This window comes from Clostridioides sp. ZZV14-6387, from assembly GCF_020657835.1.
Lineage (GTDB): Bacteria > Bacillota > Clostridia > Peptostreptococcales > Peptostreptococcaceae > Clostridioides > Clostridioides difficile_A.
In genome coordinates, this window is sequence record NZ_JAGWCW010000015.1 from 57,672 (window position 1) to 104,502 (window position 46,831).

Below are 46,831 nucleotides of genomic sequence, written 5' to 3' on the forward strand. Positions count from 1 at the left end.
TCTACTAACTCTATTATTATCTCATTGTTATTATTAGATGTACCTGCAACATTAGTTCCATAGTTTGCTCCAACTTGTAATCTTATTGTTGTAGAACTTCCATCAAGCAGTTGCTTTCCATTAAACTCTACTGAACTTGATATTCTTTCAATTTCATCTTTTAATTGCTTTAACTCGTCAGCTATCTTTTCTCTTTCTTCTTTCTTATTAATTTCATTTGCAGATTGTAATGATAAAGTTCTCATTCTTTGTAGTATATTTCCAGTTTCTTCTAATGCACCCTCTGCTGTTTGTACAACTGATATACCATCTTGAACGTTTCTACCTGCTTGGTCTAATCCTTTTATTTGAGCTCTCATTTTCTCAGATATTGCAAGTCCAGCAGCATCGTCAGCAGCTCTCTTAATTCTAACCCCAGAAGACAACTTCTCCATGGACTTACTTTGTCCACTTACATTTCTTCCCATTTGATTGTTTGCTATCAAAGCACTTACGTTTGTATTAACTCTCATTATTTTACCCTCCTTAGTATAGTTGACATCCTTGTCATTTTTACTTTTATCTTCACTCATATAATCGGACAAGTTAATCTATAACTTTATACTTTTTTATTAAAAATATTTACTTTTTCTCTATTCAGACTAGAATACATTGTATTTGCCTGTTTAGTAAATTTGTACTCATGCAACTCTTTTTTTACTTCTAATAATTGTTCTTGTAAAGTAACTCTTATTTTATTATCGATTTCAATTAATTCCATACTATTATAAAACTGTATAAAGTCATTTTTATCAACTTCACTTATACTATTTATAATATCTTGTCTCTCATTTAATCTATTACTTATATTTTTATATTCCTCTTTTTCAATCAAATTTATAATTTTTAAAGATATGTCTTTATATAGATTTATTTTTTCTTCTAATTTATCCATAATTAATTACCTTGAGCTTGTGAGAAATAGTTCATTTGTGAAGAATATTGATTCAACAAAGACTCCAAGGCTGAATATTTAGCATAAAGCCTTTTCTCTTTATCATTCATTTTTTCAACTAACCTGCTTATATTTTTTTCTTGCTCTGCAATCTGTTTTGAATATACATTTTCACTGGCAGAAGCAGTCTTTTCTATACCTGCTTTTTTTGGCAGTTTAGAAGTTGAACTTCCAGAATACTCATATACAATATCTTTTAATTTTTCAAACAGTCCTTTATTATCATGATTTGAAGAATATCCAGCTAAAGTTTTATATACCTTATCACTATCATCTATAAGTGCATTTGAAAAAACATCTTTATCAAATGATATTTGCCCTTTTTTGTTATAATTTTCAGATTCATTAATACCCAATTTTCTTAAAGCAAGAATAGTATCTGCATTTCCAAAAAACATAGATTGAATATCCTCAACAAAAGCTCTCAATTCATCATCATTTCTGAGTATTCCCTCTTTGGCCTTCTTTTCCCATTTTTCTATTTCTTCAGTTGTCATATCTTCTTTTTGCTCATCTGTAAGAGGTGGATAATCTTTTGGCTTTTTAGTAGTAACTAGCCCATATACCTTATCCATTAATGCATTATAATCCTCTACAAATGCCTTCATATTTTTAGTAGCTTCTTCAGTGTCAGTAACAGAAACTAATTTAGCAGTCCCCTTTGAATTTACATTATAATCAATGTTATCTATATTAAATGAATTATGTTCTTGGTTTATATGCGTTACTCTTCCATATTCATCAGTCACATCAGCTTCTAAATTTTTTCCATGTACTACCGCAGATTTATTTCCACCAGCATCAGTTGCAAAAGTAATACCATTATCATTAGCAATTTGGTCAGCTAAATTATCATTTCCAACTACCTCCAAGTCAATGTTTGATGATGAACCAGTCTGTTTTCTTGAAATAATCAATTCACCTGTCATTTCACTATAAGAAGCTTTTATATCATTCTCTGCACAAAGTGAATTTATTTTGCTTACAATGGTGCTTGTAGTATCCTGCTCAGATATTGGTATATTTACACCACCTATATTTAAAGAACTAGCTCCACTAGCATTTGGAGGAAACTGTTGAACAACAGGATCACTTGAGTTTAATTTAATAGTCACTTTTGCTGGTTCAGCCATTTGAGAAACTGCAAATTGATAGTTTATCTTTTCTGCCCCTGCGGAACCTTTTGCTACTATAATACTTTCATCAGAACTAGTTATGCTTGTAGCAGAGTATGCTTTTTTGCTTACTATACTGTTAGGAGAATCTACATTAAGATACTTGTCATAAAGACTTTTTGATTCTTTTATAATATCTCTATATATTTCTTGTTTCCATTTAACTATTTGCTGATCTTGTTTCGCTTTATTAACTTTTTCTTTATCCCTTGTCATACTAGCTTCTATTATACCTTCCATATCAAAATTTCCAGAAAGGCCTGTGACTCTTATTGGACTTATACTTGACATATATTTATCCTCCTATCATAATTATATTTCTAATTTATTATAGACTTCATACCATGTATTTCTTATTTGTTCTACTATTGGCAATATATCATCAATTATTTTGATATCTTTATTTATATCAGCCCTTATTAATTCATATTTTATAAATTCATAAACTTTATACATATCTTTTGCCCATTGTCCTGCATTTTGATCTAATGTATTCATTAATTCTGTAAATATATTTTGAACTCTTACAAGTTCATTATGAGCTTTTAAATAGTCTTTGTTTAAAAGTGCAGTTTTTGATATATTAGTATATTTTACTGTTCCATCTACAAGCATCAACAGTAATTCCTCTTTTGATAACTTATTTAATTCAGTTAGATTTAAAGCCATTATTTATACCTACTTCTTTCTTCTTTACTTTTTTTATCAGCTTCATGCCATGTATCTTTAATTTGTTCTATTACAGGTAATACATTATCTATTATTTGTACATCTTTCCTAACATTTGCTCTTGATAGTTCATATCTTACAAAATCATAAACCCTATACATATCTTTAGCCCATTGCCCTGCACTCTGATCCAATGTAACCATTAGCTCTGTAAATATATCTTGAACTCTTATAAGCTCTCTATGTGCCCTTTGTGTATTTTTATCTAAAATAGCTCCTCTAGCTATTTTTGTATATTTTAATGCTCCATCAACAAGCATAAGCAACAATTGCTCTTTGGATGCCATAAAAATAGCATTTTGCTTATAAGAATTATAAGGATTCTCTCCATACATATATTACTTCCTCCAAGTGTTTTATTTTAATGATTTTAGAATTTTTATATTTTTATTTGTAGCTTTTACATTTTCACTTTTTACTTTTTCATATATTTCTTTTCTTAATATGGTTATATTATCAGGAGCAGATATGGCTAATTTTATGTTATTTCCATCTACACCTACAACTTTTACTTCTATGTTTTCTCCTATAAGTACTGCTTCATCTTTTTTTCTTGAAATTACTAGCATCCACCATCACCTCTCAATAATGGATGCCATATTGAATATTCTTCATCCTGTAAAATTATTTGCATACCACAATTATTTCTTACATTTATTACTATAGGAGCTTTCATGTTCACAGTTGATTCTTCAAGTGTTTGCCCAATAGTGATTATATTAAGTAACATAATATCATTTGGAGATTTTACTTCAAGTTTTTCTATTATTTCTTGATTTAGGACTATTTCATACTCCTTAATAATTTCAAATGGTGATACAACAATAAATCCTATACAATCTTCTTCAGTAGAATTAAACTCTTTTAAAATATCTTCATTTTCTATATCTAAAAGCTCATATTCTTTTAAATTTTCAAAACCTAGTATTCCTTTTTTTAATGTAACTTTCATCATATCTTCGTTATTTTACTATATGTAATCTAATATAGATACATTAAATAACTTTCCTCCTGTTTGTAGTGAAGCTTGATAGGTTAGTTCTGCAGCTTTTAATTGAACAAGTTTTTCTCCATAATCTATCTCTTCATTTTGCGACAGAACATCCTTTAACTGTATCAAACTATCATCATTTTTTTCCTTCATAGCATCTACTGTATTCGCTTTTGTACCATAAATAGACCTAACATTTACTGTATTTTCTATTAATTTCTCCATATCACCTAAACAAGTTGTTGTCAACTCTTTTATAGCAGCATCATCTGGATTTGCTAGCTTCTTTGATATATTATTTAAATCTTCAAATGGATCAGCCTTTGTTGGGTCAAATCCAAGACTACCCAATTTAACATTATAATCTACACTTATTCCTTGAGCTATATCCATACTCAAAGAATCTTTTAATTTATTAAGATTTATACTAGAATTAAACTTCAAACTTACTGAGCCATCAGCATTCTCTATACACTCAACAGGTGGTGTTCCTGTATTTGAACCAGAAAATATGTACTTACCTTCATGCGTTGCATTTAAAGCATTTGCTATTTCTTTCATTTTCTCATTAGTTGAATTGCTAATAGTTTTTATTTCGTCATCTGAATACGAACCATTACCACTTGACACCAAACCCTTCTTTATGTCTGATAATAAATTCCCAAGCTGATCTAATGAAGTATCAGTTGTTTCTAACCAATCTGCTGTATCTTTACAATTTTCAATATAAGTTTCCATAGTTTTTATTTCACTTTTTGAATTTAATATCTTTATTGCTTTATATGGATTATCAGATAGCTTATTTATTTCTTTAGTTGTATTAACTTGCCTATTAACCTTGTCCAATCTTTGTAAATTATCTTGTAATGAATTTAGATAACTACTTGACATCATACCTGTACTAACTCTCATTATAGACTCCCCCTTCTATTAAATTATTCCATTTATTACAACATCCAGTAGTTGCACAGCTGTAGACATAACTTTTGCACTTGCTTGATATGAACGTTGTACTTTTATAAGCTCTGTCATTTCTTCATCCAAAGATACACCTGAAACACTCATTCGTGAGCTATCAATATTATTTATAATTTTACGTTGATTAACTTCATCTTGATTCACTTTTTGAGAGTCTAAACCTACTGATTCTGCAAAAGCTTTATAGTGATCACTTATTGTACTTACTTTTCCACCAACTGCTCCAATATCTATTTTTTCATCTTTTAGTTTAGCAATTTTTGAAGCCTCATCAGCAGTAAGCTTTAATTCATTTGAGTTACTCTTTATGTCTGGGTTTACTTTTATGATATCTTCACCAGCTACATTCGAAGTTATAAAAAAATCGTTTACTGTTATTCCAGCAGATGTATTATAAACATCATTTATCTGTTTAGCTAATCCATCAGATACATCTTTTAAATCACTTTTATATGTATCAATTTTGCCATGCATTTCAAACAATCCTTGTAAAGTTCCTGATACACCTGTTTTCCAAGTTCCATCTGCATTTTTTAATTCATTAAGTTCTAATTTACCATCTGCGAGCATATTTTTAACATCAGGATTTTCAAGGTCTAATTTAAAACTTAAGTCATCTAATATTCTATCTCTTTCATCAAGTAAATCATTTGGTGTAGAGCCAGAACCAGATATAACATCAATAGATTTATTTAAATCTTCAAGACTCTTTAACATGTCATTTATCTGTTTTATCTCAGAGTCTATATTATCATCTATTTCCCCTTTTAACTTATCAAGTTTTTTATAACTTTCACTTATTAAAGTTGCTAAATTTGATGCATTTTCTACCACTAGACTTTTTTTACTATCACTATTTATATCCTTTGCTAATGATTCCCATCCTTTGAAAAAGTCATCTATACCTGTAGATATACCATAATCTGATGGTTCATTTATTATAGTTTCTATAGTATTATAATAGTCATACTTTGAAACTGTCTTTCCATATTTGTGAGCTTCTGACCTGAATTGATAATCATAAAAGCTATTTCTAGCTCTTGTTACATCTGTTACATGTACACCTGTACCTAATTGACCTCTCCCAATTGCATTGTTCAGGCTAGGCATATACATTGGACTATTTGTGGCAAATTCTGTCCTTTGCCTAGAATATCCTTCTGTATCTAGATTGCTTATGTTATGAGAAATTGTCTGTATTGCCTTTTGATGAGCATTCATACCTGAATTAGCTGTATTTAAAATGGAAAATAATCCCGCCATATTTTTCCTCCCAATATCTATTTTCTAATATTTCCATAAGAATTATAAGTTGTAGTTTGTTTATCAACTGGTTTTATAAAATTAATCATTTTCTTAGTAAAAATAAGTTCCTTCTTTATTAAGGAATCATTTGACTCTTGTTGATTCTTAGCCAAAGCAATGATATGCTTTAACTCTGTATATATTTCTTTTAAATATTCATCATTACTATTTTCAATAACTTCACTCATTGGAACATCATCATTAAAAAGTTGTCTTCTCTTTATCTCTATAGATGCAAGTTCTCTACTGATATCTTCTAATTTAGGATTTAACTTATTTAGATTTTCTATATCTTTTACAACTATATAATCAAATTGTTCTTTTAATAACTCCATCATATTACTAAGTATCTTTTTTTCTTCATATATTATAACTTTTAAGTCTGTAATCATGGCTTTATCCTCGCATATCCTCTATCATTTTTTTAGCAATTTCTTCTGGTTTTATTTTGTAAGTTCCACTTTCCAATGCATTTTTTATTTCATCTATTTTTTTATTTCTAATAGTCTCATCATTCATATTTGATACGCTCGCCATTTCCTTTGCAAATTTAGATAGTTCTATCTTGTCTGTTTTATTAGTTTTTTGAACTTCTTGCACTTTTTTTACATCAGATGTATTCTTTAAATAATTATTTATTACAATATTTGAACTCACATTTTTAATATCCATAGTTTCACCTCCAAAATTACAACCTTATATTTTAGTTATCGGTCAAAAAAGAAAAATATTTATATTATTCAAACATATTTTAAATTTTTCATAAAAATACCCCTTTTAGCTAAACTCGTATAGAATAACCTAAGGGGATGCTATTTAAAGCTTTAATTTATATCTGAATCTTCTATTTTAGATAATCTTACAGATAATTTTTCATTTGTAATAATGCTTTCTCCATAAGCAAATAATCTATCATTTGCATAGATATCTAATTTTTCATCTATATTTTTATTCAGTTTTATTATAGAGCCTTCTTTCAACTCTAATATATTTTTTATTATTTCTGTTGTATTTCCTATAGAAACAGCTACATTTACTTTTGCATTAAAAACATTTTGATTTTCTTCTATAACTCCAGATTTTTCTTCTATTAGTTGTCCAAAATTTAATTCATATATATCTTCTTTTTTACTATTCATAAAACTTTTCTCCTCATATAAAATCTTACCTATACATATCTATTAACAATCCTTGTATCATATCAACAGTAGAAACAATATCTATGTTTTCTTTTTCTTCACCAAGTAACTGATTAGTCATATCCTCAAGTTTATTATTGACAATCTTTACATTCTTATAATACTGATGCTCCCAAAAGCTACTATTTTTATCAAGTGAATACATATTATCTACAACAGATTTTAGATATTCTTTTATAGCATTTTTATACCTACTAATATCTCCATAATTTTGAGTAAGTACAAGCCTTTCTCCAGCCCTTTTTACACTTTCTAGATTCTTTTTTATATCCTCTAATGAAGAAGATTGTTTTACAAAGTTTAGACTATCAGAAAATTTATTATTTTCCTTTGTTTTCTTTACCTCTATATTTCTACTTGGACCTATATTTAGCTTATCTATATTTATACCCATAATAAAGCCTACCCTCTATAATATTTCATAACTTTGGGAACATAATTTTGCGTTTCTTTTGGCATTTTATATAAGTCAGAAACTGATTCTACCCCTCTACTTTTCATCCTTCCAGGACCACCATTATATGCCATCAGTCCCATTTCTATACTACCTCCAAACATATCAATATATTCCTTAATGTGTCTAGTTCCAGCATCTATATTCTGCTCTATATTAAAAGGGTCTGTAACACCCAAATCTCTACAATTTTCTGGCATAAGTTGCATAAGACCCTTAGCACCAGCAGAGGAAACAGTATTTGGATTAAAATCCGATTCAACTTTAATTATTGCTTTTATAAGGTTTGCATCCACATTATATTTTTTTGATGCTTGTTCTACAGCATTTTCAATTCTTGACTTTGTACTTTTATCTTTTGTATCAACTTCTACAGACTTACTAATTGTATTATCTGCTGCATTATCAAGTTCATTAAATAACTTTTCAGAATTAGATAATGAATCATAACTATTAAAATATGTTTGTTGATTATTTTGTGATAATGCTTTTAACAGTGTCATCATAATCATATCAAATCCAGATGAATTATTATATCCACAATTACATTGACTTGTAGTATTACTACTAGATAGTTGTGTTAATGCCAGTATATTAATTAGCGAACTTATATCGTTCAATATAAAACTCCCCTTTCTAAATTTTATAGACTTAAAAGTTAAACATATAAAACCCAAACTACTTGAGTTCATATAATCCTCTCTCCAATAGTTTTATATAAAATTTATTAAAACCTTAGATTTATTTAGTCATATTATTATTATCGGATAAACAAAAGAAATATTTATATTTTACATAATATCTTATTATATTTTCTGTAAACAATATACCTATTAACTTATAACCATTCTTTTTCTAATTGTGTATTAGACCCTGTTATTAATATTTTCATTAATCGTGTTTACCTCCAATAAATATTCAATTCTGCTTAATAATTAATTATAACATAGCTTATATTTTGACTTGAGTAGAATATATTATTTTTATATAAATAAAAAAGAGATGTAATATTGAATGATTATAATCATATTATTACATCTCTCTAAGTTTAAATATCCAAAATATAAATTGTAATTACCAATTAAATATTAAGACCTTATCTAAAATACTTAACTCCAGATTCAAATATCTTTTGGTCTTTTTCACCTATAATATTCTTATATACTGCCTCACCAATTCTCTCAGAATGTCCCATCTTACCAAACACTCTACCATCAACACTAGTTATACCTTCAACAGCATAGAATGAACCATTTGGATTAAATTCAATATCATAAGTAGCTTCGTTATTAAAATCAACATACTGAGTTGCCACTTGTCCATTAGCAATTAATTCTCTCATAACCTCTTCACTAGCAACAAACTTACCTTCTCCATGAGAAACTGCTATATTATGAATATCACCAACATTAGTTTGAGCTAGCCAAGGAGATTTATTAGAAGAAATTCTAGTTCTAGCAATCTTAGCCTGATGACGACCAATATTATTGTAAGTAAGTGTTGGTGCATTTTCACTTTGAACTCTTATTTCTCCATAAGGAACTAATCCTAATTTGATTAATACTTGGAATCCATTACAGATACCTAGCATTAGACCATCTTTTTTAGTTAAAAACTCATTTATAGCTTCTTGTACTCTAGGATTTCTAAATACAGTAGCTATAAATTTACCAGAACCATCTGGCTCATCACCTGCACTAAATCCACCTGGTAACATTATTATTTGAGAAGATTTTATCTCATTCACTATTGTATCTATAGAATCTTCTATATCTTTATAAGTTAAATTCTTAAATACTCTTATATTTGCATTAGCTCCTGCTCTTTCAAATGCTCTTGCAGAGTCATATTCACAGTTTGTTCCAGGGAATGCTGGTATAAATACTCTTGGAGTAGCTATACTTAATGATGATTTTTTAGCCTCTCCTTGTGATATATAACTTATAGTCTCTATTTTTGATTTTACTTCTTCTGCTTTAGTTGGGAATATAGGCTCTAAAGTACTACAATGTGCTTTATATAATTCATCTAATGAAAGTTCTTCACCTTTGATGAATAAACTAGCTTCTTTAACTGTACTTCCAAGCACTATGTAATTATATCCCTCTAACACATTTAAATCATCATTCGCTAATTCAAGTACTATATTTCCATAACTAGCCTCAAATAATTTATCATCTGTAAGTGCCTTTTCAGCTTCTTCACTAAACTTAAATCCTACTTTATTACCAAAAGACATTTTACTTATTGCTTCACCCACACCTGCAAATCCCAATGCATATGTTGATAAAACTTTATTTCCATGTATAAGTTCTCTTACTTTATCCAAGTTTTTCTTTAATTCTTCAAAATCTATAACATCATTTTCTGATTTATTTACACATAACATTACTACTTTTGAGTCTGCTTTTTTAAATTCTGGAGATACTACTTTTCTAGCATCTACTGTATCAACAGCAAATGAAACCAATGTTGGCGGAACTTCAATATCTTTAAATGTACCAGACATACTATCTTTTCCACCTATAGCAGGTATCTCAAATTTACTTTGTGCATAGAATGCTCCTAAAAGTGCTGAGAATGGTTTACCCCATTTTTCTGGATTGTTACCAAGTTTCTCAAAATACTCTTGGAATGTAAGTCTTGTCGTACTGTAATTTCCTCCAATAGCAACCAATTTACACACAGATTCTACTACTGCATATAAAGCACCATGGAATGGACTCCATTTTCCTACCTTTGGATTGTATCCATAAGTCATTATTGTAGAAGTATTAGTTTCTCCACCAAGTACTGGTATCTTAGCAACCATACCTTGAGTTGGAGTAGCTTGGTACTTTCCACCAAATGGCATAAGTACTGTATTACCACCAATTGTATTATCAAACATCTCAACTAATCCTTTTTGAGAACAAACATTAAGGTCAGATAATACTTTTGTAAATTTATCTTTCATACTTGCACACTTAACATCTTTCACTATTTCATTAGAGCTAAAGAATGTGTTTTCTTCATCTACTTTAGTAACATGGACATCAGTAGTTTGTTTTACTCCATTTGTATCCAAAAACTCTCTATTTATATCTACAATTGCTTTTCCATTCCAGAACATTCTTAAATATCCTGTATCAGTTACTGTAGCTACATGTGTAGCTTCTAAGTTTTCTTCTACTGCTAATTGTATAAATTTATCTTTATTTTCTTTTTTTATAGCCACAGCCATACGCTCTTGTGATTCTGAAATTGAAAGTTCAGTTCCATCAAGCCCATCGTATTTTTTAGGCACTAAATCTAAGTTTATGTCCAAACTATCAGCAATTTCACCTATAGCAACGCAAACTCCACCTGCTCCAAAGTCATTACATCTTTTTATCATTTGAGCAACTTCTTTATTTCTAAAGAATCTTTGTATTTTTCTTTCGTTAGGAGCATCTCCTTTTTGAACTTCTGCACTACAAGTTAAGATTGATTCTTCACTATGCTCTTTAGATGAACCAGTTGCTCCTCCACAACCATCTCTTCCTGTTTTTCCTCCAAGAAGAACTATCACATCTCCTGCTTCTGGTCTTTCTCTTACTACATTTTCTTTTGGTGCTGCTGCTATAACTGCACCTATTTCCATTCTCTTTGCAACGAAATTTTCATCGTATACTTCTGCAACTTGTCCAGTTGTAAGGCCTATCTGGTTACCATATGAACTATAACCATGAGCAGCTTCTGTAGTAATTTTTCTCTGCATAAGTTTTCCAGGTAAAGTATCCTCTAAAGTTGTTCTTGGGTCAGCACTTCCTGTAACACGCATTGCTTGGTAAACATAACTTCTTCCTGATAATGGGTCTCTTATAGCTCCACCTAGGCAAGTAGCTGCTCCACCAAATGGCTCTATTTCAGTTGGATGGTTATGAGTTTCATTTTTAAACATTACTAAATATTTTTCCATCTTACCATCAACTTCAACATCTACATTTATACTACATGCATTTATCTCTTCACTTTCATCTAAATCATTTAATTTTCCATTTTTCTTTAATTCTTTTACTGCAACTGTAGCTATATCCATCAAACATATATCTTTATGTCTGTTCACATACACATTGTCTCTTGAGTTAAGATACATTTGATACGCTTCTTTTACTATATCATTAAACTTACCATCTTCTATTTTTACATTTTCTATTTCAGTCATAAAAGTAGTGTGTCTACAATGATCAGACCAGTAAGTATCTAGAACTTTTATTTCTGTTATAGTTGGATTTCTTTTTTCTGTATCTTTAAAATATTTTTGAACGTGTTGTAAGTCTCCTAAAGTCATTGCTAATCCTTTTTCACTTACAAATGTTTTTAATCCATCTTCATCTAAATCTATAAATCCATCTAATACTTCAACTGTTGTTGGTATTTCAGTTTCCATTTTTAATGTTTCTGGTTTCTCTAAAGATGCTTCTCTACTATCTACTGGATTTATACAGTAATCTTTTATTTTAGAAAACTCTTCATCAGTTACTTGACCTGATAATATATAAACCTTTGCTGTATTAATAGCAGGTCTTATACCTTGATTTACGATTTGGATACATTGAGCTGCCCAATCACCTCTTTGGTCATATTGACCAGGAAGAAATTCTATCGCAAATACTCTTTCACCATTTAACTCTGGTATTTCTTCATAATATACTACATCTAGATTTGGTTCAGAAAATATTGTTTTTGCTGCATTTTCATAAACTTCTTCTGATATTCCCTCTACATCATATCTATTTAATATTCTTAAATTTTCTATATTGCTTATGTGTAAACTTTCCAACAAGTCTTTTTTTAAAGCTTTAGCCTCAAGGTCAAAACCTTCTCTTTTTTCAACTAATACTCTTCTAACCATTGAGTCTTTATTTTCAGTATTCAACATACCTTATCCTCCATTTTAGAAAAATTATCTTCCTATGTCTGTTCTATAGTGCATTCCTTCAAAGTTTATTTTCTTTATATTCTCATAAACTTTTTCTGCTGCGTCCTTAACTGTAGTTGATTTTGCAGTTATACCAATTACTCTTCCTCCATTAGTAACTAAATTACCATCAAGCATCTTAGTACCACTGTGGAATACTACTATATCATCATCCAGGTTTTCAAGACCAGTTATAATTTTTCCTTTTTCATAACTGTCTGGATACCCTCCTGATGTAAGCATAACACATACTGCTTCATCATCACTATAATTTATTTCTATATCTTTTAATTTATTATCCAATATAGCTTCCATTATCTCATGTAAATCTGTTTCTAATCTAAATAAAACAGATTGTGTCTCAGGGTCTCCAAATCTTACATTGTATTCAAGTACTTTCTCTCCATCTTCAGTTATCATAAGACCAACAAATAAAATACCTTTAAAGTTAAGACCATCTTTTTTGAATCCTTCTAAAGTTTTTTCTAATACTGTCTCTTTTACTTTATTTGCTAATTCTTCTGTATATATTTCACTAGGAGAAAAAGTTCCCATCCCACCAGTATTTGGTCCTTGTTCATAATTATTTACTTTCTTATGGTCTTTTGCACTTGCCATAGGAACTATTGTGTCATTGTCTACAAATGCCAAGATTGAAGTTTCTATTCCTTTTAAGAACTCTTCAAGTACTATTTTATCTCCAGCAGTTCCAAACTTCTTATCTGACATCATTTCTTTTAAAGTTGCTATAGCATCTTCTCTATTTTCAGGTATTACAACACCTTTTCCAGCAGCTAATCCGTCCGCTTTTATTACTACTGGATATCCAAAGCTATCTATTTCTGATATAGCTTCTTCTAAGTTTGTATATTCTTTATATTTTGCAGTAGGTATGTTATGTTTTATCATAAAATCTTTTGAAAAAGCTTTACTTCCTTCAAGTTGAGCACATTTTTTATTAGGCCCAAAAACTCTTAGACCTTCCTTTTCAAACTCATCTACTATGCCCATAACTAGTGGTACTTCTGGTCCTACTATTGTAAGACCTATTTCATTTTCTTTTGCAAATTTTAAAAGTTCTTCTATATTAGTATCACTTATATTTACACATTCTGCTACATTTGCAATTCCTGCATTACCTGGCGCGCAATAAACTTTTTCTATATTCTTTTCTTTGCTTAGTTTCCAGCATATAGCATGCTCTCTTCCGCCACCGCCTACAACCAATATCTTCATAATATCCTCCTTAGTGTTTGAAGTGTCTTATTCCTGTAAATACCATAACCATATCATACTTATCACAAGCTTCTATTGAATCTTTATCCTTTATAGAACCACCTGGTTGAACTACTGCTGATATTCCATATTCATGAGCTAATGTTACACAATCATCAAATGGGAAAAATGCATCTGATGCTAAAACAGCTCCTGTAAAGTCTTTATCTTTGTTATTTTCAAGAGCATTTTTTAATGCCCAAATTCTTGATGTTTGTCCACAACCTAAAGCTAAAGTTTGACCATTTTTTACTATTGCAATTGCATTTGATTTCATATTTTTTACTACTCTCATACCAAATTCCATATCCTTAAGTTGTTCATCTGTTGGCTTTGCTTTTGTTACATTTTCACTTTTTTCTGCTAAAGTACTATTTCTATCTTGTATTAATAATTTTCCATCTAAGTATTTCATTTCGTATGGTTGTAAACTATCTTCTATCTTAGCTAATTTTAATATTCTTAAATTTTTCTTTTGTTTAAGTATCTCTAAAGCTTCTGGCTCAAAATCATATGCTACTACTATCTCTAAGAATATTTCATTTAATTTCTCTGCTGTAGCTTTGTCTACAGTAGAAGTTATTCCTACTATTCCACCAAATATTGAAACTTTATCTGCTTCATAACATTTTGTATATGCTTCAAAAGCATCTTTACCTAATCCCACTCCACATGAATTAGCATGTTTTATAGCTACTGAAACTACTTCTTCACTATCTTTAAATTCTCTCATTACTTCTAAACATCCATGTAAATCGTTTAAGTTGTTAAAAGAAAGTTCTTTACCGCCTAATTGCTCATAGTTTAAGATTGGATTTTTTGCATTTGATTGTGAATATAAGAAACCATTTTGATGTGGATTTTCTCCATATCTTAAAGTTTGTTCTTTTTGGAAAGTTAAATTTAATATGTCAGGATATGTATCTCCAACTTCTCCAGCAAAATAACTAGATATTAACGCATCATATCTTCCTGTAGTTGAGAAAGCTTTATATGATAATTTTTTTCTGTCTTCTAATGTCATTGTGTCTGTTTTTAATTTTTCTATTATAGAATCATAATCTTTTATATCTACTACTACTATTACATCTTTATAGTTTTTAGCAGCAGAACGTATCATAGATGGTCCACCAATATCTATGTTTTCTATCATTTCATCATGACTTTTTCCAGCCTTTAAAGTTCCTTCAAAATCATATAAATTTACAGCTACTAAATCTATTGAATGTATTTTGTGTTCATTTACAGTTTCCACATGAGATTCTTTATCTCTTTTGTAAAGTATCCCACCATGTATATATGGATTTAATGTTTTTACTCTTCCATCTAATATTTCTGGGAAGTTTGTAACATCTTCAACTTGCATTACATTAACTCCATTTTCTTTTAATGTCTTAAAAGTATTTCCTGTAGATATAATTTCATAATCTAGCTTGTTTAACTCTTTAGCAAATTCTACTACACCTGTCTTGTCAGTTACACTTATTAAAGCTCTCTTACTCATTTATAAACACTCTCCTACCTTGAAGTTTTAATTTATTTTCACAAAAAAGACTTAAACTTTCTATTAAAATCCTATGTTCAACTTCTAACACTCTTTTTGCAAGTGTCTTTGCATCATCATCTTGATTCACCTTAACTACATCTTGCATTATAATTGGTCCAGTATCAGCACCTTCATCAACAAAATGAACTGTAGCACCAGTTACTTTAGCACCATAATCTATAACACCTTGATGAACTCTTTCTCCATAGAATCCAGCTCCACAGAATGAAGGAATTAATGATGGATGTATGTTTATCATTTTGTTTCTAAACTCATTAACCAGCTTTGGGCTGATTATTTTTAAATAACCAGCCAAAACTACTAAATCTATTTTATTTTCTTTAAGAATTTCTATTATCTTGTCTTCGTTAGTTTCACAAATTGCCTTTATGTTATGATTTTTAGCTCTCTCTAAACCATAAGCATCTTGCTTACTTGAGATAACTACTTTAACCTGACCTTTTATTTTTCCAGACTCAGTTCCATCTATAACTGCTTGTAAATTTGTTCCTCCACCAGATATTAAAACTCCTATATTTAACATAATTCTACACCTTCATGACTATCTACTACTTCACCAATTATATATGCTTTATCTTCTAATAACTCACTGTATTTTTTATCTACATAAGCAGCATTGTCATTTTCTCTATTGTTTATAAAGTCTACAACATTGTTAGCATCTTCTTTATTTACTATTAAAACTAGTCCAATACCCATGTTGAAACTTTTATGAAGTTCTCTCTCATCAACAGCATTAAAACCTTCTATCATTTTAAATATAGGAGGCTTCTCCCAAGATTTTTTATTAATATCTAATCCTAATCCTTTAGGTATAACTCTTGTTATATTTTCTATAAGCCCTCCACCAGTTATGTGAGCTATAGCTTTTATATCATGTTTAGCTAATACATCTAAAGCTAATTTAACATATATTTTAGTTGGTGTTAAAAGCGCTTCCCCAACTGTCATTCCTAGTTCTTCAACATATTGTTCCATTTTATAGTTGTAAGTTTCTAAAAATATCTTTCTTATAAAAGAAAAACCATTACTGTGTACTCCACTTGAAGATATACCAACTAATACATCTCCTGATTTAACACTATTTCCAGAAACAATCTTTTCTTTGTCTGCTATACCTACAGAGAACCCTGCTAAATCATAATCATCATCTCCATACATACCAGGCATCTCAGCAGTTTCTCCACCAATTAGTGCGCAACCAGACATTTTACAACCATCTGCAATTCCACCAACTATTTTTTCTATATGCTCAGGAATTAATTTCCCAAGAGCTATATAATCAAGGAAAAATAATGGCTTTGCTCCTTGACAAATCAAATCATTTACACACATTGCAACTAAATCTATTCCAACAGTATCATGCTTGTCCATCATTTGAGCTATTTTTAACTTAGTCCCAACACCATCTGTAGATGCAAGCAAAACTGGTTCTTTCATTCCTACAAAATCTTTTAAACTGTATAATCCACTAAAGTTACCTAAATCTCCAACTACATTTCCATCATAAGTTCCTTTTATTTTACCTTTTATAAGGTCTACTGCTCTATTTCCTTCATCTATATCTACACCTGATTCTTTATATGTTAACATGAAAATAATTCCTCCTTATCAATTTTCTTAACTGGGTATTCTCCATCAAAACAAGCTTTGCAGAAAGTAGACTTATGTTCTGCTGCATCTAACATTCCTTCTATATCTAGGAATTTTAGACTATCACATCCAATATATTCTCTCATTTCTTCTACATTGTTACTTGATGCAATTAATTTAGAACGATTTGGAGTATCTATTCCATAGTAACAAGAGTAAGCTACTGGAGGAGATGTTATTCTAAGATGAATTTCTTTTGCTCCTGCTTCTCTTAAAGATTTTACTAACTGTTTAGATGTAGTTCCTCTTACAATTGAGTCATCTACTAAAATTATAGATTTTCCTTTTATTATTGTTGAAAGAGGGTTTAATTTTATTTTTACTGCTATTTCTCTTTCTTCTTGTGTAGGTTTTATAAACGTTCTTCCTACATATCTATTTTTAACTAAGCCTTCACTTATTTTTAATCCACTAGCATTTGCATAACCAATAGCTCCTGGCCAACCTGAATCTGGAACTGGAACTACCATATCTGCATTTACATTTTCATTTTGAGCTAATCTTTCACCACATTTAATTCTAAATTCATATGCATTTACATTGTCTATAGTTGCATCGTTTCTTGCAAAGTATATGTGTTCAAATATACAACTCTTCTTAACTGGCTTATAATTTTCTGAATAAAAATATGATTTTAATTCTCCATCTTTAACTATTATTATTTCTCCTGGCTCTACATCTCTTATAACTTCTCCGCCAAGTATATCTATTGCACAATTTTCTGATGCAAATATATATTCATCACCCTTTTTACCAAGTACAAGAGGTCTGAATCCATGTGGGTCTCTAACTGCAACCAATTCTTCCTGACTCATTATTACAAGAGCATATGCACCTTTGATATAATCCATAGTCATTTTTAAACTTTCTACTATATCACCTTTGTAATATCTTGCAAGTATATATAAAATCACTTCTGTATCTGAATTAGTTTGGAACATATATCCATCTTCTTCTAACATGTCTTTTAAATAATTTGCATTAACTAAATTTCCATTATGAGCTATGGCTAATTGTCTTTTTCTACAGCTTCCAACTAAAGGTTGGCAATTAGAAACATGACTCCCTCCAGCTGTTGAATATCTAACATGTCCAATACCTATATTTCCTTTTAACTTAGATAGTTCACTTTCTTTAAAAACATCTCCAACTAATCCCATATCTTTTTTGTACTTAATTTCTCCATCATCTAAAAGAGCTAAACCACAGCTTTCTTGCCCTCTGTGTTGCATAGAATATAAAGAATAATATAGTTCTTTAGTTACATCTTTATTAGAGTAAATCCCTAAAACTCCACACATACATTTGCCTCCTATTTATTATTCATTCTTGAAAGTACTTCCGTATAACCTTCTACAAGGTCTCCAAGGTCTTTTCTAAATCTGTCCTTATCTAGCTTTTCATTTGTATTTACATCCCAAAGTCTACAAGTGTCTGGTGATACTTCATCTGCCAATATTATGTTTCCTTCTGAATCTTTACCAAATTCTATTTTAAAGTCAACTAACTTTAGGTTTAATTTTAAGAAAAATGCTTTTAGTAGTTCATTTATTTTTAAAGTTTCTTCTCTTAAGAATTTTAATTCTTCTCTAGTTGCTAATTTCATTGCTACTGCATAATCGTCATTTAACATTGGGTCACCATAAGCATCATTTTTATAGCTTATTTCAAAGATTGGCTCATCGAAAACTTCACCTTCTTCAAGACCAACTCTTTTGCAAATAGAACCAGCAGCGATATTTCTCACTATTACTTCTAATGGTAGAATCTCTACTTTTTTAACTAGCATCTCTCTATCTGATAAACTTTTTATAAAGTGTGTATTTATATTATTTTCTTTTAACATTTCAAAGATTATTGTTGATATCTTATTGTTTAATATCCCTTTTGAAGATATTTCTGCTTTTTTCTCTCCATTAAATGCTGTTGCATCATCTTTATAGTAAACAACATATTCATTTTCATTATCTGTAGAGTATACTTGTTTTGCTTTTCCTTCATATAATAACATCTGCTACCCCCTTAAATTCTTGTCGTCTTCTAGCACCTTTTGTGCCATCTCTTCTCTATATGATTTCAAATCCTCTTTTAATTTTGGGTATTTTAAAGTCATTATTTGTAATGCCAATAAAGCTGCATTTAAACCTAAATCTATTGTAACTGTTGCAACTGGTATTCCTTTTGGCATTTGAACTATTGATAAAAGTGAGTCTAGTCCATCCATAGTTGATGATTTAATAGGTAATCCTATTACAGGAATTAATGTTTGTGATGCTATTACTCCTGGTAAATGTGCTGCTTTTCCTGCTGCTGCTATTATTACATCAGTATCATCTTCTATTTCTTTTAGGAATATTGAAAGTTGTTCTGGTGTTCTATGAGCAGATAATGCTCTTGCTACAACTTCTATTCCATATTTTTCAAGCAGTTTTATCCCTTCTTCTAATTTTGGATAATCTGATTTTGAACCCATAACTACTGCTACTTTCATTAGACTTCCCCTCTCCGTTTATAAGTTATTTTACACTCTAAATCATTCGTATAATTATACGAATTATATATATTAAATTTTATATTAATATACATATATTATCAACTCTTTTTTGAAATTTTTTAAAAAAAATATTACTGGCATTTTTTTCGTTCGTTATGTTACGAACTTTATTTTTATTTTTTTGTTGAAATAAAAAAGGATTGTCTCAAAATTGATTTCTTTAATCAAATTTTAAGCTCAATCCCTTTTATTAACTTTGATATCCAAAGATTCTTACTACATAAATTAAATAGTTATATTTTAAAAGTAGAATATTTATTAAAATACAATAGACTGTATATATTTGATGTCTAAATAACTTCTAATTTCAATATTTAATATTGCTCTTTATGTGATTATATACTATTTCTCTATAGTATTCTAAAATATCATTATCTTTAACCTCTTTGCCTTCTTTTTTATCAAAGACAGAATCACTATATTCATCAAAATTAATGGTTCCATCTATATTAGTAATATCTTTTGTTTCTAGTATATAACAATATTTATCATTATTAACCATAGCTTTATAAGTTTGACCAGGATATATTGATTCACTATAAGTGAACTCACGACCCTTACCTCCTAGTGTCTTTGGAAGTACACAATCATACTTCGATAGATCATGTTCTATATTTGCCAACTTCAGAGTTATAGGAATTAAATCCATATTACTTATATACTCAGTATCATCATTGGATACACTTCCAGACCCTCTAACCATTAATACACTATTAGTTATATTTGATTTTAATAAAAAATCATCTTTGCCCAAGAATGAAGCTCCATGATCTGAGAAAATACTAATTAAATACTCTTCTTCAGAGTAATTCTGTAATATATAATCATAAATTCCTTTCAGCTGACGATCTAATTCCTTAAGTGCTACATCATATTTCTTAATAGCTTCCTCATCATATTTTTGCCATGCACTTACAAATGGACTCCTTTTTGATAAAGATGTCTCTATATCCAAAGATGTTTGATTAACAATACTATAATTAACACTATAATTTTCAATATCATCTAATATTTTATGAACATCACTTAAAGAGATAAATACAAATTGATTTGTTTCTTTAAATGATTCAATATGTTCAATTGCATCATTAATTATTTGTGAGTCAGAAAATCCTAAACTATTCTTAAAAACTGTTCTATCAAATCCTCTAAAACCACTACTATATGAGGCAAATGCATATGTACCGCTTATATTTGCAGTAAAATATTCATTTTTTTTCATAATCTCACTAAATAAATCTATATCCTCAGGATATTTATATCCTGCACTAGAATGTAAAAAGTGATGATTAGTTGTATATAATCCTGTAAGCACACTTGTCAAGGATGGATATGTCCACTCCCCTGTAGAATAACAATTTTTAAATATAATTCCTTTTTTAAAAAAAGCTTTTGTGTAAGGCATTGATTTATATTTTGTTTCTGATAAATATTGTTGAGATAAAGCATCTATAAATATAGTAAAAACTAATTTTTTATTATTTTCTTTGAATCCTAATTCGATTGGTTTTCCAACTATAACATCTTTATCTGACTTTAAACTAACACCATTATTTACCCTATAGTATTTAAAAAAACCTGGTGGATCTACTTGTTGTGATTTAAAATTATCAGTTCTAATTTTGAAGTCAATAACTTGATTATATTCAGTTGTAGCAATTGGAATAATATATTTCCCATTATCCAAATTAAATTCTTTTGTAGTCATAGATTTAAAACCTTCTATTGGACATATTGAATATATCTCAGGATTGTTAACAACAGTACATAATTTTTTTTGAAAATCTGCTAAAACATTATTATATTTATCAGAATAAAAGCATAGATAATCATTGTACTTACTACTTGAATTTTTATTTAAATATTCTTCTATTATAACATTCCATTTATTATTGTAAAAACATGCAGGAAATTTGGCAATGCTTAATTCAATGAATCCCAAAAATCTCTTTAAGTCTTCAAGCACTCTTGTATCTTTTATACTTTCAATACAATAATCAATGATATTTTTTACTTGTTCATTGGCATAAACTAGTTTTTCATTTACATAATCATAGCCCGAAATCTTAGCAAAATGCTTTAAGAATGTTACACTCAGCATAGCTGCTTTAATAGCATCAGAATATTTACCTTTAGCAATCAAAATATTTGCTAAATAAAAGTTATTATCATAATTATTAGGTCTAAATTTCAAGGCCTTTCTAATATGTTCTTCTGCAAGTTCATATTCTTCTGCAAAAAAATATGTAACTGCACGTGCAGTGTGAATCTCACTGTCAAAAGGTAATACTTGCTCATATTCCTTAATATAATCTAGTGATGTTTTTACATCAAAAGATTCTTGGTTCATTATTTTATTTAAAATTCCCATATAAGCTCCTTTCTAATCTACTTAGAGTATTGTAAAGACTTATTCATTATAAAATTATTATTTTGAATTATACATCTTTCTGAAAACTTCAAATCTTCTTCTGTATCTATTTCAAAGCAATCCTTAGAATCTATTTTCTTAATGTACATATTTAAATTTTCTTTATTTTGCATTACAACATCATCCCAAAATAGACTTTCAAAATCTCCACTATCTACTGTTTCCTCTAATTTTTTTACTATAATATTTCCATCTGTTAATGACCAATAGGACACTCCACATAATATGTATCCACTATTATTACCCACATACATATCATAAACCTTGTCATTTTTATCAAACTTAAATATATACTCATTATTGAAATTTTCCTTATAAAAAGTAAAATAAGTAGATTTATTTATATCTGGATCTATAAAATTATTATATAAATATACATCTCCTTCTATAACATAACTATCAGGTAAATGCTCTCTTAATAAATACATAGTATAAATATTATTGTACATATCGTACTTATCATTATGTATTAATTCCACATTATATTTTTCTGCTAGATAGTAAAATTCTTCTTTTAGATATCCTACAGCTATTTTTATATCTCTTATCCCCTTTTCTAATAGAGATTCTATTTGAGTTTCTATCATTGGTTTTCCATTAACTTTAACTAATGGTTTAGGCGATTCTAAAGTTAATGGTCTCAATCGCGTTCCCATTCCAGCTGCTAAAATTATTGCTTTCATATCTAATCCTACCTTCCAATTGAATATTGTACTTGTTTATAAAATTTAATCTAGTATTTATTTTTGTTATTTTAATGATTTAAATATAATATAAATTTTAACTTATCATCCTCAGTATAATTCATCAAAACCTACTTAACTTAAATTAATAACTATCTATCCTTTTATTTATCGGACAATTTGTTAAAAAATTTATATTATCAACACAGAAAGTTTTTTAAATTAAAAAGAACTTTAATATTCTTTTAAACATTAAAGTTCTTTTTCTAAATGATTTATTTTTTAATGCGAAATAAATTTCTTATAATTTAAATCCTTAATTCTACATAGCTACTCCTAACTATTTTATGTAATTCTATCACTAACATTTTATTTACTACATATTTTTATAATCAAAAACAATAAATCCTTATATTCTGAGATTATAAAATCTGGCCTATAAAACAATTCTTCTACTCCGTGACTTCTATGATTCATCCAAATACTCTTCCATCCAGCTTTTTTAGCACCTACTACATCATTTTTATAAGAATCACCTACATAATATGTATTTTCTCTATCTAAATTCATAACATTCTCAGCCATTCTAAAGATATTGATATCTGGCTTAGAAAAACCAACTTCACTAGAAATAAAAATATGGTTTTTGTCAACCCAGTTTTCAACATTCAACTGCTTTAACTTCATTCTTTGATGTGCTGATGGTCCATTCGTTATGATTCCTATATTAATATTTCTCTCTTTAGAAAAATTCAAAACCTGCTCAATTTCTGGTATTAAAGTAATTTGTGATTGCTGATATATATACTCATCTTGAAAATTTTGGGCATCCTTTTCTTTAATAGGATTTCCTAATTCTTCAAAAGCCTTCATTATTCTATATACATGCATTTTCTCAATTGGCATATCTCCACTCTCAGTCAAATGGAACACTTCATCACTATACTTTCTACTGCTTATATATAAATCTTCAACAGAAATACCTTTTACTGAAGAAAATATCTTATCATATGCAATATAAAAAGGTGTCAATTGATTGTATAAAGTATCATCTACATCAAAAATTAAATTAATCAAAATATTAGTCCTCCCAAATTTAGTAGTGGTAAGTATAATTATATCTATAAATACCTAGTATAACAATACTTGCCACTATAAGTCCTATTATTTATTTAAAATTCTTGTAGTAACACCTTTTAAATTATAACATTCTGCATACTCACGTAAAGGGCGCTTAATGTGGTCTACAACAAATCTTTGACCATCAATATTATTTTTACTTAAATTACTATAAAGTACTTCTATCTCTCTTTTAACACTATCATTGTTGAATGTATAGTGACCTGCAATATCTAATATCTCATTAGATAAAACTTCATCTTTAAATATTTCTTCAATAGTTAAATCTTTCTGTTCTCCCATTACCCACTTTCTCCAACGTCCACATTCAATAGCATCTACAAGAAGAACATCTCTAATATTTGAAGTTTTTTCAATTAATCCTTCTTCCTTTAGTTTTCTTTCAACTTCTGCTAACTTTAAGTATGCTCTCGTCTCTTCAGTTCCATATTGAGGAGCAACATTTGTTGCAATAATTTGAGATGGTATATGTTCTAATAAAGTCACATCATCCAAATAATCTCCATTATGTTCTTTTAATCCTACTCCATACTTTTTAGCCATTTGAGCTAAATCATAAGCATTCTTAAAATTAAAAGTACCTACTTGTTCTGTTTTTCTAGTTAGAGTCCCTGTCTGACCAACTATAAATGTTGGCATTGGTAAATCTCTCTTTTCAAGTTCAACTTTTAATTTAGTTATAAATGTCTCATATGTATCAGTTGAAGTTAATCCTCCATTTGTTTCCTCTGTCCCAACTTCATATCCTATTTCTGGCATATTGAGTCTTTTTCTTTCATTCTCACAATATTCAATCAATTCTACAGTTCTTTCTAGTACTATATCTAATGGAATTACCTTTCCCATTTCAAATGGGTCTTTTGTAGGGTCAATCATTAGTAAATCAAAACCTGCCTCAATATCAGCTAAATAAGATTTTTTTCCTAATTCCATAGCTTTATCAACATGCAAATGGTCGTTTCTTTCTTTATCTCTTTGCCATGGTCCTCCATGGTCTCTGCATAAGTAATATAGACCATCAAATCCAACTTTATCAGCTATTTGCTTAATATCCTTTGTAAAAGTTTTTTGATTCCAACCATTTACATAACCACCACCTAGTTCATCTGCATCTACTTGATTTCTACTGGCAATAAACATTAAAGGAAAATCATTATCTTTTGCTAGTTCAAAACTCGCTTGTAACAAGTTTGGTGACATAGGCCCAATCCCTAAAAGTGTTGCACTTTTCCCCTCTTCTTGTAAGTCTAGTAGTCGTTGTACGACAGTTTTTATTGGTAACTTTTTCATGACTATATCTCCTTTTATTCTATTTTTTAGATGTATTTAATAGTAATACTATTAAATACATCTTCTTGTTATATGTAAAATAAATTAAACTCTATTGAAAAGTATCTTTTATCTTTTTGATTAATGCATCAGATTTTTTAATTATGTCAGACACACTCATTCTTACAACTTTTTTTCCTTTAAATCTATCCATATTTCTAATTTCAACATCATTAGTTAGTATTACACAAGCTGCTTCCTTAATTTCTTTAGGTGATAATTCATTATCTATTCCAGAACTCCCTTGAGTCTCAACCTTTATTTCTATATCAAATTTCTTTGCTGACAATTCAAGAGATTCAGCTGACATATAAGTGTGTGCTACACCACTAGGGCAAGATGTTACTGCTACAATTTTCATATTCTTATCTCCTTTAAAGTTATAATTTTGTATGATTATTTTTTATAATAAATTTTATATAAATTAATAGTATTTATATACCTCTATAATTCTTCAAATACTAGTTCAATAGAATCCTCTATATCTTCTTCGACTTCTTCATCTTCTTTTACATCTTTCTTCACTAATTTCATCAATATCGCAACAGCAACTGCTCCAGTTAATACAGAAGCTATATATCCCAACCTGTTATCGACAACTGGGAGTACTATCAAACCACCCCAAGGTGCATGATTTAAACACCCTAATAAGAAAGCCATAATGTTTCCAATAATAGACCCAGCCATAATACAAGGAATTACTCTAACAGGGTCTGCTGTTGCAAATGGAATAGCTCCTTCTGTAATTCCAACACAACCCATTAATAGAGAAGCTTTTCCTGAGTCTCTTTCTTCCTTACTAAATTTTTTTGGGAACAATAATGTTGCTAATCCTAACCCTATTGGAGGTATACAGATTGCCACACCAACTCCCCCCATTAAATATGGAAGTGTGTCAACTTGAGTTTGGGCAAAGGTTGCAGCAACTTTGTTTATAGGACCACCCATATCTGAAGCTATCATTCCTCCTAAGATTCCACCTAAAGGAATTTTAGAAACACCAGACATTCCATTTAACCAATTAGTCATCCATGTCATAAAAGAAGCTATAGGCTCTCCAATTAAAAATACAATTATACCTCCTGTAATCAATGTACCAAGCAAAGGATAAATAAATATTGAACCTAAAGTTCTCATTGTTGGAGCTAATTTAATTTTCTTTAATTGTAAAACAACAAATCCCGCTATAAATCCTGCTATGATACCACCTATAAAACCAGCATTTACTTCTTTTGCTAAATATGCACCTATCATTCCTGGAGCCAATCCTGGCTTATCTGCCATACTAAATGCTATATATCCACCTAATATAGGAATAAATAAAGCTAGACCAGCAGCTCCAATTTGATTCAGTTTAGCTAACCATCCAGTTTCTGGTACAGCGGCTTGTCCACTTAAAGTAACTGATAATGCAAATAGTATTCCCCCAGCAACTACAAATGGAATCATATACGATGTTGCTGTCATAAGATGTTTCTGTAAAAACTTTAAAATCCTCATTTTAATCTTCCTCCCCTATTTTTTCTTTTATAAGATTATAGACTGTTTGTTCATCTGAATTTCTAATTTGATTTCTAAAGCTCTCATGCATCAATAAACGTGCGAGTCTTGACAAAATCTTTAAATGTAGATTATTTTCATTGTCTTTTGTTACAGATATCAGAAATATTAAATCCACTTTTTCGCCTTCTTCTGTCCATACAATAGGGGTATCAAGCTTTCCTATAGTAATACAAGAGCTTTTAACTCCTATACTTTGGCTATGAGGAAGACCTATTCCATGTCCAATATAAGTCGATAATGTTTCCTCTCTCTTTAAAACATCTTCTAAAAATTGATTTTTATCTTTTAGATAACCCTCTTTTGATACTGCATCTACTAATGATACAATGGCTTCTTCTTTTGAATTAGCATGTATTTTAAATGAACATTTTACATTGACTAATTTACTCATACAGTGACCTCCTTTTCGTATTTATGAATTAAACTTTCTGCTTCTTCTTTTGTCTTCGCTCCCTCTAACATAGTAATGAAATTAGTCTTATAAACCATTTTAGTTAAATTAATTATTGCAGGAATTTGCTCCTTTTTATCTCTACTTGCTAGACAAAATATAATTTTGACTTTTTTATCTCCAAAATTAATTGCTTCTTTACATATCAATAAACTTATGGAACTTACTTTAACTAATGAATTATCATTCCCATGTAACAGAGCAAACTCATTATCTTTTATAGCATAAAAGCCCACATTTTTTAAAATATCTATAATATTGTCAGCATACTTTTCTGATACGAAATCACAATCAGCAAGTATATTTGAACTAATCTTTACAGCATCTTCCCATTTTAACTTTTCATCAATTATACTTATAGTATCGATTCCTATTAAATCCCCTAAGTTAAGTTGTCTAGATAATATTCTCTCATCACTGTATCCAAGCTCTTGCCATATAATACTCAATACTCTTTTTTGTGCATCTTCTTCTAAAAAATCCAACCTTTTTTTTATTGACATATAATTAGTTAATACATTCTTCCTTTTTATTCCTTTTTCTTCAAGCTTTAAATAATCCTCTTCTTGTAAAAATGGATTTATCTCAATAATTGTTTTAGGTAAATCTACTATTATCTTTGATGTTGTTACAATAAAATCAATACTTTCCCATTCTTTATAATCTTGTAACTTATATGATGGAATACTATCCACTATATTTATCTGGTAATCATTTATTAAAGTATCCTTTAACATAGCAATTACGCCATAACCAAATCCACAAACTAACAATATATTTTTATAATTATTTCTCTCATTTCTATGTATGCTTCCTAAAAAGTGTATTGCTAAAAGTATTATTTCGTTTTCATTCTTTATTTGATTTAATACTCTATTTTTTTGAATAGAAGCCTTAGTAGCCTCTAGTACGTACTGGTATTTGTCTGGTATGACATGAAATAATTCTTCATAAATCTGTATATTCTGTTTGATTCTCTCTATCAATGGAGCAATATGATTAAGTAATCCTTTATAAAGAATCATATCTTCCTTAAAGTCACTTTCCAATATCTCTGACATATTGTAAATTAAGTCTTGAACTATCATTTCTGTACTAATCAAATCCATATCTTCATTTAAACTTGCATATTTATTTGTAAAAAATACAAAACTCTTTAACAACAAAATTTGTTCTTTAGTTAAATTTTTTTGTATTATTTGTTCAAATTCTTGGTCAAACTTATTTTCAAAATATGGTTCACTTAAAGAAGAAGATTCTAAAGGATGTTTTTCATCTGAATGTATATACCATGTAAAAAGGAAAATATTTGACACATACCATGTAAAAGATTCATCGTTTAAAGTCCATCCCATTTGCAATAATAAATTTGTAGACCAATTATATATATCTCTCAAAGAAATACCTTTAAATATTTTTTCAATTATATTTACTATATACTTCTCAAATACACTTAAATCAGATTTTTCCTTGCCAAAAAGATAGGAATATAATTTTAATATATTCAATCGTTGTTTATATATAGTATCTTCATCCCCACTTATCTTGAAAGCTTTATCATAAGTAATAATTATTTGATTTCTTTCCAGTTCACTCGACAAAACATTAAGATCATTTTTAATTGAACTTCTAGAAACTTGAAATTCTTTACTCAATTTTTCTAAATTTAAGTTATCTATTTTAAACATTGATATAATCTTCATAATGGATACTCGTTCAGTTAAAGAAAATACATATTCATTATTATCTATTAATACTACTTGGAAGTCATTAGGAATAATTAATACACCTTTATTCATCTTTTGTATTACAGGTTTGTTCAATGACTGTAAAACAATATTTAAATTATTTATATCATATCTAACCTTTCTTTCTTCTATATTTAGTTGTTTACTAATCTCCTTGTAACTTGTCTTATTTTTTCCTTTTAGAAAATTCATAATGATTAACATTCTTCCACTTATCATATTTTCCCTCCTTTCAAAATAATTAGAATTATCAATATTGCAAATTTTATATTATTCTGTATATTTTCATTCTTTTGTGTCTAAAGAAGTAACTATCTTTCTATATTCAGAATAATACAATAGGGCTTTGACTACAACTTACAATATTTGAAAATTGTTTTTACAAAATTTGTAGCTACATTTTTTTAGTAAATACACAAATAAAAAAGACAAGTTATATTTTTAATTATATAACCTGTCTAAATTTTTTATTTTATATTTAATCACTAGATATTCTTAAAGTTTTTATTTTATTATTTTCATATGTGAACTCTTCAAACTCAGATATTAATAGTGGTTTAGAAAAAACATAACCTTGGATATAATCACATCCTACATTTTGTAGAAACTCTACTTGCTCTAATTCTTCAATTCCTTCAGCAATTACCTTCATGCCAAGCCTTCTACTAAGTTCAATAATAGACTCAATAACTACCTTACCACGTTCTATATTGTTTTTACTGATAAAGAATGAACGGTCGAGTTTAATTATATCAACTTTAAAATCTTTCAATATCCCTAATGATGAATATCCAAATCCAAAATCATCTATAGAACACTTAAATCCTTTAGAATGAATATCCTTTATTACATCTATAGCTTCTGGATTTTCTAAGAAGATAGATTCTGTAAGTTCTAAATCTATTAAATGTGTTGGTACATCATATTTATTACATATAAGCTCATATTTTTCCAAAAACGACTTATCCTTTAAATGTTGTCTAGATACATTAACAGAAATTATCAACACTTCTTTACCTTCTTTTATCCATTTAGAAATCAATTTACATGTTTCTTCAAGTATATATAAATCTAACTTACATATAAATCCACTTTTCTCAAAAAGGGGAATGAAATCATTTGGATAAATTATGCCTTTTTCTGAATTTCTCCAGCGCGTAAGAGACTCTGCTCCACTAACTTTACCATTTTTTATATCAATTTTTGGTTGTAAACATATAAAAAATTCTTTATCTTCAAGGGCTTTTTCCATTAGATTTGAAATTTCCTTTTCAGATATTAATCGCTTTCTTTCTATATCACTATAAAAAGAAAAATCACTTTGATGAGCTTTGTTGAAGCTTTTTCTTGCTGTATTTGCATAGTCTTGTATTGTGATTAAATCTTCATTACGATTTTCAATTGTGTAAATACCTACTGATATTCTTAAAAAGTACGGATTTTCTCTGTTTTCATTAAAATAATTTATATCAGCTTCTATTTTATACAATAACTCTAGAACTTCTAACACTGGTCTATTTTTAATAAACAAATAGAAAAGGTCTGCATCATGACGACATACAAATTCTTCATTTTTAGTAATATTTTTAGATAAAACAGTATAAATATGTTTAAGTGTCATATTTCCTTTATCACTACCAAAGCAATCATTTATTAACTTAAATTCCTTTATATTTATCGCAATCATCATATAGGTACTATCTGGTGATTCTGAAATTAAAGGTTTGACTAACATGCCAAACTTGGTTTGGTTAATGCCATTCGTTATATTATCTAAATACGCAATATTTTCTATTTGATTTACATATTTTTTTCTTATTGTATATAAAAGCCCTGTTATAATTCCAATAATACATGTAACTATAAATGTCATTATTATTGTAAAAGAGTTTAACTTATTAAGTTCACCAAGTACAGCTTCTTCAGGTACTACAAGAACAAAATACCAATCATTTAGGCCTTTTGTAATTGGATAATAAGTTAATAAACACTTTATATTTTTTGATGAAGTTATTACAGTATGTCCTGACTTTTCATTTTTAAAATCATTAAGCATCTTTTGAACCCAAGGCTCATCCATAGAATCTTTATATTTGTAACTAAGGTCTTTTATTAATTCACTATTTTCGCCTATAAAAAGTGGGTTTCCCTTACTGTTAATAATCTCAATAGTTCCTTCCCCATTAAAATTCTCTATGTTAAGGATATAATTCATACTTTCTTTATCAGAGACACCTATTAAAAGACTAGACACCTCATTCTTATCATCAAATATTGGCACAGTGTAGAGCACAGCCCCTAGCGACTCTATTACCTCTGAATATTCTTTACCTTCCATTCCTTTTTTATATGAAACAGTATTCTTTAAGTCAAACTTTTTTCCACTTAAAAACTCTGTCTTCCCTTCTAAATCAATTATTCCAATATCATAATACTTATAACTAGTCTTTCTTTTAGATAAATACTCATAACGACTATCACCCTTATATTGTTTAATAAAATCTGCCATTATTCTTAAATCAGATAAGATAAATTTTATTTTAGAATCAACATTCATTACAATTTGTGTAGATACATCTTTTAAATAGTTCTCCGCTTGTTTATTAGATATATTGTGCAGTTTTATGGTATTGAAAATAGTAATTACAAGGATTGAAATAATAAGTAGATATAAAATTATAGACAGAAACAAACTATTTTTCTTATACCTTGATAATTTCATTTTTTGTCCTCCAAGTTATAAATCTATTTTTTAAATGTATATTGAAACCTACGAAATTCACTGCTACTAATTCATTCACACTATATTATATTATTCTATTTCTTAATATTCAAGAATACTACTTTAATATTTCATTAATAAATTGTAAATAATAACTTTATTAATCAATCATATGAGATATAATCTTTTATGTGCATAAATATAATAAATACAATGTCTAACATCTTATTAATTAAATTTACTAGACACTATTATCTATTAATAAAAAAACTATCCCTAATTTTGAGATAGCTCTTCATTTTAATAATACCTTTGATGTTTACTAAATAGATATATTATAATAGTTCTCATTTATTTTCTCTAATAACATGGCATGGATTCCCATAAGCTATGGTATTGGATGGTATTGACTTCGTCACAACACTTCCTGCACCAATGGTTACATTATCTCCTATCGTTACACCTGGTAAAATAATACTTCCTCCACCAATCCAAACATCATTCCCAATTTTAACTGGAGCAGTTATAGTTTTACAAAATTTAAATCCATCATCAGTTCTTTCTCCAAATCTATCTTTAGCATTTGTTGGATGAAAAGCTGTATATATTTGCACATTAGGGGCAATTAACGCATTATCACCTATTATGATTTCATTATCATCTAAAAAAGTACAATTCATATTTACTTCACAATTATTACCAAAATAAATATTATTTCCATAGTCAACATAAAAAGGTGCAGTAATCCATATGTTCTGTCCTCTTTTCCCCAAAAGCTCAGTTAAAATACGTTCTTTATTAATATTGTCATCTGATTTCAAATTATTATACTCTCTAGTTAAATCTTTTGCCTTATGCCATTGATACAACAATTCTTTATCTCCACAATCATACAATTCTCCTGCTAACATCTTTTCGCGTTCTGTCATTTCATCCTCCTACAATATTTAAGTATTTTAATCAGACATAATATTTAATATTATCCCATGTATATCAGTACAATAAAAAAGTAAATACAAAGATAGTAAGTAACTATAACCTCTACCTAAATTTAACTCTATACTGTATATTCACTACACAAATATAACACAAACTATATTTGTATTACAATTCACCACTGTATTGCTTCTTTATTTATATTTGAATTTTAGTACCTAAATTAAACAGTACTTATTGTCCCATTAAAAATTTAAATTTACCCTTGAATCTGACACCATGTTAGGGTATATCATGCATTCAGAGAGGTGAATAATATATGATAATAAACCTTCTATCTATTTAAAATGTAAATATCTTCGCTTTTGACTTTTCAGAAACAGGAAAAAGTGGTGGAAATGAAAAAGATTTAAATTACATTGTTACATATATACGAGAACTCACCCAAACACTAAACTTGTATATTGTGTTTGAGTGATGATATTACAAATAAAAAAATATCCCCACTATACCACTTATTAGCATGATTATGATAGGATTGATTTTCCATTTACGCACTATCAATAACATAACACAAAATATCATTAATGCAACCCAATTTAATTTATTAAATATAGAGTTGATATCTAATGTATTTGTCCCAAATAATGCAAGTATTATAATTGTAGCTGCGGCTGAAATAATTAAACCTAATGATGCTGACTTTAGACCATTTAACACTTCAAATATGTAAGTAGAATTCTGGTGCTTTTGAAAAAAATTATATAAAAATAGAGATATCACTACTCCACACAATACACAACCTAAGGTAGCCGCAATAGCTCCACATAGACCTCCAATTTGAAGTCCAACAAAAGTAGAAGTATTAACAGCTAATGGACCTGGTGTCATCTGTGAAATAGTTATAATGTCTGTAAACATCTTTTCGCTTATCCATTCAGTTTGACTTACTACTTGCTCTTGAATTAAAGGTATGATTGCATAACCACCACCAATACTAAGCAATCCTATTTTTAAAAATATGAGAAATAAGTTCCAAATTATATTCATTTATTTTTCCTCTTCTTGCAGAATACTCTCACTATACACACACAGCAGCAAACAAATAATATGAGAGCTACATTTATACCCATAATGAAATTTGCAAAGAAAGTGACAGGTATCATAACTGATAAAAATATAGATTTTTCTTTTAGTATCATAGAACACATGTCAACAATCAAATCCACGATTAGTGCAGCAACACCAGCCTGCATTCCTTTTAATACTGCGTTAACGATGGCATTGGATATAAAAGTTGTATAAAATATTGATACTAATCCAAGAATAGCTAGTGGGGGTATTATAGCAGATATACAACTAATGATAGCACCTAAAGTACCTGCTACTCGATAACCTGACAAAGCAGATAAATTGATTGCAATTGCTCCAGGAGTTGATTGTGCAACTGCCGCCATACCCATCAAATCATCCTCTGTAAAGTATTGCTTCTGTTTTACAAAATAACGTCTAACCATAGGTACAACTACATACCCCCCTCCAAAAGTGAATGTACTAATGAATAAATTGATAGTTAGAAGCCAAAAATATGGTTTTTCACTTTTCTTCAAAATCTACCTCCTTCTTTCTTCCTTCTCTTATTTAGTATATCTCTTGCCCTGCAATCTGTAAAATGATAGAATTTAATAGAATCAATTAATTTTATTCATGTCTAGTGAGGATATTTATTATGAACATAAGATATTTAGAGATTTTAGAAGCAATTGAGCAAACAGGAACATTCACAGGTGCTGCAAAAAAATTACATATTACACAATCTGCAGTATCTCATGCTATAGCTGAACTTGAACAACAGGCTGGCACGGCACTATTTGATAGATTTCCAAGAGGAGTATGTTTGACTAGTTGTGGTATTTCTCTTTTAGAAGAAGCACGCAGTATACTAACCGCTTGTCGCAATTTAGATAAGAGAATTAGCCATTTAGAGGAAAGTACACCCATAAATATTGTATCTAGCATTACAATTGCTTCTTTTTTACTTCCACCAATCTTAAGTCGATTGAAGAATTCATTTCCATCTCTTAAAGTGAATGTACGTGTTGAAAGTGCTAATTCAGCTATGGACATTTTAAAAAGTGGAGAAGCCGATATAGCTTTTTGGGAAGGTATAGAACCACAAGGGGCATTTCGCACAATTCTATTAGGCTCCTATAAATTATGTGTTGCATGTGCTCCAACTTTTCCTTTATCAGAACAGGTAATATCTCTACACCAATTATGCACATTTCCATTGTTGTTGCGTGAAAAAGGAAGTGCTATTCGTGATACTTTAGATAGTGTATTATCTCTTTCCAACCAAAAGGCTTATCCCGTTTGGGAAAGTGTTAATTCTTTTGCACTTATTAAAGCCGCAGAGGCAGGATTAGGTATAACCATTTTACCAGAAAATTTATTATCAGATTCTCTATTACATAATAAATTACGATTGATTAAATTAAATGGTACAGATATGGAAAATAAAATGTTAGCAATCTTACATAAAGATAAAAATATCACACAACCTTTGAAAATAATATTAGACAATATAACCAATATACTTTAGTTTAAAGATTTAATTTCTTAACATCAATTTTTGTTAAATGAAAAAAGTGTGTACTATTCTTTGATATTGTGATATTTTAATTATCATCATTATCTAGAATAAATACACACTTTATTTTAGACATCATCTAAACTGAAATAAGATGATAGTCTCTATTGTATATGTTTTAAATTAATAATATATTCTTTTTTACCTCTCTCAACTCTAAACTTATCATTTTTGTTAGGATAAATAGTCACAACATTATCTTTATACTCTGATTCATCATATTTTATATTAAGTGGCATAACTTCAGATTCTGCACATAGATAGGTAACAGGCTTATCTTTGTTCATTACAACAATCTGTACCATGCCATCACCCTTTGGAGATGATATATTCCTCCATTTATATCCTACTGTTTTATATATATCCTCTGCGGATGTCCCAGATTTAAAAACATATATTTTATCCCATTCAGGAGTCGTTACTTCTGATAATCTTATCTCGCTCTTATCTTTACTGACTTTATTAACTGAAGAAATGAACTCTCCAAATTTTTCATCTTCTTGATTTTTTTCAAATTTAACTAATTTACTAGCTTTATCAACCACATTCCATTTGTCATTATTTTTCTCTAATTTAAAATTAATCTTAGAAATACATTCTCCATGTTTCCCTGGTTCAGTAACTATAACATTTTCCCCTGATTCATTTTTATAATCATGCTGCTCAATTTGAACATGATTATGTCCAGCAACTATAGCATCAATTCCATCAACTTGTTGCGCTAAGTCTTGTATTCTATTTCCTGGGTTTCTAGGTTTTTTAGGTTTTTCACCTGTATGTGCAACAGCTACTATGATGTCAGGTTTCTCTTTTTTCATTATATTAACCCATTTTTTAGCATCTTCTACCAAATCATTCATATACAGTTCACCATTATATCCTTCTTGGTCTTTTAACTCTAATGATTTAGTATCTACAAGCGCTCCATCTTTCCATTGTTTTCTCTCACCAACTTCTTTTATAGTAAGCCCTAAAATCCCAAGCTTTACATTTCCTTCAGGCGTATTAATATTTTTTATTATGTATGGTTTCGTATAATTTTCTCCATTTTTCTTATACGTATTTGCTGATAATATATTTATCTTTTGTTTTTCAAAATCAGATATCATATTATCTAAATAGAATTTATTATTAGATATGAATTCATGATTACCAAGAACTGCAACATCATAACCTACTTCTTTCATATCTTTTGAAATAGGTGTTTCAATATAACTTTCAGAACCTCCATCATTATTTTTTTGTCTAGCGCTAAAATAATCATTCATACTGCTACCTGATACTTCCCCACTATCAAAAAAATCTCCAGCATCTACTAAAGTTAGATTTTTATCTTTTTCTCTTTCTTCTTTTACATAAGAAGTTAATTCATAAGGTATCACACCATGTAAATCAGTAGTCGCTAACACATTTATTTCTGTTGTTTTCTTTGAGGCACACCCAGACATAAGTGCTGCAAATAGAAAAGTAACTACTATAATTGTTTTATTTTTCATAATCCCTCCATATTCTAAAATATTCATTTTAATATACTAACTACCAAGTTATTCTATAGTATTAATATTAATACATTATGTACAGAAATCATATTTATTTTCATATACATAAAATGTTAAAAAATAAAAAACTTGATAACTTAATATCCAATCTCCTTTATCTTATCTTACTTAATATCGTTTTCAACATTATCCAATCGTTGCTAATAAGTATAATTTATATGCTTATCACTGTCAAGTTTAGCTCATCTCCTCTACAATATATCCCAAAATTACCTAATTTCTATCTACTTAATTTATTAACTACTTCTATTTACTCTAATTTATGCCATCTTCTCAATTTAACTTAATCAACACGTCTAGTCCATTTTTTGAAGTAAAATAACATTAATATGCATAAATTTATTCAATTTTCAAATAATCATGTTGAATAATAACTAATTCTGTTGTATTATTGTAGTTGTAGAATAAAACTAAATCGGCAAAGCTAGAGAAATTTAGTGACGCAAAGCTATAGGGACTAAGACTTATAAAATCAATTATAAGTTATGTCAGCCAGTTGCCAAAAAGATATATTCTTTTTGTTTTTCATGAAAGTTTTTTAGGGGGATAAATATATTATGTTTGGAGATAAAATGGATAGATGTACACATATATTGACTGCTTACATTGGTAGTCCATATGATTATTGTGATTTTATAGATACACAGCTAGATGATTTTATACTAGAGTACGGAGAAAATGTGGTAGAATCTTGCCTACATCAGGTGATGATATTGGTAAGTAAGTATAATTAGGTAGGTTTTATTTTCTAGAAAGACCTTTTTAGTTTTATCTACATTTAAATAATCTTATAGTAAAAAATTTTAATATCATATATTAGTTCTACTACAATTAAACTTGCTCAATATCGAAAAAAATCTGGACAAATTTATTATAAATTAAGTAGTTATGAAATCGAAGAAATAATAAAAGGATTTGAAAATCTATTATTTAAATAAATTTGATTAATATAGATAAACAAGTCTAGGTAAGTTTATTATTAGATAAATTTAAAAAGCTATAAACCTTGTAATTACAAAGTTTATAGCTTTTTTATTTATTATTCCCACTCGATAGTCCCTGGTGGTTTAGAAGTTATATCATAAACTACTCTATTTACTCCATCAACTTCATTTATTATTCTATTAGAAATTCTTTCTAATACATCATAAGGCATCTTATACCAGTCAGAAGTCATTCCATCAGAAGAAGTAACTGCTCTTAAACCAACTAGATAAGCATATGTTCTTTCATCTCCCATAACTCCAACAGTTTTAACATCTGGTAATGTTGCAAAAGCTTGCCATATTTCTCTATATAGACCTGCTTTTCTAAGCTCGTCCATATAAACAGCATCAGCTTCTCTTAAGATGTCACATTTTTCTTTAGTTACATCACCTATAACTCTTATTCCTAAACCTGGCCCTGGGAAAGGATGTCTAAAGATTAATCCTTCTTCTATACCAAGCTCTAATCCTATTTTTCTAACTTCATCTTTAAATAACTCTCTTAATGGTTCTACAATTTCTTGGAAGTCTACATCTTCTGGAATTCCACCAACATTGTGATGAGATTTTATTGTAGCAGCATTTCCATGTCCACTTTCTATAACATCTGGATAGATTGTCCCTTGAACTAAGAAATCCATTTTTCCTAATTTATTTGATTCTTCTTCAAATACTCTTATAAATTCTTCACCTATTATTTTTCTCTTAGCTTCTGGCTCAGATACTCCTTTTAACTTAGATAAGAATCTATCTTCTGCATTAACTCTTATTAGATTTATATCAAATTTTTCTCTAAATATTCTTTCTACATCATTTCCTTCATTTTTTCTAAGTAATCCATGGTCAACAAATATACAAGTTAAATTGTCCCCAATTGCTCTATGAATAAGAACTGCAGCAACAGAAGAATCAACTCCTCCACTTAAAGCACATAAAGCTTTTTTATCACCTATTTTTTCTTTTAATTCTTTTATCTTATCTTCTATAAATGAATCTGTAGTCCAGTCTCCTTTTACCTTACAAATATTATATAAGAAATTTGTAAGTATCTTATCGCCTTCTAAACAGTGTTCTACTTCTGGATGGAATTGAACTCCATATAAGTTTCGTTCTACATTTTCCATAGCCGCTACTGGACAATCGTTAGTATTTGCAACTATATTAAATCCTTCTGGAACTTTTTCTATTAAATCTGTATGACTCATCCATACACTATTTGTAGTTATACCTTCAAATAATGATGATTTTCCATAAGTTATAGCCGTTTTTCCATACTCTTTTTCTTGTTTATTACCTTTTCTTACAACTCCGCCTAACACATGAGACATTATTTGAATACCATAGCATATTCCAAGTATTGGAACTCCTAGTTCAAATATTTCTTTTGATATTGTTGGTGAATCTTCTAAATATGCGCTATTTGGTCCACCTGTAAATATTATCCCTTTAGGATTTTTTTCTTTTATTCTTTCTATGCTTGCAGTACATGGAAGTATCTCACAATATACGTTGTTTTCTCTAACTCTTCTAGCTATCAACTGATTATATTGTCCTCCAAAATCTATTACAAGTACTAATTCATGTTTCATAAATTTACATCTCTCCTTGTATAATATAGTTTTTATATATTTATTTTAACACAATACAGTCTAAATTATATTAAATCTTTTTACACAAAAAACCTGTATAGTAACTTCCATAATTTCTAACAAAAGTGAAATTACTATACAGGCTTCCAAAATGCCCTTTATCTTATAGCCAACACATAGGGAGTATAACTCAGCCTACACATTTACTTAACTAGGTCTTTTGGTATAATAATTTCACTCATAGTCAAGATATTTACGGTATCTTGGTAGAGACTCTCAGACCATATTTCTGAGCATATACGAGTGAGTTTATATTTTATATATTTTTTTCTGTTTGCTTTTATTTAATAAAGCTGAGTATTAATTTATCAAAATTTATTGCTTATGTCAATAAGTTTTCACTAAATTCTTCTTTTATTCTAAAATTTATATCAGCAAACACTTTTTTTATAGGAATATCTTCATTTTTTGCTATAGTTTTACATTCATTGTATTCTGGAGTAGCCTTTATTAGTTTATCTTTATAATATCCTAATTTTACTGTAACTACTCCATATTTTGTATCCAATTTTACAAATTTTCTATCTAGAATTTCTCTATTGTAGGAATTATATCGCACTCCAAATGTGCTAGTTTCTAAAAGTAATATTTTAATAAATTTTTCTAAATCTGATTCATTACATAAAATTGATACTTTTGTTGCAGGTCTATTCTTCTTCATATAAATGCTCTCTGTATAAATATCTAATGCTTTCTCATTTAATACTTTTTCATACAAATAAGAATAGATTTCTGAAGACATATCATCAATGTTTGCACTAATTTCATAAATTAATTCTTCTTTTTTTTTTCACCTAATACAGTTCTCAACATATTTGGTACTTCAAATTTCTTATGACCTATACCATATCCAATTTGTTTTGGAGAAAATTCAAACTCATCTACAAACTCATCACATAAAACTTTTATGATTGCAGCTCCTGTTGGAGTTGTACATTCTCCTTTTACATTATTTAATTTAATTGGCACACCTTTTAAAATTTCCATAGTTGCAGGTGCAGGTATAGGTATAATTCCATGCTCACATTTTGCAAAACCTGAACCAACAGTCACTGTACTAGCACAAACTTTATCTATACAAAGTAAATCAACTAATATAGAAGCTCCTACTATATCCACAATTGAATCTATAGCCCCTACCTCATGAAAATGTATCTTATCTATTGTAGTTCCATGAACTTTAGCCTCTGCTTCGCCAATTACCATAAATATTTTTTTTGCATTAGATTTTACATTTTCATTTAGACCACTTTCATCTATAATCTCAAATATATCCACTAAATTTCTATGTGTATGTGTTTCTTTTGTAATTACTTCTACTTTTGTACCTACTATTCCATTCTCATTTTTTGAGCTGATGTTTATGTTAAATTCATCGCTCATTTTTAGTTTATGAATTTCCTCCAAAAAAATTTCCTTAGGCACACCTAAATTTAATAAACTTGCAAGGGTCATATCCCCTGATATACCGCTTATTATATCAAAATAAAGTATTTTTTCACTCATATATGTCTCCTCAATTTTAATAGTAAAATATAATAGAAATTAGATTTTATTATATAATTTATGTTTAATTTATATCAATATATTTTATTTATTATAGCTTATTTATCATTGCTGCTAAATATCCTGCGCCAAATCCATTATCGATATTTACAACAGATATTCCAGATGCACAGCTATTTAACATAGCCAGCAATGCTGCTAATCCTCCAAAATTTGCTCCATATCCAACAGAAGTTGGAACAGCTATTACTGGGACATCAACCAATCCTCCAACTACACTTGCAAGAGCGCCTTCCATTCCTGCAACAGCCACTATTACTCTAGCACTATCTATTTTATGTCTTTTATTTAAAAGTCTATGTATACCTGCCACACCTACATCATAGATTCTATCAACATCATTACCCAGAAATTTAGCTGTATAATATGCTTCATCTGCTACTGGTATATCAGAAGTTCCTCCTGTAGCAATCACAATTTTGCCCTTTCCTATATTCTCTATAGCATGATTTTGAATTTTGAGAATTTTAGATAACTCTTCATATTCAGCATGATTATATATTTCTTTAATTTTTATAAAGGTTTCTTTTCTACATCTTGTCCCCAATATATTAGAGCCTTTTTGATTCATTTTATCAATAATTCCTAAAATATGTTCGTCACTCTTTCCTTCACAATAAATAACTTCTGGATATCCATTTCTTAGTTCTCTATGATGGTCTATGTTTGCATAGCCAAGGTCTTCATATGGTAAATCTTTTAATCTATCTAATGCAACATCTATATCTATGTTCTCATTTTTAACTTCTTCAAGCAACTTTCTTAAGTCCATAATCTCGCATCCTTTTTAATTTTGATTTTTTATCTAATAACAATTATACCTCAATTAGTATTTATGTAACATTACTTATACATAAAAGAACTATTCCAACTTAGAAATTAAAACTAAGTCAGAATAGTTCTTTATATTAAGATTTATGTTCTAAATTTTTTAAATTACATCATTCCTGGCATTCCGCCACCCATTCCTGGCATTCCTGCATCTTCTTTCTCAGGAAGGTCAGCAACAGCAGCTTCAGTAGTTAAGAAAGTACCTGCTATTGATGCAGCATTTTGTAAAGCACTTCTACTAACTTTAGTTGGGTCAACTATACCAGCTTCTATCATATTTACATATTTTTCATTTAATGCGTCAAATCCAGTTTCTGCTTCAGAATTAACAACATTTTGTACAATTACAGCACCTTCAAGACCAGCATTTATAGCTATTTGTCTTAATGGCTCCTCTAATGCTTTTTTAACTATTTGAGCACCTAGTTTAACTTCTCCTTCTAAACTATCAACTAGTGTGCCTATTGCTGGTATAACACTAACAAAAGCAGTTCCTCCACCAGCTACTATTCCTTCTTCTACTGCTGCTCTAGTTGCATTAAGAGCATCTTCTATTCTTAGCTTTCTTTCTTTTAACTCCACTTCTGTAGCAGCCCCAACTTTTATAACCGCTACTCCTCCAGCAAGCTTAGCTAATCTTTCCATTAGTTTTTCTCTATCAAAATCTGAAGTAGTTTGCTCTACTTGATGTTTAATTTGGGCTACTCTATCTTCTATAGCTTTTTTATCTCCAGAACCATCTACTATTGTAGTGTTTTCTTTAGTTACTTTAACAGATGAAGCTCTACCTAACATAGATAAATCAGCTTCTTTTAAATCATAACCTAATTCTTCTGATATTACTTGAGCACCTGTAAGTATTGCTATATCTTGAAGCATTTCTTTTCTTCTATCTCCAAATCCTGGAGCTTTAACTGCTACTACATCAAATGTTCCTCTTAATTTATTAACTACTAATGTAGACAATGCTTCACCTTCTACATCTTCAGCTATTATCAATAATTTTTTACCTTGTTGAACTATTTGCTCAAGAACTGGTAGTAATTCTTGTATGTTAGATATCTTTTTATCAGTAATTAATATATATGGGTCATTTAAAACTGCTTCCATCTTATCTACATCTGTAACCATATATGCAGAAACAAATCCTCTATCAAACTGCATACCTTCAACAGCATCTAATTCAGTATTCATAGTTTGAGATTCTTCAACAGTTATAACTCCATCTTTCCCTACTATTTCCATAGCCTCTGCTATTAATTTTCCAACTTCTTCATCTCCAGCAGATATAGAAGCAACTTGAGATATAGCTTCTTGTGTTTCCACTATTCTTGATTGATTTTTTAATTCTTCTACTGCTACTATTACTGCTTTTTGTATCCCTTTTCTTAATAATATTGGGTTAGCCCCTGCTGTTACATTTTTTAAACCTTCTCTTATTATAGCTTGTGCTAAAACTGTAGCAGTTGTAGTACCATCTCCAGCTACATCATTAGTTTTTGTTGCAACTTCTTTAACTAATTGAGCACCCATATTTTCAAATCTATCTTCTAACTCTATCTCTTTTGCTATAGTTACACCATCATTAGTTATAAGTGGAGAACCAAATTTTTTATCTAATATAACATTTCTTCCTTTTGGTCCTAATGTTACTTTTACTGTATCTGCTAATTTATTTACACCAGCTTCTAAAGCTCTTCTTGTTTCCTCTGAAAATTTAATTTCTTTAGCCATTTTAAACCCCTCCTAATAAACTTATTCTATATTTATTCAATAACAGCTAATACATCACTTTGTCTTAGTATTGTATACTCTTGTCCTTCTATCTTAACTTCTGTTCCAGAATATTTTTGGAATATAACTTTATCTCCTACTGTTAATTCCATTTTTATTTCTTTTCCTTCAACTATTCCACCTGGTCCAACTTCTACAACTTCAGCTATTTGAGGTTGCTCTTTAGCTGCTCCTGGTAAAACTATTCCACTTGCAGTTTTTTCTTCTGCTTCTACTTTTTTAATTACTACTCTGTCAGCTAATGGTCTTATTTTCATTCTTTACGCCTCCTAAAATATTAAGTATAGACTAGTTCGCCTATGTTTTTAGTTATTTTTAAATTAATACTACTTTTATATGTAGATTTATATATATACTTTTTATTTATTATCACTCTATTCAATAGAGTGCTAACAATTATTATAATATACCAATCACACATAATTTTCAATACCTTTTTTAATAATTTTTTATAATATTGGTGAAAATAATCTGGCTACAGATTCTTTAATTTTTTGTATAATACTTCTATTCTTAAATACCTCCAGATTAAGTTCTTCACAGTGACTTAAATCTTCAAAGAAATCATCTGTCATTACTCCAATAACTTCTTCATCATAGATAAATGCATTTACTTCAAAGTTAAGCATAAAACTTCTTAAATCCATATTAGCTGTCCCTGCAGAAGCAATTTTATCATCTATTATTACGACTTTAGAATGTATAAATCCTTTATTATATAAATAAACCTTACCACCTGCTCTTAATATTTCTTCAAAATAGGAATAGGATGCTATGTTTACTATCTTGTGGTCTGCAATTTTTGGAAATATTATTCTAACATCTACTCCACTAAGTGCAGCACTTTTTATAGCTTTTAGTAAACTCTCATCAGGGATAAAGTACGGTGTTTCTATATAAACATTTTGCCTAGCTTGGCATATTGCAGAAAAATAAGCATAATGAATATCTTCCCAATCACTATCTGGACCACTTGCAACAACCTGTATCATACTTTCGCCTACATTTCCAACACTTGGAAAATAATTTTTAGTTACTAAAACTTCTTTTGTTGTATAATACCAGTCAATCAAGAATGTCATTTGAAGCATATATACAGAAATACCTTTAATTCTAATGTGAGTATCTCTCCAATACCCAAACTTATCATCTTTGCCTAAATATTCGTCTCCTATATTTATTCCACCTGTATATCCAATTATTCCATCAATAACAACAATTTTTCTATGATTTCTATAGTTCAATTTTCCTCCTATTATAGGAAATTTTGTAGGTAAAAATGCTGCTATTTCTATACCAACTTCTCTCATTTCCCGGAAGAATTTTCTATTAAACCAAAATCTCCAACATCCTACATCATCATATAAAATTCTTATTTTGACTCCTTCTTTGGCTTTTTTTATAAGCTCTTCTTTTAACACCCTACCTATATCACTATCTTTGATAATAAAGTACTCTAGATGGATATGGTCTTTTGCTTCTCTTATATCTTCTATAAGCCTTTTAAACTTTTCATTTCCATCTACAAAGACATCTACTTTATTATTTTTAGTAAATGGAAACATACCAGTCTTTAAAAGCATATTTATTACTCTTTTTCTGTAACTACCATCTTCTTCGTCTCTTAAAAGCTTATTTTGCTTTATAGATTCTTTTTCTAGTTCAACGATTTCTGTTATCTTTTCTAATGTATCAAAAAGTTTCTTTTCTTTTATATTGTTAGCTAGTTTTTGAGTCTTAAATAATTTTCGCTTTCTAATATTTCTACCTGAAATAGCATATACAATTAGACCAATTCCTGGAAATATAATAAACATTAATAACCAGGACATGGTTTTTGCAGGATCTCTATTTTCAAGTAATATAATCACAGAAATTATGGCTCCAGCTAGATATGATATAATTAAATAGAACAGAAATATTGTGCCTATTACTCCCATAATTCCTCCCCCTTAATTTTATTTTCCTATACCAAGTTCTCTTGCATAGTAAAATAAATACTGTTGAGCAAATCCAGACATATCTCCGAATTTATCAATGCCATAAGTTCTCATTTTAGGTAGACTCATATCTTCATCTATGTAGAACTCTTGCATAACCCTCTTAACCCAAACATCAACTGGAAAAGAATCATATTTTTGCATGCCAAATAATGCAATACAATCACATACTTTTGGTCCTACTCCATTGAATTTTAAAAGTTCTTTTCTACAGTCATCTGTAGTTAAATTTGTATATTCAGATACCTTATCATTATTTTCTATAACCGCCTCTGTAGTACTTTTTATGTACTTATCTCTAAAGCCTGTTTGACATGCTCTTATTTCCTCTTGTGAAGCCTTATTTAGCTCTTCTGGTGTTGGGAATGCGTAGTATTCATTACCTTCGTACTCACCTATGTACTTGCCAAATTTTTTTGATAAATTTTCTATAGCTCTTTGTATCATAGGAATTCTATTATTAGAAGAAATTATAAATGATATAAGCATTTCCCATCCATCTTGTCTTAGTATTCTTATTCCACATCCAAACTCAGTAGCCTTATTTAAATATTCATCCATATTTTTTAGCTTATTTTTTATTTCTGTATAATCAGTTCCTAAATCAAAGTAATTATACCAAATACTATTAAACTCCTCTAAATTTGTATTATTTAAATATATCTTATCATTTTCTTTTTTTACATTTAATATTCTACCCTTTGCAACGCCAGTGTATGAGTCATCTTCTTGTTTGTGCCATCTAAAACATTGACCACACTCAAATATATGTTTTGGATCAAAATCTGTTACCCCTTCTAGTATAACTCCATTATCCTTTTCATAAACATTCATAACTAAATCTCCTTAATATTTATATTTTGCTTTGTCTATTTATTTAAAAACTTAACTTTAATATGTGTATTTTACTTATTTTAACACAAAGATAAGCAATTTCAAAATTTATAATGTTATTATTATGTAAAATAATATTTTAC

General features: G+C 28.9%; 43 protein-coding genes, 1 pseudogene and 2 riboswitches (1 of these 46 running past the window's edge). Of the genes and pseudogenes, 2 read left to right on the top strand and 42 right to left on the bottom strand.

What is annotated here, in order from left to right; translation table 11 throughout:
• From KGF38_RS11085 to KGF38_RS11250, 34 genes are all read right to left on the bottom strand, one after another.
• Positions 1-512, bottom strand: partial view of a flagellin gene (locus tag KGF38_RS11085; protein ID WP_074178080.1) — the 5' portion only. The gene continues 361 nt to the left of window position 1, outside the view; 512 of the gene's 873 nt are visible here — the first part of the coding sequence; the start codon lies at positions 510-512; the stop codon falls past the left edge of the window.
• 86 nt (positions 513-598) lie between these two features.
• Positions 599-934: a flagellar protein FliT gene (locus KGF38_RS11090; protein WP_074178081.1), complete on the bottom strand. Its 336-nt coding sequence runs from the start codon at positions 932-934 to the stop codon at positions 599-601.
• 2 nt (positions 935-936) lie between these two features.
• Complete coding sequence (gene fliD / locus KGF38_RS11095; RefSeq protein ID WP_074178082.1) at positions 937-2,460, bottom strand: flagellar filament capping protein FliD; 1,524 nt, start codon at positions 2,458-2,460, stop codon at positions 937-939.
• 21 nt (positions 2,461-2,481) lie between these two features.
• Complete coding sequence (fliS, locus tag KGF38_RS11100; RefSeq protein ID WP_054268795.1) at positions 2,482-2,838, bottom strand: flagellar export chaperone FliS; 357 nt, start codon at positions 2,836-2,838, stop codon at positions 2,482-2,484.
• Positions 2,838-3,233: a flagellar export chaperone FliS gene (fliS, locus tag KGF38_RS11105; protein ID WP_054268794.1), complete on the bottom strand. Its 396-nt coding sequence runs from the start codon at positions 3,231-3,233 to the stop codon at positions 2,838-2,840. The genes fliS (KGF38_RS11100) and fliS (KGF38_RS11105) overlap by 1 nt, the downstream gene beginning before the upstream one ends.
• Positions 3,234-3,254: 21 nt before the next feature.
• Positions 3,255-3,467 carry a carbon storage regulator CsrA gene (csrA, locus tag KGF38_RS11110; RefSeq protein ID WP_054268793.1) on the bottom strand — a complete coding sequence of 71 codons (213 nt, stop codon included), beginning with the start codon at positions 3,465-3,467 and terminating at the stop codon, positions 3,255-3,257.
• Complete coding sequence (locus KGF38_RS11115; protein ID WP_074178084.1) at positions 3,461-3,853, bottom strand: flagellar assembly protein FliW; 393 nt, start codon at positions 3,851-3,853, stop codon at positions 3,461-3,463. The genes csrA and KGF38_RS11115 overlap by 7 nt, the downstream gene beginning before the upstream one ends.
• A 15-nt stretch (positions 3,854-3,868) precedes the next feature.
• The gene (flgL, locus tag KGF38_RS11120; protein WP_074178085.1) at positions 3,869-4,801 is read right to left on the bottom strand and encodes a flagellar hook-associated protein FlgL; all 933 of its coding nucleotides are present in this window, start codon (positions 4,799-4,801) and stop codon (positions 3,869-3,871) included.
• An 18-nt stretch (positions 4,802-4,819) separates the two neighbouring features.
• Entirely contained in the window at positions 4,820-6,130 is a 1,311-nt protein-coding gene (flgK, locus tag KGF38_RS11125; protein ID WP_074178086.1) for a flagellar hook-associated protein FlgK, read from the bottom strand.
• A gap of 17 nt (positions 6,131-6,147) precedes the next feature.
• On the bottom strand, positions 6,148-6,564 hold the full coding sequence (locus KGF38_RS11130; RefSeq protein ID WP_074178087.1) for a flagellar protein FlgN: 417 nt from the start codon (positions 6,562-6,564) through the stop codon (positions 6,148-6,150).
• A 4-nt stretch (positions 6,565-6,568) separates the two neighbouring features.
• Complete coding sequence (flgM, locus tag KGF38_RS11135; protein ID WP_054268788.1) at positions 6,569-6,844, bottom strand: flagellar biosynthesis anti-sigma factor FlgM; 276 nt, start codon at positions 6,842-6,844, stop codon at positions 6,569-6,571.
• A gap of 152 nt (positions 6,845-6,996) precedes the next feature.
• Complete coding sequence (locus tag KGF38_RS11140) at positions 6,997-7,311, bottom strand: FliM/FliN family flagellar motor switch protein (RefSeq protein ID WP_054268787.1); 315 nt, start codon at positions 7,309-7,311, stop codon at positions 6,997-6,999.
• A 25-nt stretch (positions 7,312-7,336) separates the two neighbouring features.
• Positions 7,337-7,765 carry a YaaR family protein gene (locus tag KGF38_RS11145; protein WP_074178088.1) on the bottom strand — a complete coding sequence of 143 codons (429 nt, stop codon included), beginning with the start codon at positions 7,763-7,765 and terminating at the stop codon, positions 7,337-7,339.
• Between the two features lie 8 nt (positions 7,766-7,773).
• On the bottom strand, positions 7,774-8,445 hold the full coding sequence (locus KGF38_RS11150; protein WP_074178129.1) for a lytic transglycosylase domain-containing protein: 672 nt from the start codon (positions 8,443-8,445) through the stop codon (positions 7,774-7,776).
• Positions 8,446-8,921: 476 nt separating this feature from the next.
• Positions 8,922-12,728: a phosphoribosylformylglycinamidine synthase gene (locus KGF38_RS11155; protein WP_074178089.1), complete on the bottom strand. Its 3,807-nt coding sequence runs from the start codon at positions 12,726-12,728 to the stop codon at positions 8,922-8,924.
• 24 nt (positions 12,729-12,752) lie between these two features.
• Positions 12,753-14,003 carry a phosphoribosylamine--glycine ligase gene (gene purD, locus KGF38_RS11160; RefSeq protein WP_074178090.1) on the bottom strand — a complete coding sequence of 417 codons (1,251 nt, stop codon included), beginning with the start codon at positions 14,001-14,003 and terminating at the stop codon, positions 12,753-12,755.
• Between the two features lie 10 nt (positions 14,004-14,013).
• Positions 14,014-15,546, bottom strand: a complete 1,533-nt coding sequence (purH, locus tag KGF38_RS11165) for a bifunctional phosphoribosylaminoimidazolecarboxamide formyltransferase/IMP cyclohydrolase (protein ID WP_074178091.1) — start codon at positions 15,544-15,546, stop codon at positions 14,014-14,016.
• On the bottom strand, positions 15,539-16,132 hold the full coding sequence (purN, locus tag KGF38_RS11170; RefSeq protein ID WP_054268782.1) for a phosphoribosylglycinamide formyltransferase: 594 nt from the start codon (positions 16,130-16,132) through the stop codon (positions 15,539-15,541). Before purN ends, purH begins: the two co-directional genes overlap by 8 nt.
• A complete protein-coding gene (gene purM / locus KGF38_RS11175; RefSeq protein WP_054268781.1) occupies positions 16,126-17,202 on the bottom strand; it encodes a phosphoribosylformylglycinamidine cyclo-ligase in 1,077 nt (358 codons plus the stop codon). Before purM ends, purN begins: the two co-directional genes overlap by 7 nt.
• On the bottom strand, positions 17,196-18,563 hold the full coding sequence (purF, locus tag KGF38_RS11180) for an amidophosphoribosyltransferase (protein ID WP_054268780.1): 1,368 nt from the start codon (positions 18,561-18,563) through the stop codon (positions 17,196-17,198). Before purF ends, purM begins: the two co-directional genes overlap by 7 nt.
• A gap of 11 nt (positions 18,564-18,574) precedes the next feature.
• On the bottom strand, positions 18,575-19,273 hold the full coding sequence (purC, locus tag KGF38_RS11185) for a phosphoribosylaminoimidazolesuccinocarboxamide synthase (RefSeq protein WP_054268779.1): 699 nt from the start codon (positions 19,271-19,273) through the stop codon (positions 18,575-18,577).
• A gap of 3 nt (positions 19,274-19,276) precedes the next feature.
• Entirely contained in the window at positions 19,277-19,753 is a 477-nt protein-coding gene (gene purE, locus KGF38_RS11190; protein WP_003425290.1) for a 5-(carboxyamino)imidazole ribonucleotide mutase, read from the bottom strand.
• Between the two features lie 370 nt (positions 19,754-20,123).
• A complete protein-coding gene (locus KGF38_RS11195) occupies positions 20,124-22,187 on the bottom strand; it encodes a sulfatase-like hydrolase/transferase (RefSeq protein ID WP_074178092.1) in 2,064 nt (687 codons plus the stop codon).
• 17 nt (positions 22,188-22,204) lie between these two features.
• The gene (locus KGF38_RS11200; protein ID WP_074178093.1) at positions 22,205-22,930 is read right to left on the bottom strand and encodes a sugar phosphate nucleotidyltransferase; all 726 of its coding nucleotides are present in this window, start codon (positions 22,928-22,930) and stop codon (positions 22,205-22,207) included.
• A gap of 369 nt (positions 22,931-23,299) precedes the next feature.
• Positions 23,300-24,007 carry an HAD family hydrolase gene (locus tag KGF38_RS11205; protein ID WP_074178094.1) on the bottom strand — a complete coding sequence of 236 codons (708 nt, stop codon included), beginning with the start codon at positions 24,005-24,007 and terminating at the stop codon, positions 23,300-23,302.
• Positions 24,008-24,094: 87 nt separating this feature from the next.
• A complete protein-coding gene (locus KGF38_RS11210; protein WP_074178095.1) occupies positions 24,095-25,360 on the bottom strand; it encodes a class II D-tagatose-bisphosphate aldolase non-catalytic subunit in 1,266 nt (421 codons plus the stop codon).
• Between the two features lie 91 nt (positions 25,361-25,451).
• On the bottom strand, positions 25,452-25,760 hold the full coding sequence (locus KGF38_RS11215; protein ID WP_054268773.1) for a PTS fructose-like transporter subunit IIB: 309 nt from the start codon (positions 25,758-25,760) through the stop codon (positions 25,452-25,454).
• Between the two features lie 83 nt (positions 25,761-25,843).
• Positions 25,844-26,899, bottom strand: coding sequence for a PTS fructose transporter subunit EIIC (locus tag KGF38_RS11220; protein ID WP_054268772.1), 1,056 nt, complete (start codon positions 26,897-26,899; stop codon positions 25,844-25,846).
• Position 26,900: 1 nt separating this feature from the next.
• Positions 26,901-27,353 (bottom strand): PTS sugar transporter subunit IIA, encoded by a 453-nt coding sequence (locus KGF38_RS11225; protein WP_074178096.1) that lies wholly within the window; start codon positions 27,351-27,353, stop codon positions 26,901-26,903.
• Positions 27,350-29,380 (bottom strand): BglG family transcription antiterminator, encoded by a 2,031-nt coding sequence (locus KGF38_RS11230; protein ID WP_074178097.1) that lies wholly within the window; start codon positions 29,378-29,380, stop codon positions 27,350-27,352. The genes KGF38_RS11225 and KGF38_RS11230 overlap by 4 nt, the downstream gene beginning before the upstream one ends.
• A gap of 259 nt (positions 29,381-29,639) precedes the next feature.
• Entirely contained in the window at positions 29,640-31,883 is a 2,244-nt protein-coding gene (locus KGF38_RS11235; RefSeq protein WP_074178098.1) for a GGDEF domain-containing protein, read from the bottom strand.
• A 347-nt stretch (positions 31,884-32,230) separates the two neighbouring features.
• On the bottom strand, positions 32,231-32,812 hold the full coding sequence (locus tag KGF38_RS11240; RefSeq protein ID WP_054268768.1) for a sugar O-acetyltransferase: 582 nt from the start codon (positions 32,810-32,812) through the stop codon (positions 32,231-32,233).
• A gap of 490 nt (positions 32,813-33,302) precedes the next feature.
• Positions 33,303-33,869 carry a chromate transporter gene (locus KGF38_RS11245; protein WP_074178099.1) on the bottom strand — a complete coding sequence of 189 codons (567 nt, stop codon included), beginning with the start codon at positions 33,867-33,869 and terminating at the stop codon, positions 33,303-33,305.
• Positions 33,866-34,432, bottom strand: a complete 567-nt coding sequence (locus KGF38_RS11250; protein WP_407812032.1) for a chromate transporter — start codon at positions 34,430-34,432, stop codon at positions 33,866-33,868. The genes KGF38_RS11245 and KGF38_RS11250 overlap by 4 nt, the downstream gene beginning before the upstream one ends.
• Positions 34,433-34,533: 101 nt before the next feature.
• Between KGF38_RS11250 and KGF38_RS11255 the strand changes: the two genes are divergently transcribed.
• Positions 34,534-35,421, top strand: a complete 888-nt coding sequence (locus tag KGF38_RS11255; RefSeq protein ID WP_227832368.1) for a LysR family transcriptional regulator — start codon at positions 34,534-34,536, stop codon at positions 35,419-35,421.
• A 152-nt stretch (positions 35,422-35,573) separates the two neighbouring features.
• On the opposite strand, the gene KGF38_RS11260 is transcribed toward KGF38_RS11255, so the two are convergent.
• Complete coding sequence (locus KGF38_RS11260) at positions 35,574-36,965, bottom strand: metallophosphoesterase (RefSeq protein ID WP_074178101.1); 1,392 nt, start codon at positions 36,963-36,965, stop codon at positions 35,574-35,576.
• 470 nt (positions 36,966-37,435) lie between these two features.
• Positions 37,436-37,532: riboswitch (cyclic di-GMP riboswitch) on the top strand.
• Positions 37,533-37,585: 53 nt separating this feature from the next.
• Between KGF38_RS11260 and KGF38_RS11265 the strand changes: the two genes are divergently transcribed.
• Positions 37,586-37,762 (top strand): hypothetical protein, encoded by a 177-nt coding sequence (locus KGF38_RS11265; RefSeq protein WP_021382611.1) that lies wholly within the window; start codon positions 37,586-37,588, stop codon positions 37,760-37,762.
• A gap of 305 nt (positions 37,763-38,067) precedes the next feature.
• Here the strand turns inward: KGF38_RS11265 and guaA are convergent, their stop codons facing one another.
• The 7 genes and pseudogenes from guaA to KGF38_RS11300 all read right to left on the bottom strand — a co-directional run bounded on the left by guaA (position 38,068) and on the right by KGF38_RS11300 (position 46,688).
• Positions 38,068-39,603 carry a glutamine-hydrolyzing GMP synthase gene (gene guaA, locus KGF38_RS11270; protein ID WP_054268764.1) on the bottom strand — a complete coding sequence of 512 codons (1,536 nt, stop codon included), beginning with the start codon at positions 39,601-39,603 and terminating at the stop codon, positions 38,068-38,070.
• A 221-nt stretch (positions 39,604-39,824) separates the two neighbouring features.
• Positions 39,825-39,926: riboswitch (purine riboswitch) on the bottom strand.
• Between the two features lie 59 nt (positions 39,927-39,985).
• Positions 39,986-41,169 (bottom strand): annotated as a pseudogene (gene larC / locus KGF38_RS11275) (nickel pincer cofactor biosynthesis protein LarC).
• Positions 41,170-41,260: 91 nt separating this feature from the next.
• Positions 41,261-42,001: a nickel pincer cofactor biosynthesis protein LarB gene (larB, locus tag KGF38_RS11280; protein WP_054268761.1), complete on the bottom strand. Its 741-nt coding sequence runs from the start codon at positions 41,999-42,001 to the stop codon at positions 41,261-41,263.
• Positions 42,002-42,165: 164 nt separating this feature from the next.
• Entirely contained in the window at positions 42,166-43,794 is a 1,629-nt protein-coding gene (gene groL, locus KGF38_RS11285) for a chaperonin GroEL (protein WP_054275615.1), read from the bottom strand.
• Between the two features lie 32 nt (positions 43,795-43,826).
• Complete coding sequence (gene groES, locus KGF38_RS11290) at positions 43,827-44,111, bottom strand: co-chaperone GroES (protein WP_003420907.1); 285 nt, start codon at positions 44,109-44,111, stop codon at positions 43,827-43,829.
• A gap of 192 nt (positions 44,112-44,303) precedes the next feature.
• Complete coding sequence (cls, locus tag KGF38_RS11295) at positions 44,304-45,794, bottom strand: cardiolipin synthase (protein WP_054268758.1); 1,491 nt, start codon at positions 45,792-45,794, stop codon at positions 44,304-44,306.
• An 18-nt stretch (positions 45,795-45,812) separates the two neighbouring features.
• Positions 45,813-46,688, bottom strand: a complete 876-nt coding sequence (locus KGF38_RS11300; RefSeq protein ID WP_054275613.1) for a DNA-3-methyladenine glycosylase family protein — start codon at positions 46,686-46,688, stop codon at positions 45,813-45,815.
• Between the last annotated feature and the right edge of the window lie 143 nt (positions 46,689-46,831).

Excerpts from the sequence above, each read along its gene's own strand:
- KGF38_RS11240 (WP_054268768.1), bottom strand. The coding sequence starts at position 32,812 with ATGACAGAACGCGAAAAGATGTTAGCAGGAGAATTGTATGATTGTGGA.
- KGF38_RS11195 (WP_074178092.1), bottom strand. The coding sequence starts at position 22,187 with ATGGGAATTTTAAATAAAATAATGAACCAAGAATCTTTTGATGTAAAA.
- guaA (WP_054268764.1), bottom strand. The coding sequence starts at position 39,603 with ATGAAACATGAATTAGTACTTGTAATAGATTTTGGAGGACAATATAAT.
- purF (WP_054268780.1), bottom strand. The coding sequence starts at position 18,563 with ATGTGTGGAGTTTTAGGGATTTACTCTAATAAAGATGTAACTAAAGAA.
- KGF38_RS11090 (WP_074178081.1), bottom strand. The coding sequence starts at position 934 with ATGGATAAATTAGAAGAAAAAATAAATCTATATAAAGACATATCTTTA.
- fliS (WP_054268795.1), bottom strand. The coding sequence starts at position 2,838 with ATGGCTTTAAATCTAACTGAATTAAATAAGTTATCAAAAGAGGAATTA.
- KGF38_RS11235 (WP_074178098.1), bottom strand. The coding sequence starts at position 31,883 with ATGAAATTATCAAGGTATAAGAAAAATAGTTTGTTTCTGTCTATAATT.
- KGF38_RS11225 (WP_074178096.1), bottom strand. The coding sequence starts at position 27,353 with ATGAGTAAATTAGTCAATGTAAAATGTTCATTTAAAATACATGCTAAT.
- purN (WP_054268782.1), bottom strand. The coding sequence starts at position 16,132 with ATGTTAAATATAGGAGTTTTAATATCTGGTGGAGGAACAAATTTACAA.
- KGF38_RS11215 (WP_054268773.1), bottom strand. The coding sequence starts at position 25,760 with ATGAAAATTGTAGCAGTAACATCTTGCCCTAGTGGTGTAGCACACACT.
- purH (WP_074178091.1), bottom strand. The coding sequence starts at position 15,546 with ATGAGTAAGAGAGCTTTAATAAGTGTAACTGACAAGACAGGTGTAGTA.
- larB (WP_054268761.1), bottom strand. The coding sequence starts at position 42,001 with ATGGACTTAAGAAAGTTGCTTGAAGAAGTTAAAAATGAGAACATAGAT.
- groL (WP_054275615.1), bottom strand. The coding sequence starts at position 43,794 with ATGGCTAAAGAAATTAAATTTTCAGAGGAAACAAGAAGAGCTTTAGAA.
- fliS (WP_054268794.1), bottom strand. The coding sequence starts at position 3,233 with ATGTATGGAGAGAATCCTTATAATTCTTATAAGCAAAATGCTATTTTT.
- KGF38_RS11155 (WP_074178089.1), bottom strand. The coding sequence starts at position 12,728 with ATGTTGAATACTGAAAATAAAGACTCAATGGTTAGAAGAGTATTAGTT.
- csrA (WP_054268793.1), bottom strand. The coding sequence starts at position 3,467 with ATGCTAGTAATTTCAAGAAAAAAAGATGAAGCAGTACTTATAGGAGAA.
- KGF38_RS11220 (WP_054268772.1), bottom strand. The coding sequence starts at position 26,899 with ATGAGGATTTTAAAGTTTTTACAGAAACATCTTATGACAGCAACATCG.
- KGF38_RS11260 (WP_074178101.1), bottom strand. The coding sequence starts at position 36,965 with ATGAAAAATAAAACAATTATAGTAGTTACTTTTCTATTTGCAGCACTT.
- flgK (WP_074178086.1), bottom strand. The coding sequence starts at position 6,130 with ATGGCGGGATTATTTTCCATTTTAAATACAGCTAATTCAGGTATGAAT.
- KGF38_RS11115 (WP_074178084.1), bottom strand. The coding sequence starts at position 3,853 with ATGATGAAAGTTACATTAAAAAAAGGAATACTAGGTTTTGAAAATTTA.
- KGF38_RS11200 (WP_074178093.1), bottom strand. The coding sequence starts at position 22,930 with ATGAAAGCAATAATTTTAGCAGCTGGAATGGGAACGCGATTGAGACCA.
- KGF38_RS11265 (WP_021382611.1), top strand. The coding sequence starts at position 37,586 with ATGTTTGGAGATAAAATGGATAGATGTACACATATATTGACTGCTTAC.
- cls (WP_054268758.1), bottom strand. The coding sequence starts at position 45,794 with ATGGGAGTAATAGGCACAATATTTCTGTTCTATTTAATTATATCATAT.
- KGF38_RS11130 (WP_074178087.1), bottom strand. The coding sequence starts at position 6,564 with ATGATTACAGACTTAAAAGTTATAATATATGAAGAAAAAAAGATACTT.
- KGF38_RS11210 (WP_074178095.1), bottom strand. The coding sequence starts at position 25,360 with ATGAAAAAGTTACCAATAAAAACTGTCGTACAACGACTACTAGACTTA.
- KGF38_RS11145 (WP_074178088.1), bottom strand. The coding sequence starts at position 7,765 with ATGGGTATAAATATAGATAAGCTAAATATAGGTCCAAGTAGAAATATA.
- groES (WP_003420907.1), bottom strand. The coding sequence starts at position 44,111 with ATGAAAATAAGACCATTAGCTGACAGAGTAGTAATTAAAAAAGTAGAA.
- purE (WP_003425290.1), bottom strand. The coding sequence starts at position 19,753 with ATGAAAGTAGCAGTAGTTATGGGTTCAAAATCAGATTATCCAAAATTA.
- flgM (WP_054268788.1), bottom strand. The coding sequence starts at position 6,844 with ATGGATATTAAAAATGTGAGTTCAAATATTGTAATAAATAATTATTTA.
- purD (WP_074178090.1), bottom strand. The coding sequence starts at position 14,003 with ATGAAGATATTGGTTGTAGGCGGTGGCGGAAGAGAGCATGCTATATGC.
- KGF38_RS11140 (WP_054268787.1), bottom strand. The coding sequence starts at position 7,311 with ATGAATAGTAAAAAAGAAGATATATATGAATTAAATTTTGGACAACTA.
- KGF38_RS11300 (WP_054275613.1), bottom strand. The coding sequence starts at position 46,688 with ATGAATGTTTATGAAAAGGATAATGGAGTTATACTAGAAGGGGTAACA.
- purM (WP_054268781.1), bottom strand. The coding sequence starts at position 17,202 with ATGTTAACATATAAAGAATCAGGTGTAGATATAGATGAAGGAAATAGA.
- purC (WP_054268779.1), bottom strand. The coding sequence starts at position 19,273 with ATGTTATTATATGAAGGAAAAGCAAAACAAGTATACTCTACAGATAAT.
- fliD (WP_074178082.1), bottom strand. The coding sequence starts at position 2,460 with ATGTCAAGTATAAGTCCAATAAGAGTCACAGGCCTTTCTGGAAATTTT.
- KGF38_RS11245 (WP_074178099.1), bottom strand. The coding sequence starts at position 33,869 with ATGAATATAATTTGGAACTTATTTCTCATATTTTTAAAAATAGGATTG.
- flgL (WP_074178085.1), bottom strand. The coding sequence starts at position 4,801 with ATGAGAGTTAGTACAGGTATGATGTCAAGTAGTTATCTAAATTCATTA.
- KGF38_RS11230 (WP_074178097.1), bottom strand. The coding sequence starts at position 29,380 with ATGATAAGTGGAAGAATGTTAATCATTATGAATTTTCTAAAAGGAAAA.